Annotated in this window: 50 protein-coding genes (2 of these 50 only partly in view); 29 read left to right on the plus strand and 21 right to left on the minus strand. The window is 72.2% G+C overall.

Going from position 1 to position 56853, the window contains the following annotated elements; translation table 11 throughout:
- On the minus strand, positions 1-262 hold the 5' end (the start) of the coding sequence (locus AC3AOF_RS14050; RefSeq protein ID WP_488348849.1) for a glycogen/starch/alpha-glucan phosphorylase. It extends 2264 nt beyond the left edge of the window; only the first 262 of its 2526 coding nucleotides appear in the window; the start codon lies at positions 260-262; its stop codon lies beyond the left edge, outside the window.
- Positions 263-908: 646 nt separating this feature from the next.
- Between AC3AOF_RS14050 and AC3AOF_RS14055 the strand changes: the two genes are divergently transcribed.
- The 5 genes from AC3AOF_RS14055 (at position 909) to AC3AOF_RS14075 (ending at position 8721) form a co-directional block, all read left to right on the plus strand.
- The gene (locus tag AC3AOF_RS14055) at positions 909-2543 is read left to right on the plus strand and encodes an alpha-amylase family glycosyl hydrolase (RefSeq protein WP_442919276.1); all 1635 of its coding nucleotides are present in this window, start codon (positions 909-911) and stop codon (positions 2541-2543) included.
- A 228-nt stretch (positions 2544-2771) separates the two neighbouring features.
- Positions 2772-4316 carry a glycogen synthase GlgA gene (glgA, locus tag AC3AOF_RS14060; RefSeq protein ID WP_272913274.1) on the plus strand — a complete coding sequence of 515 codons (1545 nt, stop codon included), beginning with the start codon at positions 2772-2774 and terminating at the stop codon, positions 4314-4316.
- Between the two features lie 275 nt (positions 4317-4591).
- On the plus strand, positions 4592-4927 hold the full coding sequence (locus AC3AOF_RS14065) for an ArsR/SmtB family transcription factor (RefSeq protein WP_488348850.1): 336 nt from the start codon (positions 4592-4594) through the stop codon (positions 4925-4927).
- A complete protein-coding gene (locus AC3AOF_RS14070) occupies positions 4924-5097 on the plus strand; it encodes a metallothionein (protein WP_236990219.1) in 174 nt (57 codons plus the stop codon). The genes AC3AOF_RS14065 and AC3AOF_RS14070 overlap by 4 nt, the downstream gene beginning before the upstream one ends.
- Positions 5098-5193: 96 nt before the next feature.
- Positions 5194-8721, plus strand: coding sequence for a NahK/ErcS family hybrid sensor histidine kinase/response regulator (locus AC3AOF_RS14075; RefSeq protein ID WP_488348851.1), 3528 nt, complete (start codon positions 5194-5196; stop codon positions 8719-8721).
- Between the two features lie 6 nt (positions 8722-8727).
- Here AC3AOF_RS14075 and AC3AOF_RS14080 read toward each other — a convergent pair whose 3' ends face one another.
- Positions 8728-9354, minus strand: a complete 627-nt coding sequence (locus tag AC3AOF_RS14080; RefSeq protein ID WP_236990217.1) for a S24 family peptidase — start codon at positions 9352-9354, stop codon at positions 8728-8730.
- A gap of 149 nt (positions 9355-9503) precedes the next feature.
- On the opposite strand from AC3AOF_RS14080, the gene AC3AOF_RS14085 reads away from it, so the two are divergent.
- Together AC3AOF_RS14085 and AC3AOF_RS14090 are read left to right on the plus strand one after the other, a co-directional pair.
- Positions 9504-9851, plus strand: coding sequence for a DUF952 domain-containing protein (locus AC3AOF_RS14085; protein WP_236990216.1), 348 nt, complete (start codon positions 9504-9506; stop codon positions 9849-9851).
- Positions 9852-9853: 2 nt separating this feature from the next.
- Complete coding sequence (locus AC3AOF_RS14090; RefSeq protein ID WP_236990215.1) at positions 9854-10927, plus strand: quinone-dependent dihydroorotate dehydrogenase; 1074 nt, start codon at positions 9854-9856, stop codon at positions 10925-10927.
- 923 nt (positions 10928-11850) lie between these two features.
- Here AC3AOF_RS14090 and AC3AOF_RS14095 read toward each other — a convergent pair.
- Entirely contained in the window at positions 11851-13998 is a 2148-nt protein-coding gene (locus AC3AOF_RS14095) for a L,D-transpeptidase family protein (RefSeq protein ID WP_236990213.1), read from the minus strand.
- A gap of 253 nt (positions 13999-14251) precedes the next feature.
- On the minus strand, positions 14252-15739 hold the full coding sequence (locus AC3AOF_RS14100; protein WP_488348852.1) for a sigma-54-dependent transcriptional regulator: 1488 nt from the start codon (positions 15737-15739) through the stop codon (positions 14252-14254).
- A 282-nt stretch (positions 15740-16021) separates the two neighbouring features.
- Here AC3AOF_RS14100 and AC3AOF_RS14105 point away from each other — a divergent pair, with 282 nt between their 5' ends.
- Together AC3AOF_RS14105 and AC3AOF_RS14110 are read left to right on the plus strand one after the other, a co-directional pair.
- A complete protein-coding gene (locus tag AC3AOF_RS14105; RefSeq protein WP_236990211.1) occupies positions 16022-17890 on the plus strand; it encodes a M3 family oligoendopeptidase in 1869 nt (622 codons plus the stop codon).
- Positions 17891-17991: 101 nt separating this feature from the next.
- A complete protein-coding gene (locus AC3AOF_RS14110; protein WP_236990210.1) occupies positions 17992-19038 on the plus strand; it encodes a transporter in 1047 nt (348 codons plus the stop codon).
- Between the two features lie 4 nt (positions 19039-19042).
- On the opposite strand, the gene AC3AOF_RS14115 is transcribed toward AC3AOF_RS14110, so the two are convergent.
- Positions 19043-19948 carry a DMT family transporter gene (locus AC3AOF_RS14115; protein WP_488348853.1) on the minus strand — a complete coding sequence of 302 codons (906 nt, stop codon included), beginning with the start codon at positions 19946-19948 and terminating at the stop codon, positions 19043-19045.
- 5 nt (positions 19949-19953) lie between these two features.
- A complete protein-coding gene (locus AC3AOF_RS14120; RefSeq protein ID WP_236990208.1) occupies positions 19954-20904 on the minus strand; it encodes an alpha/beta hydrolase in 951 nt (316 codons plus the stop codon).
- A gap of 249 nt (positions 20905-21153) precedes the next feature.
- Here AC3AOF_RS14120 and AC3AOF_RS14125 point away from each other — a divergent pair, with 249 nt between their 5' ends.
- The 4 genes from AC3AOF_RS14125 (at position 21154) to AC3AOF_RS14140 (ending at position 24182) form a co-directional block, all read left to right on the plus strand.
- The gene (locus tag AC3AOF_RS14125) at positions 21154-21525 is read left to right on the plus strand and encodes a DUF6460 domain-containing protein (protein ID WP_236990207.1); all 372 of its coding nucleotides are present in this window, start codon (positions 21154-21156) and stop codon (positions 21523-21525) included.
- 6 nt (positions 21526-21531) lie between these two features.
- Positions 21532-22905: an MATE family efflux transporter gene (locus tag AC3AOF_RS14130; RefSeq protein ID WP_236990206.1), complete on the plus strand. Its 1374-nt coding sequence runs from the start codon at positions 21532-21534 to the stop codon at positions 22903-22905.
- Between the two features lie 26 nt (positions 22906-22931).
- Positions 22932-23294 (plus strand): GFA family protein, encoded by a 363-nt coding sequence (locus tag AC3AOF_RS14135; RefSeq protein ID WP_488348854.1) that lies wholly within the window; start codon positions 22932-22934, stop codon positions 23292-23294.
- 111 nt (positions 23295-23405) lie between these two features.
- Positions 23406-24182 (plus strand): class I SAM-dependent methyltransferase, encoded by a 777-nt coding sequence (locus tag AC3AOF_RS14140; RefSeq protein WP_488348855.1) that lies wholly within the window; start codon positions 23406-23408, stop codon positions 24180-24182.
- Between the two features lie 794 nt (positions 24183-24976).
- Here the strand turns inward: AC3AOF_RS14140 and AC3AOF_RS14145 are convergent.
- The 5 genes from AC3AOF_RS14145 to AC3AOF_RS14165 form a co-directional block, all read right to left on the minus strand.
- A complete protein-coding gene (locus tag AC3AOF_RS14145) occupies positions 24977-25990 on the minus strand; it encodes an IS110 family RNA-guided transposase (RefSeq protein ID WP_488346458.1) in 1014 nt (337 codons plus the stop codon).
- A 327-nt stretch (positions 25991-26317) separates the two neighbouring features.
- On the minus strand, positions 26318-26785 hold the full coding sequence (locus AC3AOF_RS14150; RefSeq protein WP_236990203.1) for a hypothetical protein: 468 nt from the start codon (positions 26783-26785) through the stop codon (positions 26318-26320).
- A 10-nt stretch (positions 26786-26795) separates the two neighbouring features.
- The gene (locus tag AC3AOF_RS14155) at positions 26796-27446 is read right to left on the minus strand and encodes a BON domain-containing protein (RefSeq protein WP_488348856.1); all 651 of its coding nucleotides are present in this window, start codon (positions 27444-27446) and stop codon (positions 26796-26798) included.
- A gap of 60 nt (positions 27447-27506) precedes the next feature.
- Complete coding sequence (locus tag AC3AOF_RS14160) at positions 27507-27851, minus strand: DUF1476 domain-containing protein (protein ID WP_236990201.1); 345 nt, start codon at positions 27849-27851, stop codon at positions 27507-27509.
- 43 nt (positions 27852-27894) lie between these two features.
- Positions 27895-28587, minus strand: a complete 693-nt coding sequence (locus AC3AOF_RS14165) for a helix-turn-helix domain-containing protein (protein WP_236990200.1) — start codon at positions 28585-28587, stop codon at positions 27895-27897.
- A gap of 226 nt (positions 28588-28813) precedes the next feature.
- On the opposite strand from AC3AOF_RS14165, the gene AC3AOF_RS14170 reads away from it, so the two are divergent.
- Positions 28814-29674 carry a universal stress protein gene (locus tag AC3AOF_RS14170; protein ID WP_488348857.1) on the plus strand — a complete coding sequence of 287 codons (861 nt, stop codon included), beginning with the start codon at positions 28814-28816 and terminating at the stop codon, positions 29672-29674.
- Positions 29675-29688: 14 nt separating this feature from the next.
- A complete protein-coding gene (locus tag AC3AOF_RS14175) occupies positions 29689-29898 on the plus strand; it encodes a hypothetical protein (RefSeq protein ID WP_236990198.1) in 210 nt (69 codons plus the stop codon).
- A gap of 82 nt (positions 29899-29980) precedes the next feature.
- Here the strand turns inward: AC3AOF_RS14175 and AC3AOF_RS14180 are convergent, their stop codons facing one another.
- Complete coding sequence (locus AC3AOF_RS14180) at positions 29981-31861, minus strand: heavy metal translocating P-type ATPase (RefSeq protein ID WP_488348858.1); 1881 nt, start codon at positions 31859-31861, stop codon at positions 29981-29983.
- A gap of 232 nt (positions 31862-32093) precedes the next feature.
- Between AC3AOF_RS14180 and AC3AOF_RS14185 the strand changes: the two genes are divergently transcribed.
- The gene (locus AC3AOF_RS14185) at positions 32094-32819 is read left to right on the plus strand and encodes a CBS domain-containing protein (RefSeq protein WP_488348859.1); all 726 of its coding nucleotides are present in this window, start codon (positions 32094-32096) and stop codon (positions 32817-32819) included.
- Positions 32820-33084: 265 nt separating this feature from the next.
- Here AC3AOF_RS14185 and AC3AOF_RS14190 read toward each other — a convergent pair whose 3' ends face one another.
- Entirely contained in the window at positions 33085-33612 is a 528-nt protein-coding gene (locus AC3AOF_RS14190; RefSeq protein WP_488348860.1) for a DUF6428 family protein, read from the minus strand.
- 42 nt (positions 33613-33654) lie between these two features.
- Between AC3AOF_RS14190 and AC3AOF_RS14195 the strand changes: the two genes are divergently transcribed.
- Genes AC3AOF_RS14195 through AC3AOF_RS14210 form a run of 4 tightly spaced genes read left to right on the plus strand, consistent with a single transcriptional unit; the run spans position 33655 to position 37108 of the window.
- The gene (locus AC3AOF_RS14195) at positions 33655-34011 is read left to right on the plus strand and encodes an ArsR/SmtB family transcription factor (protein ID WP_488348861.1); all 357 of its coding nucleotides are present in this window, start codon (positions 33655-33657) and stop codon (positions 34009-34011) included.
- Complete coding sequence (arsN2, locus tag AC3AOF_RS14200; protein ID WP_488348862.1) at positions 34008-34844, plus strand: arsenic resistance N-acetyltransferase ArsN2; 837 nt, start codon at positions 34008-34010, stop codon at positions 34842-34844. Before AC3AOF_RS14195 ends, arsN2 begins: the two co-directional genes overlap by 4 nt.
- A 28-nt stretch (positions 34845-34872) precedes the next feature.
- Positions 34873-35940 (plus strand): ACR3 family arsenite efflux transporter, encoded by a 1068-nt coding sequence (arsB, locus tag AC3AOF_RS14205; protein WP_236990192.1) that lies wholly within the window; start codon positions 34873-34875, stop codon positions 35938-35940.
- Positions 35930-37108, plus strand: a complete 1179-nt coding sequence (locus AC3AOF_RS14210) for an MFS transporter (protein WP_488348863.1) — start codon at positions 35930-35932, stop codon at positions 37106-37108. The genes arsB and AC3AOF_RS14210 overlap by 11 nt, the downstream gene beginning before the upstream one ends.
- Before the next feature lie 56 nt (positions 37109-37164).
- Here AC3AOF_RS14210 and AC3AOF_RS14215 read toward each other — a convergent pair whose 3' ends face one another.
- From AC3AOF_RS14215 to AC3AOF_RS14235, 5 genes are all read right to left on the minus strand, one after another.
- Positions 37165-38757, minus strand: coding sequence for a bifunctional aminoglycoside phosphotransferase/ATP-binding protein (locus tag AC3AOF_RS14215; protein WP_236990190.1), 1593 nt, complete (start codon positions 38755-38757; stop codon positions 37165-37167).
- Positions 38758-38775: 18 nt separating this feature from the next.
- Positions 38776-41280: a magnesium-translocating P-type ATPase gene (mgtA, locus tag AC3AOF_RS14220; RefSeq protein ID WP_488348864.1), complete on the minus strand. Its 2505-nt coding sequence runs from the start codon at positions 41278-41280 to the stop codon at positions 38776-38778.
- Between the two features lie 402 nt (positions 41281-41682).
- Positions 41683-42129: a DUF6691 family protein gene (locus tag AC3AOF_RS14225; RefSeq protein ID WP_488348865.1), complete on the minus strand. Its 447-nt coding sequence runs from the start codon at positions 42127-42129 to the stop codon at positions 41683-41685.
- Between the two features lie 3 nt (positions 42130-42132).
- On the minus strand, positions 42133-42555 hold the full coding sequence (locus AC3AOF_RS14230; protein WP_488348866.1) for a YeeE/YedE family protein: 423 nt from the start codon (positions 42553-42555) through the stop codon (positions 42133-42135).
- A 151-nt stretch (positions 42556-42706) separates the two neighbouring features.
- Positions 42707-43030, minus strand: coding sequence for an ArsR/SmtB family transcription factor (locus tag AC3AOF_RS14235; protein ID WP_488348867.1), 324 nt, complete (start codon positions 43028-43030; stop codon positions 42707-42709).
- 252 nt (positions 43031-43282) lie between these two features.
- Between AC3AOF_RS14235 and AC3AOF_RS14240 the strand changes: the two genes are divergently transcribed.
- The 4 genes from AC3AOF_RS14240 (at position 43283) to AC3AOF_RS14255 (ending at position 49011) form a co-directional block, all read left to right on the plus strand.
- Positions 43283-44236 carry an efflux RND transporter periplasmic adaptor subunit gene (locus AC3AOF_RS14240; RefSeq protein WP_488348992.1) on the plus strand — a complete coding sequence of 318 codons (954 nt, stop codon included), beginning with the start codon at positions 43283-43285 and terminating at the stop codon, positions 44234-44236.
- 14 nt (positions 44237-44250) lie between these two features.
- Positions 44251-47409 carry an efflux RND transporter permease subunit gene (locus AC3AOF_RS14245; RefSeq protein WP_488348868.1) on the plus strand — a complete coding sequence of 1053 codons (3159 nt, stop codon included), beginning with the start codon at positions 44251-44253 and terminating at the stop codon, positions 47407-47409.
- Between the two features lie 203 nt (positions 47410-47612).
- Entirely contained in the window at positions 47613-48089 is a 477-nt protein-coding gene (locus AC3AOF_RS14250) for a Ros/MucR family transcriptional regulator (RefSeq protein ID WP_488348869.1), read from the plus strand.
- A gap of 91 nt (positions 48090-48180) precedes the next feature.
- Positions 48181-49011 (plus strand): class I SAM-dependent methyltransferase, encoded by an 831-nt coding sequence (locus AC3AOF_RS14255; RefSeq protein ID WP_488348870.1) that lies wholly within the window; start codon positions 48181-48183, stop codon positions 49009-49011.
- A 52-nt stretch (positions 49012-49063) separates the two neighbouring features.
- On the opposite strand, the gene AC3AOF_RS14260 is transcribed toward AC3AOF_RS14255, so the two are convergent.
- On the minus strand, positions 49064-49648 hold the full coding sequence (locus tag AC3AOF_RS14260; protein WP_488348871.1) for a HupE/UreJ family protein: 585 nt from the start codon (positions 49646-49648) through the stop codon (positions 49064-49066).
- A gap of 355 nt (positions 49649-50003) precedes the next feature.
- Between AC3AOF_RS14260 and AC3AOF_RS14265 the strand changes: the two genes are divergently transcribed.
- The gene (locus tag AC3AOF_RS14265) at positions 50004-52070 is read left to right on the plus strand and encodes a peptidoglycan DD-metalloendopeptidase family protein (RefSeq protein WP_488348872.1); all 2067 of its coding nucleotides are present in this window, start codon (positions 50004-50006) and stop codon (positions 52068-52070) included.
- 253 nt (positions 52071-52323) lie between these two features.
- Here AC3AOF_RS14265 and AC3AOF_RS14270 read toward each other — a convergent pair whose 3' ends face one another.
- Together AC3AOF_RS14270 and AC3AOF_RS14275 are read right to left on the minus strand one after the other, a co-directional pair.
- Entirely contained in the window at positions 52324-52833 is a 510-nt protein-coding gene (locus AC3AOF_RS14270) for an OsmC family protein (RefSeq protein WP_236990181.1), read from the minus strand.
- Between the two features lie 31 nt (positions 52834-52864).
- Positions 52865-54097 (minus strand): CaiB/BaiF CoA transferase family protein, encoded by a 1233-nt coding sequence (locus AC3AOF_RS14275; RefSeq protein ID WP_488348873.1) that lies wholly within the window; start codon positions 54095-54097, stop codon positions 52865-52867.
- Between the two features lie 330 nt (positions 54098-54427).
- Here AC3AOF_RS14275 and AC3AOF_RS14280 point away from each other — a divergent pair, with 330 nt between their 5' ends.
- The 4 genes in view from AC3AOF_RS14280 to AC3AOF_RS14295 are tightly spaced (at most 54 nt apart) and all read left to right on the plus strand, a layout consistent with a single transcriptional unit that may run on beyond the window.
- Positions 54428-54724 carry a hypothetical protein gene (locus tag AC3AOF_RS14280; protein ID WP_488348874.1) on the plus strand — a complete coding sequence of 99 codons (297 nt, stop codon included), beginning with the start codon at positions 54428-54430 and terminating at the stop codon, positions 54722-54724.
- A gap of 6 nt (positions 54725-54730) precedes the next feature.
- Entirely contained in the window at positions 54731-55738 is a 1008-nt protein-coding gene (locus AC3AOF_RS14285; RefSeq protein WP_488348875.1) for a DUF6745 domain-containing protein, read from the plus strand.
- Positions 55739-55792: 54 nt separating this feature from the next.
- Complete coding sequence (locus tag AC3AOF_RS14290; protein ID WP_488348876.1) at positions 55793-56719, plus strand: STM4015 family protein; 927 nt, start codon at positions 55793-55795, stop codon at positions 56717-56719.
- On the plus strand, positions 56716-56853 hold the 5' end (the start) of the coding sequence (locus AC3AOF_RS14295; RefSeq protein ID WP_488348877.1) for an STM4014 family protein. Its footprint extends 1005 nt past the window's final position; 138 of the gene's 1143 nt are visible here — the first part of the coding sequence; its start codon is at positions 56716-56718; the stop codon falls past the right edge of the window. The genes AC3AOF_RS14290 and AC3AOF_RS14295 overlap by 4 nt, the downstream gene beginning before the upstream one ends.

The raw sequence follows: 56853 nt of genomic DNA on the forward strand, positions 1-56853 counted from the left end.
AGATGGCACTGGCGGCGACCGCCCGGTCGCGCAGGGCCAGAGCCGTGGCGACGAACCAGTCGCGGTCGCGCGCCGTCGCGGGCGTCTTGCCCAGGGCATAGGCGAGCTTGGCCAGGATCGCGGTGCGCATCACCGTGACCTCGTCGCCCGCCGGCGCGGCGGGCGCGGCGAGCGGCATCCAGGAGCGCGTCGCTTCGGCGGCCTGCGCCTCGCGCGAAGCCTCGTCGCGCTGGCGACCGGACAGATGAACTTCGTTCAGCACCTTGGAAACCCCCTTCCCTGCCGCAGGTCTCGTGTTGCTGCAGCGCGATCTCGTGTCGCGTGCCGTGCAGCAAACCTTCGGCCACGGCAGCATCGTGTGGCTGTGGAACGGCGATGTCGAGACGCCGGGACGAGCTTGAGCGTATGACTGACGCCGTGTTGCTATCCCGACACGTCTCACGGAAACGAGACTTGATTTTGGCGGAGCGGCCTGAAGCGAGTGTGAACGCTTTCGGGGTCGCCCGCAGGCCGGACCTTAGGATTAAGCAATGCCCTTGGGGAATGGCTAACCGTTAGGGCAGGGTTGCGCCAGGGTCCGACCTTCCGGAGTCTGACCTTCCGGCGGCAGGACGTCGCTCTTCCGGCGAATCGGCCGCGGGACCTCCCGGCACGGACGAGGCTCAATCCTCTCGCCACGCCGGCGACGTCATGATGGTGTCGCGGCCACCGGTGATGCAGGTGTGCCACGCTCGTTCTCCGCGCGCGGGCGCGCGGGAACCGGATGCGGCGGGACGGCTTCCCCGTGGGGAACCCGCGCCGCGGGCGCCCCTATAAAGGCGGCCGCCCGGCCGCTCAACCCCCCGTACAAAACTCGATCGCGCCCAATGCGGCGTCTCCCGAAAGCCCCGCACGCGCAGGAGCCCCGTATGACCGAGGACCCGAAGCCCGCAACCCTGCTGGCCGGCGAGCTGTGGTGGAAGGCGGGAATCGTCTACCAGGTCTATCCGCGCTCGTTCCAGGACACGAACGGCGACGGCGTCGGCGACCTCAAGGGAATCACCGCGCGGCTCGACTACCTGGCCTGGCTCGGGGTCGATGCGGTATGGCTGTCGCCGGTCTGCCGATCGCCGATGGCCGATTACGGCTACGACGTCTCCGATTACTGCGACATCGATCCCCTCTTCGGCACGCTCGCGGATTTCGACGCCCTGGTGGCCGAGGCGCATCGCCGCCGCCTGCGGGTGATCATGGATTTCGTGCCGAACCACACCTCCCAGGAGCATCCGTGGTTCCGCGAGAGCCGCGCGTCGCGCGGCAGCGCCAAGCGCGACTGGTACATCTGGCGCGATCCCGCGGCCGACGGCGGTCCGCCGAACAACTGGATCAGCAATTTCGGCGGGCCGGCCTGGACCCTCGATCCCGCGACCGGGCAATACTACTATCACGCCTTCCTGCGCGAGCAGCCGGACCTGAACTGGCGCAACCCGCAGGTGCGCGCCGCGATGATGGACGTGCTGCGCTTCTGGCTCGACCGCGGCGTCGACGGGTTCCGGGTCGACGTGATCTGGCACCTGATGAAGGACGAGGCGCTTCGCGACAATCCGGTCAATCCGGACTATCGGCCGGGTGAGCCCGAGATCAACAGCCTGCTCCAGATCCACTCCGCCGACCAGCCCGAGGTGATGCAAGTCATCGCCGAGATGCGAACGGTGCTGGAAGAATACGACGCCCGGGTGCTGATCGGCGAGATTTACCTGCCGCTCGAGCGATTGGTCGCCTATTACGGCGTCGATCTCTCCGGCGCGCACCTGCCGTTCAACTTCCAGCTGATCCAGACGCCCTGGCATGCCGGCGACGTGGCGCGGCTCATCGCCGAGTACGAGGCGGCCCTTCCCGAGGGCGGATGGCCGAACTGGGTGCTCGGCAACCACGACCAGCCGCGCATCGCCGCGCGGGTCGGCGACGCGCAGGCCCGGGTGGCGGCGGTGCTGCTCCTGACCCTGAGGGGCACGCCGACGCTGTATTACGGCGACGAGATCGGCCTCGGCCGCGTGCCGATTCCCCCCGAGCGCGTGCGCGACCCCTGGGAGCACAACGAGCCCGGCCGCGGCCGCGACCCGGAGCGCACGCCGATGCAATGGGAGCCCGGGCCGCAGGCCGGCTTCTCCACCGTCGAGCCGTGGCTGCCCCTCGACCCGCAGGCCCGGACCCGCAACGTCGAGACCTTGCGCGACGACGCGACCTCGATCCTGACCCTGCACCGCCGCCTGATCGCTCTCCGGCGCGACCATCCGGCCCTCGGCATCGGCGCCTACCGGGCGGTGTCGGTCTCGGAAAGCGTCCTCGTCTACGAGCGCCTGCACGGCGACGCGGTGATCCGGGTCGCGCTCAATTTCGGGCACGAAGCTTGCACGACCGAGGTGCCGCCCGGATCGGGCTGGGAGGTGCTGCTGTCGAGCGCCGGCGGCCGGCGCGGCGAGGGCCCGCAGGACGGGCATTTCGCACTCGCGGGAGACGAGGCGCTGGTGCTCGTCCGGTGCGCTCCGGGGGGCAGCGGCTGATCCGACCTTTACCCGCCTAAGCTCTGCGCTCCACGCGGCACAGCTTTGCGGACCGGCGAGAATCGGGATTTCTTTCTTCCGATCTACGTAAATTTTTCTTGCCGCCCGGCGCCGCCATGATATTGTGCAGTGCACTGGAACCTGGGCGGGAGTAGCGCGTTGTCGTGGCAGTACGCCGCGGTATCGTCCGCTCTTGATCCGTCCGGCTCGCGGCGTGGGGGCTCTTTCATGACATTTCCGGCGTCGGCACGGTCGGCTTCGCAGGCGCCGGCTCTGCCGTCTGGCGGCTCCCCGCGGGGAACCGTCGAGGGTTTGCGCGGCTCGCTCAAGCCGCGGATCCTCTACGCCACGCCGGAAATGGCGGATTTCGTCAAGACCGGCGGCCTCGGCGAGGTCGCGGCCTCCCTGCCCCGGGCTCTGCGCCAGCATTACGACGTTCGCATCCTGATCCCGGGCTATCGCCAGGTCGTCGACCGGCACCCCGAGATCACCGTGGTGGCCCATCTCGCCGGCAGCGCCGAGATGCCGCCCTGCGATCTCGGCCTGATCGAGACCGGCGACGGCCTGCCCGTCTACGTCATCCTCAATTCCGGCCTCTACGAGCGAGACGGCTCGCCCTACGGCGACCAGGGCGTCGACTTCCCCGACAACGACCTGCGCTTCGGCCGCCTCAGCCTCGCCGCTGCCGAACTGGCGCAAGGCGTCGATCCCGAGTGGCGTGCCGACCTCCTGCATCTCAACGACTGGCAGACGGCCCTGGCACCGGCCTACCTGGCCTGGCGGGGCTTGCGCACGCCGACGGTGCTCACCATCCACAACCTCGCCTATCAGGGTCTGTTCCCCTGGGAGAATCTCGGCCGCCTCGGCGTGCCGGAGAGCGCCTTCCACATCGACGGGGTCGAGTTCTACGGCAAGCTGTCCTTCCTCAAGGCAGGCCTGTTCTATTCGTCGCACGTCACCACCGTGAGCGAGACCTACGCCCACGAGATCACCACCCCGGAATTCGGCTGCGGCCTCGACGGCCTGCTGCGCACCCGCGCCCATCAGGGCCGGCTCGCCGGCATCCTCAACGGCATCGACGAATCGTGGGATCCCCGCACCGATCCTCTCCTCGCGACCCGGTTCGAGCCGGACGACTGGAAGGGCAAGCGCGCGAATGCCGATGCGGTCCGCACCCGCTTCGGCCTCGGCGTCTCGCGCGGGCCCCTCTTCGCCATCGTCTCGCGCCTCGTGCACCAGAAGGGCGTCGACCTGACCCTCGCGGCAGCCGAGTCGATCGTCGCCGAGGGCGGCCAGCTCGTGGTGACCGGCCAGGGCGAGCCGCGCTTCGAGGCCGCCTTCCTCGACCTCGCCCGGCGCCATCCCGGCTCGGTCGGGGTACGGGTCGGCTTCGAGGAGACCGACGCCCACCGCATGTTTGCCGGCAGCGACTTCCTGCTGATGCCGTCGCGCTTCGAGCCCTGCGGTCTCGCCCAGATGTACGCCCAGCGCTACGGCTCCCTGCCGATCGTCCACCGCACCGGGGGCCTCGCCGACACCGTCGAGGACGGCGTCACCGGCTTCCTGTTCGGTGAATCCTCGCTCAAGGGCCTGAGCGGCGCGATCCGCCGCGCCTTCGACGCCTTCGCATCGAAGCGCCGCCTCGGCGCGATGCGCCGCAGCGCCATGGCCCGGGAGTTCGGCTGGGACAAGGCTGCCGACGGCTATTCCTCGCTCTACACCCGGGTGATCGGCAACGGCGCGGATCTGATGCGCGGCCGCGCGGCGGCCTGATCAGGACCGGCATCTCGCCGCGCACGACGCGACCTTCATCGTTTTGCGCTCATCGACCCCGCGGTGCCGTCGGCACCGCGGGGTCGATCGCGTCCGGGACCTCGGGCGCAGGACCGCCCGAATCCGTCTCGATCGAGAATAGGTCTTTAATCCTATGTGCGGCGACGGTTCGATGCCGGGCCGTCGGGCCCCCTCGACGAGCAGTCGCGACTTGACAACTCTCCTTGCGTCAGCAAAACATGAATATGTGCTCATGTGTTGAGGAGTGGGTCGGCGTGCAGCCCCTGTCGCCCGGGCAGGTCACGGATGTGGCGGAGGTGTTCCGGCTCCTCGGCGAGCCGAACCGCCTGCGCATCGTACTCGCCTGCCTGGAGAGGGCCTGCACGGTCGGCGAGATCGGCGAGGCACTCGGACTCTCGCAATCGCTGACCTCGCATCACCTGCGCCTGCTGCGCACCGCCCGCATCCTGCGCGCGGTGCGCCACGGCCGGCACGTCGCCTACGCGATCGACGACGATCACGTGCGCGACGTGTTGCGCAACATGCTCGCCCACCTCACCGAGCCGCACGAGCACGGCCACCACACCCACGACGAGGAACCGGAACCATGACCAGCCCGACCACCGAAACCGTCAAGTGCGCCTGCGAGGATTGCGTCTGCGTGGTGCCCGCGGCGAAGGCCGTGTCCCGCGACGGCAAGGCCTTCTGCTGCGAGGAATGCGCCGAGGGCCATCCCCACCATGCCGGCTGCGACCACGCCGGCTGCACCTGCCACGGCTGACGCGACACCCGGGGGCGTGATTGCGCCCCCCACATGCTCTAAAGCCCCGACCATGTGCAACGCCCGGTTCCCCGGGCCGGAGATGGGCGGATTGCGATGATCGCGGGCTGGACGGTGGTACTGGCGGCCCTCGTCTACATTTGCGCCCTGTTCGCGGTGGCCCATTGGGGCGACGTGGCCGGGCGGACGCTGATGCGCGACGCGCGGGTGCGGCCGACGATCTACGCCCTGTCGCTCGCGGTCTACTGCACCTCCTGGACCTTCTTCGGCTCGGTCGGCCTCGCCAGCCATGCCGGTCTCGACTTCCTCACCATCTATGTCGGCCCGATCCTGGTGGTTGGCCTCGGGCATCGGCTGGTCGCCCGGGTGGTGCGGATCGCCAAGGCCCAGAACTCGACCTCGATCGCCGATTTCATCGCCGCCCGCTACGGCAAGAGCGAGCGCATCGCCGCCCTGGTCTGCCTGATCGCGGTGGTGGGGGCGGTGCCCTATATCGCCTTGCAATTGCGGGCGGTGGCGGCCTCGCTCCAGGTCTTCCTCACCGCCACCGACGGGGTCGGGGCGCCGGCCGGCATGCTGGGGGATCTCGGCCTGTTCGTGGCCCTGGTGCTGGCGGGCTTCGCGGTCGCCTTCGGCACCCGTCATGCCGACGCCACCGAGCACCAGGACGGGCTGACGCTCGCGGTGGCGCTCGAATCCCTCGTCAAGCTGCTCGCCTTCCTCACCGTTGGCGGCTTCGTGGTGGGCTGGATGCTGCGCGACCTACCGGCATCCTCGAGTGCGGTGCACGGCCTCGGAACGCTCGCCGGGCAGACCTCGGGCCCCGCCACCCTGATCGTGCAGACCCTGCTCTCGGCCGCCGCCGTGCTGCTGCTGCCGCGCCAGTTCCACATGGCGGTGGTGGAGAACCGTGCGGTCGCCGATGTCGGGCGGGCGGCCTGGACCTTCCCGCTCTACCTCGTTCTCATCAACCTGTTCGTGGTGCCGCTGGCGCTCGCCGGCCTCGCCCTCTTCCCGGAGGGCACGGTGCAGCGCGACATGACCGTGCTGGCGCTGCCCCTGCACGAGCGGGCCGACGGCATCGCGCTCGTCGCCTTCATCGGCGGCCTGTCGGCGGCGACCGCGATGGTGATCGTCGAATCGGTCGCGGTCGCCATCATGATCTCGAACCACCTCGTCATCCCGGTGGCGCTCCGCCGGCGCAACCTGGTGGCGGGGGCCCCCTCCCCCGAACCCGCTTCCCCGGATCTCGGCGGCTACGTGCTGGTGGTGCGCCGCATCGCGATCGTCGCGGTGGTGCTGGTGGCCTACGCCTATTCGCGGGTCGCCGGCGAGGTGGCGCTCGCCTCGATCGGGCTTCTGTCCTTCGCGGCGGTGGCTCAGATCGGCCCGGCCTTCGTCGGCGCGCTCTACTGGGGCCGCGGCACGGGCCTGGGCGCCGCCGCGGGGCTCACGGTCGGCTTCGCGGTCTGGCTCTACACGCTCCTGCTGCCGAGCCTCGTCACCGGGGACGGCTGGGGTGCCTCGCTCATCGCCGACGGGCCGTTCGGCATCGGTTTCTTGAGCCCGACCGCCCTGATGGGCGTCGACGACTTTCCCCGCCTCGTCCACGGAACGCTGTGGAGCCTCGGCCTCAACACCTTGGCCTATCTCGGCTTCTCGCTCCTGCGCGGGCCGAGCGCGATCGAGCGCCTGCAGGCCGAGGCTTTCGGGCATCAGGCCGGCCTGGGCGCGCCGAGCTTCCGGCTGTTCCGCAGCGCCGTGACCCTGGGCGAACTGCGCGCGACCGTGGCCCGCTTCCTCGGCGAGGAACGGGCGATACGGGCCTTCGAGGACTTCGCGCAAGGACAAGGCCGCGGTCCCCTGCGCGACGACGCGGTGGCGGGCCTGCCGGAACTGCGCCACGCCGAGCATTTGCTCGCCTCGGCGATCGGCGCCTCCTCGGCCCGGCTCGCCCTGTCGCTGCTCCTGCGCCGCCGCAACGTCTCGCCGAAGGCGGCGCTCAAGCTCCTCGACGACGCCTCGGCGGCGTTCCAGTACAGCCGCGATATCCTCCAGCACGGCCTCGATCATGCCAAGCAGGGCATCACGGTCTTCGACCGCGACATGAAGCTGATCGTCTGGAACCGGGCCTTCGCCGACCTCTACGACCTGCCGCCCGACATGATCCAGACCGGCATCGATCTCGAAGCCATCGTCCGCTTCAATGCCGGGCGGGGTGCCTACGGGGCCCGGGACGCCGACACGCTGGTACGGGAGCGCATCGCCGCCTTCCGGCTCGAATCCGGACCGCAGCGCCTGCGCTTGCATCCGAGCGGCCGGGTGATCGAGATCCGCGCCAATCTCCTGCCCAATGGCGGCGTGGTCGCGACCTATACGGACGTGACCGACATGGTCGCTGCCGAGGAGGCCCGCACCCGCCTCAACGAGGAACTGGAGACCCGGGTGCGCGAGCGCACCGAGGAGCTGACCCGCCTCAACGCCGCGCTGACCCGCGCCAAGGCCGAGGCCGAGGGGGCCAACGCCTCGAAGACCCGCTTCCTGGCGGCGGCCAGCCACGACATCCTCCAGCCGCTCAATGCCGCCCGGCTCTATGCCAGCGCGCTCGTCGAGCGTGACCGGTGCACCGACCCGACGCTGGCCGAGAACGTCGATGCCTCCCTCGACGCCGTCGAGGAGATCCTGACCGCGCTTCTCGAGATCTCGCGCCTCGATACCGGGGCGCTCCAACCCCAGCTGTCGATCGTGCGGGTCTCGGAACTCTTCCGCCAGGTCCAGCGCGAATTCGGCCCGATGGCGCAGGAGAAGGGCTTGAGGCTCACCGTGATGCCGTCGTCCCTGGCCCTGCGCTCGGACCGGCAATTGCTGCGCCGGCTCCTGCACAACCTGGTCTCGAACGCCATCAAGTACACGCCGCAAGGGCGCGTGCTCGTCGGGGCGCGGCGGCGCGGCGACCGGGTAGCGCTGATGGTGCTGGATACCGGGCTCGGCATCCCGGCGGGACAGCAGAAGCTGGTCTTCCGCGAGTTCCAGCGCCTCGACCAGGGCGCGCGGGTGGCCCGCGGCCTCGGACTCGGCCTGTCGATCGTCGATCGGACCGCGCGGCTCCTCGACCATCCGGTGAGCCTCGCCTCGCGGCCGGGCCGCGGCTCGGCCTTCTGCGTCGCCGTGCCGGGCGCCCCCATGCGGCCGGTGGTCGAGGCGCAGGGCGAGGCGCCGCGCCCGGCCACCGTGCCGCTCGCCGGATTGACGGTGCTGGCAGTCGACAACGAGCCGGCGATCGTCGACGGGATGCGGGTCCTCGTCGGCAGCTGGGGCTGCACCCTGCACACCGCCGGCTCGCTCAGCGAAGCCCTGGCCCTGGTGCTCGGCGGCCGTTTACGCCCGGACGTGATCGTGGCCGATTACCACCTCGACCAGGGCACCGGCCTCGACCTGATCGCCGGATTGCGGGCGGCGCTCGCCGCCGACATCCCGGCGGTGCTCCTCACCGCCGACCGCTCGCCGGACGTCCGCGACGCGGCGGGCGCCCAGCGGGTCCAGGTCCTGAGCAAGCCGCTCAAGCCGGCCGCGCTCCGCGCCCTGCTGACCCGGTGGCGCGACCAGAGGGCGGCCGCGGACTAGTTCGGGTCAGTGCCGCACCCACATCACCCGGGCCATCCAGGTAATCTCGGAGATCGGGACGATCCGGTCCGGCTCGCCGAGGACCGGCGCGCCGAGTTCGGCGGCCCGGGCGGTGCGCCGCTTCAATTCGGCGACCAGGATGTCGCCGCCGTCCAGGCACGTCACCACCCGGTCGCCCTTGCGGATCGCCGCGGTGGGGGAGACCACCAGGACGTCGCCGTCCCGGTAGAGGGGGGCGAGGACGCCGTTGCGCACCTCGATGGCAAAGCAGCGTTCCGGTCCGAGGCCCGGCAGGACCACTTCCTCGACGACGCTACCATTGCCCGGCAGGCCGTTGGCGCCGATATGGCCCGCCGCGGCCTCGCTGCCGATCAGCGGCACCGCGATGCGGGCATCCGCGCTCCGCGGCTCGATCAGGCACAGGAAATCGTCGAGGGTGGCACCGGTGGCCGCCAGGATCTTGGCGACCGATTCCGTCGAGGGCCAGCGCTTGCGCCCATCCGGGCTCACCCGCTTCGAGCGGTTGAAGCTCGTCGCGTCGAGCCCGGCCCGCTTGGCGAGGCCCGAGGCGGTCAGGTTGTTGCGCTCGGCGAGGTGATCGATCGCGGACCAGATTCGCTCGTGGGACAGCATGGGAGACCTGGCCTGACGCGGGGCGGTGTTCACCACTGAACTAACAAATGTAAACTACCGAACCCTCACCGAAAGGCAACGGGCGTTGCCGGCCCGTCCCGGGGCGGCTATCGCTCGCCCCCACCCCGCCGAGGAGGCTCGCGGCGTCCATGACCCTCATCTACAAGATATGCCCCGCCGCCCTGTGGCGCGACGCCGAGGCGGCCGGCCGGTTCGACGGCGCGGCGGTCGATCTGGCGGACGGCTTCATCCACTTCTCGACCGCCGCGCAGGCCCCCGAGACGGCCGCCAAGCACTTCGCGGGACAGGACAATCTTCTCCTGATCGCGATCGACGCGGAGGCGCTGGGGGAAGCCCTGCGTTACGAGCCGTCCCGCGGCGGCGCCCTGTTTCCGCATCTCTACGGCCCGTTGCCGCTCTCCGCCGTCCGGCACGTCGCAAAACTGCCGGCCGGGCCGGATGGCGTGCATGTTTTTCCAGATATCATAAGGGGTTGATCGTGCTCTCGGCCGTATTTCCGCTCGTTCGCCCCGTGTTGCAGGCCCTCGATGCCGAGACCGCCCACAACCTGACCCTGGGGGCTCTCGCGCGCCTTCCCCTGCGGCGCCCGCCAGTCGACGACCCCCGTCTCTGCGTAACCGTTATGTCGCGCCGCTTCCCCAACCCGGTCGGGCTGGCGGCGGGATTCGACAAGGGTGCGCGGGCGCCGGACGCGCTGCTCGGGCTCGGATTCGGCTTCGTCGAGGTCGGCGGCGTGGTGCCCCGGGCCCAGCCGGGCAACCCGCGCCCGCGGGTCTTCCGGCTGCCGGAGGACGGGGCGGTGATCAACCGGTTCGGCCTCAACAGCGAGGGGCTGGCGGTGGTGCGCGCCCGCCTCGAGGCCCGCCGCGGCCGGCCGGGGATCGTCGGGGTCAATATCGGGGCGAACAAGGAGGCGGCCGACCGCATCGCCGACTACGTCGCCTGCACGCGGGGGCTCGCGGGGCTCGTCGACTTCGTCACCGTCAACGTCTCCTCGCCCAACACGCCGGGCCTGCGCGATCTCCAGGGGGAGGCCTTCCTCGACGACCTGCTCGCCCGGGTGGTCGCGGCCCGCGACGAATCCGGGGCGGGAACGGCCATCCTCCTCAAGATCGCCCCGGATATCGGCCTCGACGGCCTCGACGCGATCACCGCCACGGCACGCCGCCGCGGCGTCGACGCGCTCGTCGTCTCCAACACCACCGTGGCCCGGCCGGCGAGCCTCGCGGCGGCGGCGAAGGGAGAGACCGGCGGCCTGTCCGGCCGACCGCTCTTCTCGCCCTCGACCCGCCTGCTCGCCGAAACCTTCCTGCGGGTCGGGGCCGCGCTGCCGCTGATCGGCGTCGGCGGGGTCGATTCGGCGGAGGCCGCCTGGACCAAGATCCGGGCCGGCGCGAGCCTGGTGCAGCTCTATTCGGCGCTGGTCTATGCCGGCCCGGGCCTGGTCGAGGAGATCAAGGCCGGGCTGGTACGCCGGATGGAGGCGGAGGGGATTCGGAGCCTGGCCGACGTCGTCGGGCGGGATGCAGAGGAGCTGGCGCGCTCGGCGTGAAGCGCCGACCTTACTGAAGGCCGCACCGTCCGAACCCTCTCCCCTCTGCGCAGGGCTGTCCGGGGAAAATTCTCGGGTAGGTGCTATGCCCTGCCACGCCGGAGGTGCTCCGGGAGCCGTCCGGTTGTCGAGACACGAGCATCCGGGCAGGACATGCACGCCAGCGATATCCGCTTCGTTCAGCTGCTGGGAGGATTCGATCGCCAGCAGATCGCCGAGGGCGTCGCGCGCCACGGCGCCGACGCCTACTACAAGCGCTTTTCCTCCTGAGACCGCTTGCTGGCGCCGATCTTCGCCAGCTCAGCCCGGCCGCCAGCCTGCGGACCCTGGAGGTGGCCCGGAACGCTCACGCGGCGGCCCATCGCCAACTCGGCACCGGGCCGCTGCGCCGCTCGACCCTCCCGGATGCCAACCAGCGCCGGCCGCTGGCGGTGTTCACCGAGACCTTCGGCGGCCTGGCCGGCCACCCGGCCCAACACCAACATGCGCCTGCGCGTGCGGACCCGCCGCCCCCTGCCGCCCAAGCCGAAGCGGGAGGGCGACGGCTTCACGCTGCTGGCCGACCACGCGGTCGCCCTGGCCAGCAAGGGTGATTCGCGCCTGGGCATGGGCACGGGCCGGATCCAGCTGCGCCGCCACTGTCCCGCGGGTGCCGATCCTTGCGCTTCGTCGACCTGCGGCGGCAGGGCTTGTTCGAGCCTCAAACCTGGACCGAGGTCACAGACCTGCTCGTACCAAGACAAACCGCGACACCGATCACGACCACGCGCTGCAGGAGAACGGACCGTGCCTCCTAGCTTCTCCGGACAGCCCTGCCGCCCGCGGGGAGACGGGAAACCCGCGTTCTTCTCGTCTCGAAAGTTCCCCTGACGAACCTGTATCCTACACGGACGGAGCGGGCGGGCACGGGCCCGCCCGCTCCGTCACCACCACCCACGCCGGATCGCCCCGGTCTCGCCGAAATAGTCCGGCGCCGGCTGCACCGCCGCCGGTTCCTCGGCCTCGGTCGCGGTGGCGACCGGACGGCGCGGGGCCGGACGGTGCGTGGGCGATTGATGCTGGGCGAGGTCGCGGCTCGGCCGCGGCGCGGCGCCGGGGGCCGTGGTGGGCTTGACTGTGGTGGGCTTCGGGCCGGCGACCTTCGGCTTGTGGCCGGCCTCGGGCGGCAGCGCCTCGTTCGAGAGGCCGAGCGCCACCTTCACCCGGGCATTGACGCCGTAGAGGTCGGGCAGGCTGCGCAGGGTTCCGTTCGCGTCGGCCTCCAGGGTGAAGTAGGCGAGGTGGACCGGGATTTTTTCCGGCAGCATCACGGTGCGCTCGCCCTTGCCGATCAGGCCTTTCAGCCGCTCGGTCGGCCAGCGCGGCCCGAGCACCACCTGCGCGAAGCGGAACGGATCGTCGACGCGCACGCAGCCGTGGCTCAGCGCCCGCTCGGAGCGGGAGAACAGGCTGCGGTTCGGCGTGTCGTGCAGGTAGACCGCGTGGTCGTTGGGGAACATGAACTTGATGAAGCCGAGCGCGTTGCGCTCGCCCGGCGGCTGCCGGATGGCGATGCCGTTGCCGCGCTTGACCACCTGGTAGCCGAGGCGGGCGGCGTAGTTGGGGTCGCGGGCCAGCCCCGGCAGGAACTGGCTCTTCAGGATCGAGGGCGGCACCGTCCAGGACGGGTTGACCACCGCGTAGGTCATCTCGCCGGAGAAGATCGGGGTCGGCGAATCGGGCTTGCCGACGATCGTGCGGGCCTCGTCGAGGACGCGGCCGTCGCGGATGACCCGCACCTTGAATTCGGGGATGTTGACGAAGACGTGGGTGCGGCCGAGATCGGCCGGCAGCCAGCGCCAGCGCTCCATGTTGGCGAGGAGATCGGCTTCCTGCCTGTCCGGCGCCGGGCCGGCCAAAGCCGCCACGGTCGCCGGATCGAGGACGCCGCTGGCCTTCATGCCGCGCTGGCGCTGGAAGCTCGCCACCGCCGTCGCCACGCCTTCGTCGTAAGCCGTGGCGTCCTGCGCACCACCGATCCCGAACCGGGCCCGGATCAGCGGCACCCGGGCGTCGCGCATGCCGGTCTTCAGCGCCGGGCCCTTGGGCAGGCGCACCATCGGCACGGCACGGTTCGGCTGCTGGGCGCGCAACGAGGCGAGCTTCGCCTTGAGGGCGAGGTAGCCGGGCTGGCCCGGATTGTAGGCCTGGAGCAGGGCGCCGGCATTTGCGCCCGCCGGGGTCAGGCGGGTCAGCACGGCGTCGGCGCTGGCCAAGTCGAGCTTGGGGGTGATGAAGCGCGACAGGCGCGCCGGGTCGAGGCGCCCGCCGCGGGCGTCGCGGGCATAGAGCACGGCGGCCGCCGAGAGCTTCAGGTCGGCTTCGGCCCGGTCGGCCGGCGTGGCGTGGGGCGGATCGAGGAGCGGGATCGGATAGGCGAGAGGATCGAGCCCGTCCTCGCCGGCCGCCTGCAGCCGAGCGATCACCGCCTTGGCGGCGTCAGACCAGCCGGTGTCGGTGAGCCAGACCGACTTGAACGCGCCGAGGGCGTAGAAGGCCTGCATCGCCTCGCGCTGCTTCGTGTTGAGGCGGCGGATCAGGCTGAAATTTGGGTCGGCGAGGCGCGCCGCCACCACCTCGGCGACGGGATCGCCGGGGGCGGGCGGGGGCAGGGCGGGCGCCGCGGCCTCCGTCGGAGCGGGGCCCGCATCCGCGGGTGCCGGCGCCGCCGTGCCGGGCAGGGCGGCGGGCTGGACCGGAGCGGCCTCCGGCGGAACGGAGGTGGGTTCGGCCGAGGCGGAAGCGGGCTTTGCCGCATCGCCGGCCTTGCCGTCCGCCGAGGGCGTCGGGACCTCCGGCTTCGTGACTTCCGACCTGGGGATCTCAGACCTGGGGACCTCCGGGCTGGGCTTTGCCGCGTCCGGGATCGTGGTGATCGCCGGAGGCGGCGTCGCGGTCACGCCCGCGACCGGCCCCGGCACCGCGGCGACGCCCTCGGCCCGCGCTCCCGGCAGGCCGGATTGCGCCGCCAGCAGCACCGCGAGGGTCGCTGCCGCGCCCGCCTTCCGCCCGGTCCTGCGCCTGGGAGCCATGGTCCTCTCCTCGAAGCCGCGGCCATCACGAGCGGCCACGCTGGTCAATCTAGACTAGTAAACACGTCGGCGCAGGCCGTGCCATCGCACGGCAGCCACACCCCGACGACATGCAACCGTGGGCGTTCGCGACGTGTCGTGGCGCACCGCGGCCTTGGTCGCGGTGCAAAACCGGGATCGGCGACCACGCTGCTCCGCCCAAAACCCGTCAAATGCGGTTTTCTTCGGACGAAGGCCCGTGCGGGCGCGAAGATCAGGCGGCGTCCTCGGCCTTCTCGTCGTCGAGGCCGAGTTCCTTCAACTTGCGATAGAGTGTCGAGCGACCGATGCCGAGGCGGCGCGAGACTTCCGACATCCGCCCGCGGTAGAATTGCAGGGCGTAGCGGATGATCTCACCTTCCAGCCCCTCCATCGTCTTCATCTCGCCGGTCTCCTCGGCGACGAGCGAGAGGGCGTGGGGATCGCGCACCTCGACGCGGACGATCTCCCGCACCGGCGCCGAAACGGTGCCGGGCTCGGGTTGGGCCGGGGCCGCGGGGATGCGCACGTCGAAGCCCTGGACCTGGGCGGCGATCTGCGGGAATTCCGCGATCGTCAATTCGTCGCCGTCGGCGAGCACCACGGCACGGAACAGCGCGTTCTCGAGCTGGCGCACGTTGCCGGGCCAGTCGTAGCGGGTGATCAGCGCCATCGCCTCCGCGGCGATGCCGCGGACCCGCTTGCCCTCCTCGGCGGCGAACCGGGCGCAGAACGAGCGGGCGAGGTCCGGGATGTCCTCGCGCCGGGCCCGCAGCGGCGGCAGGGTCATCGGGAAGACGTTGAGGCGGTAATACAGGTCCTCGCGGAAGCGGCCCTGCTTGACGAGGTCGAGGAGCGAGCGGTTCGTCGCCGAGACCAGCCGGATGTCGACCCGCACGCTCTTGCGCCCGCCGACCGGGTCGACCTCGCCCTCCTGCAGCGCCCGCAGGAGCTTCACCTGCGCGTCGAGGGGCAGCTCCCCGATCTCGTCGAGGAACAGCGTGCCGCCCGAGGCCTCGACGAACTTGCCGAGATGGCGCTCGGTGGCGCCGGTGAAGGCGCCCTTCTCGTGGCCGAACAGGGTCGATTCGACCAGGTTGTCGGGGATCGCCCCGCAATTGACCGTGACGAAGGGCTTGCCGCGGCGGTCGCCCGAGCCCTGGATGGCGCGGGCCAGCACCTCCTTGCCGACGCCGGATTCGCCCTCGATCAGCACAGGGATGTTGGACTTCGCCGCCCGCTCGGCGAGCCGCATCACCCGGGCCATGTCCGGGCTCTTCGAGGTGAGGTCGCGGAACGACAGGGCGCCCGACGCGCGCCGGCGCATCCGCCGGATCTCGTCCTGGAGCTGATCGACCTGGAGCGCGTTGCGGATCGAGACCTGGAGCCGCTCGGGGCCCGCCGGCTTGACCACGAAATCGACCGCGCCCGCCCGCATCGCGTTGACGACGGCGTCGATCGAGCCGTTCGCGGTCTGCACGATCACCGGCGTGTCGATGCCGGTCTTGCGCAGTTCGCCCAGCACGCCGATCCCGTCGAGGCCGCCCGGCATGGCGAGGTCGAGGAGCACCACGTCGATGCTGGAATCGGGGGCCCGGATGGCGTCGAGGCCCGCGGCCCCGCTCTCCGCCACCACGGCCTCGAACCCGAGGCGCCGCACCATGGCCTCCGCCAGCCGGCGCTGCACGGGATCGTCGTCGACGATGAGGACCGTGGTGGTCATCTGTTCTCCTCAGGCGGGACCGGCGCCGTGAAGCGCCGCCCGCAAAGCCTTGCCGTGTCCGGAGGCCTGCCTCGAGCGAGCCATCCGCGAATCACGCGGCTGTTTCGTTTCGAGCCGTATGCTGCGTCACAACCGTAAAGTCGCTCTTAACGCCAACGAGAGGTTCCCGGTCGGGAGACACAGGGAGGCCTTGCGCGGCAATCGTGGCCGGCTCGGTTGATCGCGGGGCCCTCGGGGCCGATATGTCCCCCTCACCGCTTTTCCCCGAGAGGAACATCGTCCATGCCGCTGAGTGCCGCCGCGCCGTCGGACAGCGCCCTGAGCACCGCGAAGGCCACGGCCCGCGCCGTCGATCTCGGGCCGCTGCCGGAATGGGACCTGTCGGACCTCTATGCCGGCCTCGACGACCCGGCCTTCGCCGCCGACCTCGACCGCGCCGAGGCCGAGTGCCGGGGCTTCGCCGAGAGCTATCGCGGCCGTGTCCGGGACCTCGTCGCCGGCGAGGACGCCTCCGACCGGCTCGGCACCGCGGTCGCGGCCTACGAGGCGATCGAGGACCGGCTCGGCCGGCTGATGTCCTATGCCGGCCTCGTCTATTCCGGCGACACCACCGATCCGGCCCGCGCCAAGTTCTACGGTGACACCCAGGAGCGCCTGACCGCGGCATCGAGCGACCTCCTGTTCTTCACCCTCGAGCTCAACCGGGTCGAGGATGCCCTGATCGACGCGGCGGCCGCCCATCCGCCCCTCGCCCGCTACCGCCCCTGGCTCGAGGACATCCGCCGCGAGAAGCCGCACCAGCTGAGCGACGAGGCCGAGAAGCTCTTCCTCGAGAAGTCGGTGACCGGGCGCGCCGCCTGGAACCGGCTGTTCGACGAGACCATCGCGTCCTTGCGCTTCCCCCTGCGCGGCGAGGAGCTGACGCTGGAGCCGACCCTCAACAAGCTCCAGGACCCGGACGAGACCGTGCGCCGGGACGCGGCCGGCGCGCTAAGCACCGTGTTCCGGTCGAACCTGCGGGTGTTCACGCTCATCACCAACACGCTCGCCAAGGACAAGGAGATCTCCGACCGCTGGCGCGGCTTCACCGACGTGTCGGATGCCCGCCACCTCGCCAACCGGGTCGAGCGTGATACCGTCGAGGCCCTGGTCGCCGCCGTTCAGGCGGCCTATCCGCGCCTGTCGCACCGCTACTACAAGCTGAAGGCGCGGTGGTTCGGGCGTGACGATCTCGCCTACTGGGACCGCAACGCGCCGCTGCCGAAGGTCGAGCAGCGCACGATTCCCTGGGCCGAGGCGCGCGAGACCGTTCTGTCGGCCTACGGCGCCTTCTCGCCGAAGATGGCCGAGATCGCCCGGCGCTTCTTCGACGGCGGCTGGATCGACGCGCCGGTGCGGCCCGGCAAGGCGCCGGGCGCCTTCGCGCACCCGACCGTGCCCTCGGCCCACCCGTTCGTGCTCGTCAACTACCAAGGCAAGCCGCGGGACGTGATGACGCTCGCCCACGAATTGGGCCACGGCGTGCACCAGGTGCTGGCTGGCCATAACGGGGCGCTGATGGCGCCGACGCCGCTGACGCTCGCCGAGACCGCCAGCGTGTTCGGCGAGATGCTGACCTTCCGCCGCGTGCTGGAAGCGACCACCGAGCCGGTACAGCGCCGGGCGATGCTCGCCGCCAAGGTCGAGGACATGATCAACACGGTGGTGCGCCAGATCGCGTTCTACGCCTTCGAGCGCAAGGTCCACCTCGCTCGCCGCGAGGGTGAGCTGACCGCCGACACGATCAACGCCCTGTGGATGTCGGTGCAGGCGGAGAGCCTCGGGCCGGCGATTCGGCTCGACGAGGGCTACGAGCCGTACTGGGCCTATATCCCGCACTTCATCCACTCGCCGTTCTACGTCTACGCCTACGCCTTCGGCGACTGCCTGGTGAACTCGCTCTACGGCGTCTACCAGCGGGCGAGCGGCGACTCCGTTGCGGAACAGGCCTTCGTCGAGCGCTACTTCGCGCTGCTCGCGGCCGGCGGCAGCCAGCCCTATGGCGAATTGCTGGCGCCGTTCGGGTTGGACGCCCGCGACCCGGCCTTCTGGCAGATCGGCCTGTCGATGATCGAGGGGATGATCGCGGAGCTTGAGGCGATGGAGGCTTGAGCCGTCATCGAACCGTCGCGCCCGGCCCCTAGCGACGGTGGCCGGGTGCGGCGGCGTCCCGGTCGTTCCCCTTCAGATGGGTGGGACGACAAGGACGCCCGATGCCGCCCCTCCTCAGCGACGAACCCGCCCTTCCGGGCCTGATCTGGGCGATGCGGTTCGACGCGACGGGAAACGGACGGTTGGTCGGACCCGGCGAGGAGATCCCGGCCCTCGGCCGCTTCGGCGAAGGCTTCGTCTGGCTCCACGTCAACCTCAACGACGCGCGGGTGCCGGCCCTGATGGCGGAGGGGCGCCTCGGCCCGCCGGACCTCGCGGCGGCGGCCTTCGCCAGCGATCCCCACCAACGGGTCACGATCGAGGACGGCCAGGTCGGCGGCGTCATCGCCGACCTCACCCGCGACGCCGACCTGACTCGCGACGCGGAGGCATCCGCCGCGCCGGAGCGCCTGCCCGACGCCGCCGGGCGGCTGCACTTCGTGCTCGGACCGAACTACCTCGTCAGCGGGCGCCGGCACCCGATCGTCGGGCCCGACGCGGTGCGCGAGGCGATCGCCGAGGGCAGGGCGTTGCCCGGACCGGTGGCGCTTCTGGAAACGCTGATCGGCCGGGTCGCGGCGGCGATCGGTGCCCGGGGCGCGACCTTGTCCGAGCGCCTCGACGGGATCGAGGACCACATCCTCGACGAGCGCATCCGCGACGAGACCCGCCAGCTCGGGCCGATCCGCCGCGACGCCGTGCGGCTGCACCGCCAGCTCAACGGCCTGCGGGCGGTGTTCCACCGCCTGGAGGACGATGGCGAGGACTTGGCCGACGAGACCCTGGAGGCGGCCGCCCGCATCGCCCAGCGCCTCGACGCGCTGGATCGCGACATGGTGGTGCTGGCCGAGCGCAGCCGGCTGCTGCAGGAGGAGCTGTCGGGGCTGCTCGCCCGCCAGTCGAACCGCCAGCTCCACACCCTGTCGATCCTCACCGCCCTGTTCCTGCCCCCGACCCTGGTCACCGGCCTGTTCGGCATGAACACCAAGGGCCTGCCGCTGGCCGAGTGGGAGGACGGCTCGACGGTCGCGATTCTGGTCGCCGTGATGTCGGCGGCGGCGGCCTTCCTGCTGATCCGCCGCCTCGGGCTCGGCGGGCAGAAGGGGTGATCGCTCAGGCCGCCTTGCGGCGCCCTGACAGCTCCGCCACCGCGATCCCGCCGAGCACCAGGGCGAGGGCTGCGGCCTCGACGAGGCCGAAGGATTCGCCCACCAGCCCGACCGCCAGGATCGCCCCGAAGACCGGGACAAGGTTGTTGAACAGGCCGGCGCGGTTGGGCCCGATCGTCTCGACCCCGCGCATGTAAGCGAGCTGCGCCACCAGCGATGGCCCGAGCGCCGTGAAGGCGATCAGCGACCAGCCGGCGGCACCGGGCCACAGGATCCGGCCGGCCGCCCACTCGCCGATCAGCAGCGGCATCGAGGTCGCCCAGGCGGCGATCGCCATGGCGGCGAAGAAGGCGAGGCCGGGCACCGCCGGCCGCGACGGGAGGGCGACGGTGTAGCCGGCGTAGAACAGGCAGGCGAGCAGCACCAGGAGGTCGCCGCGATTGAAGTCGAGGGCGCGCAGCCGCGCGAGGTCGCCGTGGCTCGCCACCAGCACCACGCCGGCCAGCGTGACGACCGAGCCGACGATCTGGCCGGGCCGTACCGCGACGCCGCGGACGAGGAAGTTGAGGAGCAGCACCAGGACCGGGATGGTGCCCTCGATCAGCGACAGGTTGACGGCGCTCGTCAGCGCGCCCGCCTCGTAGGTCAGGGCGTTGAAGCCGGTATAGCCGACGCCCCCCATCAGCAGGATCATCGGCCAATGCGCCAGGAGGGCGCGCCGATGCGCCCAGGTTTCGCGCCCGGCGACGAGCGCGATGGCGGTGAGCGCGATCGACCAGCGCAACGCCACGAGGGCCTGCGGCGAGACGAGGCCCACCGCGACCTTGCTCGCCACCGCGTTGCCGGCCCAGAGGAACGTCGCGAAGGCGAGCAGCGCGTAGGCGGCCGCGGCCGAATGGCCGTGTTTCACCGCCCCTACGCCAGGGCCATCAGGAAGCGCTCGATCAGCTCCAGGGCCCGCTGGGTCATGGCCAGCTCGTAGCGGATGAAGACGTGGCAGCCCCCGGTATAGACCGAGGTGTAGCCGCCGTTGTTGGCCGCGGCCCAGCGCATCGACATGAACAGGGTGTCGTCGAGGAGCGGATCGCGGGTGCCGACCGAGAACAAGGCCGGCGGCAGGCCGGCGAGGTCGGCGTAGAGCGGCGACACGTCGGGCGAGCGCCGGGCGACGCCCTCGGGCACGAAGCCGTCGGCGAAGCGGCGTATGTCGGTGGAGTTGAGGACCAGGCGCTCCTCGCCCCAGTTGCGGGCGCTGGCGGTGACGCCGAGGTCGTAGAGGCCGGAAAACAGGTTGGCGCCCCGGAACGCCTTGGGCAGCCGGTGGCGGTCGCGCAGGCGCAGCAGCGTCATCACGCTCAGATGCGCGCCGACCGATTCGCCGCCGATGGTCAGCGCCTCGACCCCGAACAGCTTGCGGCCCTCGTGGTAGAGCCAGAGCGCCGCCGCCTCACAATCGTCGATCGGGGCCGGATAGGGGTATTCCGGCGCCAGCCGGTACTCCACCGAGACGCAGACGAAGCCGCAGCGCTCGGCGATGCGCTCGAGCCAGGGGTCCTGCTCGTCGGCGCCGCCCCAGACCCAGCCGCCGGAATGGATGTGCAGGTAGGCGCCCCGGGCCTTCCGCTGCGGCCGGATCACCCGGAGCGCCAGCGGCCCGCCGGGCCCGGGAATCGTGATCGTCTCGGCCCGGGGGCTGTGCGGCATCGCCGGATAGGCCAGGCTGCCGCGCCGGCGGCGTTCGCGCACCTCCGCCACCGGCATGGACCAGGGGTCCGGCGCCTTCGCCTGGGCGGCGATGATCTCCCGGTTCAGGCGCTCGGCGTCGGGATCGGCTTTCGCCGGGTCGAAGATCGCGTGGTCGATCATGCTGGGGGTATCAATCTCGCGGCGCTGCGCCGCCGGCGCGGGGCGGCGGAGCGTCTCGGGGTTGCGGGCGGGTCACCATCCTGCCCGAATGGTACGGCGGACATCTTGGGTTATTCCGCGAAGGTTGCCATCTCAGGTCCGGATTGCCAAACGGTGCAATGCGCCGGGCCGCGCCGGGTTTCGTCAGGGATGTGACAATCCCGCAACGTTCGGATACCGGATTCCGCAACGGCAGGGTCGCGAGGACGCATGAGCGAGCAGAGATTTCACCGCCCCTTCGGCGGGCAGGCACCGCACGGCCAGGAACCCTTCGGCCAGGGCCCCGGCGGCTACGATCCGGGCTACCGGGACGACCGGCGGTCGAACCTGAACCGCTTCCTCGGCGGCTCGCCGGGGGCGGTGCTGGTGCGGCTGGTGTTCCTGTCGCTTCTCGTCGGCGCCGGCATGGCGATGATGGGGGTGACGCCCGGCCTGCTCTTCGCCCAGGCCTACGAGACGATCCACTCGCTGATCGCGCTCGGCTTCGACACCTTCCACGATGCCGGCCGCTGGTTCATCGCCGGGGCCGTCGTGGTGGTGCCGCTGTGGTTCCTCTCGCGCGTCTTCGCCCGCAGCCGCTGAGTCGCGATGCATCCCGCCGCCCCGCAACGCCCCGGCGCGAGTCCCGAGGTGACGCACCGGCGCATACTCGCGCTCGCCGTGCCGATGACGCTCGCCAACGTCACGACGCCGCTCCTCGGGCTCGTCGGGACGGCGGCAGTGGGGCGGCTCGGCGACGCGGCGCTCCTCGGGGCTCTCGCCCTCGGGGCGGTGGTCTTCGACTACCTGTTCTGGACCTTCGGGGCGCTGCGCATGGCCACCGCCGGCCTCACCGCGCAGGCGGCCGGGGCCGGCGACGGCCTCGAGATCGACCGGACGCTTGCCCGGGCGCTCGCGGTGGCACTGGCGGTCGGCCTCGCCATGGTGGTGCTGCAAGGCCCGCTCGGGGCGGCCTCGCTCCGGCTGTTCGGCGCAAGCCCGGCGGTGAACGCGGCGCTCGCCGGCTATGTCGGCATACGGATCTGGTGCGCGCCTTTCACGCTGGCGAACTACGCCATCCTCGGCTCGACCCTGGGGCGCGGCCGCACCGATCTCGGCCTCGCCCTCCAGGTGGCGATCAACGCCGTCAACGTCGCGCTCACCCTCCTGTTCGTCCTCGGCCTCGGGGCCGGCGTCGCCGGGGCGGCCCTCGCGACTTTGCTGGCGGAGGTGGCCGGCACGGCTTTGGGGCTCCTGGTGCTGCACCGCCTCGGCTCGCGGCCCTGGCGGGTACCCCTGCCCGAGATCTTGGAGCGGACCGGCCTCACCCGGATGCTCTCGGTCAACGGCGACGTGATGGTGCGCACGCTCGCGCTCATCACCGCGCTCGCCCTGTTCACCGGGCTCGGCGCCAGGGCCGGCGACGTGACGCTGGCGGCCAATGCGGTCCTCCAGAACCTCTTCCTGATCGGCAGCTTCTTCCTCGACGGCTTCGCCACGGCCGCGGAGGTGCTGTGCGGCCAGGCGCTCGGCGCCCGCGACGAGGGCGCCTTCCGGGGCGCGGTGCGGCTCTCCCTCGGCTGGTGCCTCGGCTTCGCGCTGGCGGTCTCGGGGCTCTTCCTCAGCCTCGGCGGGCCGTTCATCGATGCGGTCACCAGCGCCCCGGAGGTCCGGGCCTTCGCGCGCGACTACCTCGTCTTCGCCGCCCTGACGCCGCTCGCGGCGGCGGCCGCCTTCGCGTTCGACGGCATCTATATCGGGGCGACCTGGACCCGGGCGATGCGCAATCTGATGCTGGCGGCGCTCGCGGTCGATGCCGCGATGCTGGCGGCGACGCGGGACCTCGGCAATACCGGGCTCTGGCTCGCCATGCTGACCTTCCTGGCCGCCCGCGGCCTCGGCCAGGCGCTGCTGTATCCGCGGCTCGCGACGGCCGCGTTCCCGCAGCCGCGGGTCGGCCCGCTGACGGAGGCGACGCGATGATCTCAGGAGGATGTCGCTGCGGCGCCGTGCGATTCGAGGCCGACGGGGAGCCCTGGAACCTCACGGTCTGCCACTGCGAGGATTGCCGCGGCGCCACCGGCGCGCCGATGGTCGGCTGGCTGACCGTCAGGCGGGAGGCCTGCCGCTTCACCGCGGACCCGGCCTGGTTCCGCTCGAGCCCGCGGGCGGCGCGCGGCTTCTGCCCGTCCTGCGGCACGCCGCTCGCCTACCGGGCCGACGCCTTGCCCGACGAGATCGACCTGACGCTGGCGAGCCTCGACGATCCCGAGCGGTTCCCGCCGCGCGACCACGTCTGGGTCTCCCGCCGCCTGTCCTGGGTCGCCCTGCCGCCCGGGCTGCCGGCCTATCCGCGGGCGCGCGGATCCTGACCGCCCCGCTCACCCAGCTCAACCCCCGCCGCACGAGACGATGCCCGCATGACGATGGCGGACCCGACCGCTCACCCTGAGATCGATGGGCCGTCCATTGATGGACCGTTCTTGCGGTCGCGCGCCGTCGACGACCCGGCGGCCTGCACCTTCAACCACACCATCGACCTGCCCGGGCACGGCACCATGGCGGGAGCCTGGGACTTGCGGGCCGGGCTCGACGCGTCCCTCGGCCACGTCGCGGTGGCGGGCAAGCGCGTGCTCGATTTCGGCGCCACCAGCGGCTTCCTCGGCTTCGCCATGGAAGTGCGCGGCGCCGAGGTGGTGTCCTACGACTTCGCCGGCGGAGCCTGCTGGGAGATGGTGCCCTACCCGGATTTCGAGCGCGCCGTGATCGCGCCGGAGATCCGCAACCATCTGCGGCGGTTCGAGAACGCGTTCTGGTTCTCGCATGCCGCCCTCGGCTCGCGGGCGCGGCGGGCCGGCGGCTCGCTCTATGGCGTGCCGGAGGCGATCGGCCCGGTCGACATCGCGGTGCTCGGCAACGCGCTGGCACGCCTGCGCGATCCGTTCCGGGCCCTCCACGGCGCCCTGCGGCTCACCCGCGAGACCGTGGTGGTGACCGAGATGCTGCCGAAGTCGCTGCAATTCCTGCGCTTCCTGCCGCGCAGCATCGGCCTGCCGCTTTTCCTCCTGCCCCGCAGCGACCAGCGGATCCGCTTCGATGCCTGGTGGACCATCGCCCCGACCACGATGCAGGAACTCCTGGCGATCCTGGGTTTCGGCGAATCGACGGTGACCTATCACCGCCAGACGCTGCTCGGGCAGAAGCGGCTCTGCTACACGGTGGTGGCGCGACGGACGGAGCCGACGAATCCGGAATTGTGAGGGGTCTCGCATGGTCGGGAGATGCGCGCCCGAACCCTCCCCCCTCTGCGGCAGGGCTGTCCGGGAAAAAAGAATGGCGCGGGAAATCCCCTCTCCTCCCCGCGGGCGGGAAGAGGCCTGATCTCCGAAGGGGCTCAGGGAGCCGGGAGGGCGGGGTGAGGAGGTGCTGCCGCAGGAGCCTCACGCGTCGAGACCCCCTCGCCCTCGCCCTCGCTCCGGCCGCGCCTCCGGCTTGCTGCGTCGTCCGAACGGAGACACAGCCCTCTCCCCGCGGGCGCAGGGCTGTCCGGAGAAACTTTTTGGTCTGGATGCATGCCCTGCCACGCCGGAGGTGCTCCGGGAGGCGTCCGGTTGTCGAGACCCGAGCATCCGGGCAGGACATGCGTCCCGACGAGACCCGCTTCGTTCAGCGGCTGGGAGGACTCGATCGCCGGCAGATCGCCAAGAGCGTCGCGCGCCACGGCGCCGACGCCTACGACAAGCGCTCCTCCTCCTGAGACCGCTTCCGGAAGATTCCTTCCGGAAGCGGTATCGCCAGCCCGCGCGGCGCCTGAGCGAAGCCGGTTTCCGCATCGCGAAGCGATCAATCCGGCGACTGTATTGCCGGTCAAGGGCCAATCGGCAGTGCCGCGCTTGGTTTTAGCCGTATGGGGGTCAGATCGTTCACCGGCGCGAGCGCGTCAAGGCGGGCGCTGCGCGCCCTCGCGCTTCGCGCGACAAGGCCTTGACCCGCTCCCACCGGCGAACGCCAAGCTCGGCGAGAGGAGCGATGAAGACATCGCTCCTCTCGCTCGTCACGGATCGGATCCCGCAGGGGACGCGGCGTTCTCCTCCCCCCGACCGGCCTCTCCCTGCTGCAACTTGCTCGCCTCGAACGTCGTGTCGTCGCGCACCAGGGCGTTGGCCAGCACCACCAGGCGTCGGCCCGACGCCACGATCGCCACCTTGGCCGGCTTACCCGCCGTTCGCATCGCCCGGTACGGCTCGCGGAAGGCCGAACAGCTGCGCGCCGCCACCATCCCGGCCATGTAGAAGGCCGTGCGCAGGCAGGGACGCCCACCGGCAATCGCGTGGCGGCCCGGGTGAGCCCCGCTCTGGGTCGGATGAGGCGCCATCCCGGCCAGACTGGCCGCCGCCTTGCGGTCGAGCGTGCCGAGTTCGGGCATGTCGGTGATCACCACGCTGGCGATGCGCGAACCGATCCCGGGGATCGAGGTCAGGATCGCGCGCTTGCGCGCCAGGCCAGGCTCGGCGGCGATGCGTGCCTCGAGAGCGGCCTCGACCTCGGTGCAGGCAGCCGTCAGGGCCTTGATCACCGCCCTGTGGCTGTCGGCGATGGCCGGGTCGAGGGCCTGGGCCAGGCGGGTCTTCTCCATGGCGATCAGCTCGGTGAGCTGGCGGCGCCGGGTCGAGAGAGCCTTGAGGGTGATCTGGTCGGGGGTCGGGGCGGGGCGCAGGTGCTCGCTCATGCGCTGAGCAAAGCGGGCGATGAGGGCGGCGTCCAGCCGGTCTGTCTTGGCGATCAGCCCTTCGGCGGAGCGGAACGCCTTGACCTGGCGCGGATCGGCCAGGGCGACGTCGAGCTCGGCTTTACGCAGGGCGGCGATGAGGGGATAGGCGTAGGGGCCGATCGCCTCCAGGGCGACCGTGCGGATCCCGCGCTGCTTGAGCGTCGAGATCAGCTTGGCGATGCCGGTCTCCGTATTGTCCTGACGCACCGGCTTGGCCGCCGGGAAGAAGCCGAGATCGAGGAAGTGCTTGCCGACATCGATGCCGGCCACGGTGGGGATGGTGGCGCTGTGTGACATGGGTGATCCTGTCCTGTACGCGGACGCCTGCACGAGGCAGGGCCCGATCGACTGTCCGGAGCAGCCATCAGGACATCCGGGATCAGGCCGGAAGGCGATCGTGCGGCCATCGCCGTTGAGCGACAGGGGACGCAGACCGGGAAACCGTGAGACCGCCGGATGCCCTCGCCGTAGCAGCCTACGGCCACACATCAGGTACAGGAAACCGTATCACGCAGGCCGTCGGGAAAGTCCAAGTCCGGAACCGACCGTACCCCTGCCGCGTGATCACCGCAGGGCACGACGAGTCGCGAAGAATCGAAAGTCTCGTTGCCGAACCCCGGACGATCACGGCTCCCGGTCCGGCGTGACCTCGCTCACGTACGCGACCATGAAGGTATGGAAGTCGCCGCTGCCGGCGTCGCGGATCGAGACGTACTCGCCGACCACGAAGGCATGCGTGCCGAGGCGGTAGCCGGGTTCGTCGTCGTCGGTCGTGCGGTCGTCGTAGTCGATGAGCCAGGTCGCCCCGCCCTCCCCGCCGGCCCGGTGCACGAGGCGGCCGTGGCGGTCGGGCTCGCCGGTCCAGAAGCGGCGCACGCGGCAATGGTCGCGGGACGCGCGCCAGAGTCCGGCATCGAGGTGCCCGTCCGGCCGGAGCGGCGCGACGAGATCGTAGCCGCGCCCCGCGCTGCCCTCGGGATGCTCGGGGCAGCGCGCCAACGTCAGGGTCACGCGGTGCAGCTCCGCCGACGGGCCCGGCCCGGCCGCGGCATGGCCGCGATCATGCCCGGGACTGTGCGTTCCATGCGCCATGGTCGTCTCCTCACGTCAGGGCCACGGTCCGGTCCTCGACCGCGCGCACGCCCGGGACCGACCAGGCGGCCCGCTCGGCGGCGTCGCGCTCGGCCAGCGACGAGACGGCGCCCTCCAGGGTGACCCGGTCGCCCTCGACCCGGATCGTGATCGCATCGGCATCGAGCAGGGCGTGGCGCCGGAAGGCCTCCAGGATCTTGCTCCGGACCGCGCTCGGCCGGACCTCGGGCCGGACCTCGATGAGGTTCGACACCCCGACGACGCCGGACAGCTTGCGCACCGCGGCTTCCGCCCCCGCCATCTGGTACTGCCAGGGCACGGATCCGGTCAGGGTGATCCAGCCCTTGGCGACGCGGACCTGGATCGCGTCCGTCGGCAGGTGGACCGACCAGTCGATGATGGCGAGCGCCCGGGCGGCGATCTGGTCGTCCATCACCTTCTTGGCCTGTGGGAAGCGGACCTCGATCTCCTGGGCGATGGCGCGCACGCCCTTCACCCGGCGCACGGCGCGCTCCGCCGCGACCTGCTCGGCGTAGCTGCCGACATGGCCGGTCAGGGTGACGACGCCCTCCGCGACGGCGACGCCGATCTCGGCCGCATCGAGGCTGGGATCGAAGTCGAGCTCGTCGAGGACGTCGCGGCGCAGATCCTTGTCGGTCATGACGGCGCTCCTGCATGTCTCGGCGGAACGGCGAGACTCCAGCGGGGGACTTTCGGCGGGTCACGCCGACGAGCCTTGATCCAGCGCAAGGCCGACGCGGCTCTCGGCCCGGGCGAGACCGGCACAACGCTGCATCTCCCGGCGCAGCACGGAGACCGGTTCGTCGGCCCCCGCCGCCGCCAGGTCCACCACGAGGCGCGCCAGGACCGCCTCGTCGTCGAGGGGCACGGTCTCCCCCACGAAGGCGTCGGTGAAGCGCGAGGCCGCGTCGGGATCGAGCGCCATCCGCTCGCCGGCCCAGCGCGCCAGGAGCCGGTTGCGCCGGGTGCGCTCCTGGAAGCGCCGGTCCTCCTCGTGCACGAACCGGCGCTCGAAGGCCTGCTCGCGTTCGTCGAACGTCGTCATGACGACCTCCCCTCTCGCTTCATTGGTGGGCCGGCTGGGCTGCTCAATCCTCGACGAGGCGGTGCATCCGTCCGCGGCGCAGGCTGACCTGCCGGCCGCCGGTGCGCAGGAGCGCCCCCTCGCCTTCGAGCTGCGAGATCGTGCGCGACACGGTCTCGATGGTCAGGCCGAGATAGTCGGCGATGTCGCGCCGCGTCATCGGCAGGTCGAAGGTTCCGGTGCCGCCGAGCCGCGCATCGACGTCGAGCAGGAAGGCGGCGACGCGCTCGACCGCCGAGCGCCGCCCGAGCAGCAGCATGTGGTCCTGGGCGTGGCGCAGGGCCCGGGCCGCCAGGCTCCAGAGCTGGCAGGCGACCTCGGCCCGGTCGGCGGCGACCCGCTCGATCTGCCGCCGCTTGAAGGTCAGGACCCGGGTCCCGGACAGGGCCTCGGCGGTGTGCCGGTGGGTCTCGCCCTGGTCGAAGCCGAACAGGTCGCCGGGCAGGTGGAAGCCGGTGATCTGGCGCCGGCCGTCGCTCAGCACCTTGTGGGTGCGGACCGCGCCCTGCACCACCCGGTAGACGCTCTCCGCCTCCTCGCCCTCGCCGAAGATCTCTTCCTCGCGGGCATAGGCGGAGGGCGTGCCGATGAGGTCCGGGCAGCCGGCGAAGAGGCCGGCGCCGTCGCGGCCCGTGGCTCGGGCGCGGGGGCTCACGACCGGGCGTGAGACAGGGGGCAGGGCCATCTCCGGCGACATCGGTGCACTCCTCATCCCTTCGACGCGGATGAGAATGTCCGGATCGTGGTCACGCGGAAATTCCGGTCGGCCGCGTAAGTGTGTCTGCTTAAGGACATTTACGGAGGCGCGGCCTCGTCGCCGGACGGATGTCGCGGCTTTGAGGCCGGTACCAGTTGCGCTGGATCAAAGCCGGCCGGCCTCGTAGGGAGGAAGCCTCGTCTCCGGCTCCCACCGGAGGCGATCCATGTCGACGCATGCTTCATCCCCGCTCGCCGGTCTCCGCGACCTCCTCATCGGCACGATCGTGGAGGACGAGGATCATCCGGTCTCCCCGGCGATCGGGTACGGGCTCTCGCTGGCGGAGGCGGCGAGCGCCCACGTGACGATCCAGTCCTCCTCCTGGTGCCTCGTCGGCACCGATTCGTGGCTCGCCGGTCCCTCCGACGACGGCGTCACGGCCGTCGACCGCCGCCTCGACGCCCTGGCCCGCGCCTTCGCGGAGAATGCGGCCGGCGCGGCGGCGCAGGCCGGCCTGACCTGCACCTGGGAGACGCCGCGCCTGCCCTATCCGGAGGTGGTGCATCGGCTGGCCGCCGAGGCGCGCCTGCACGACCTGACCGTTCTCGATCTCGATCCGCGCAGCGAGATCCTGTCGCGCGAGACGATCGAGACGGCGCTGATGGCGAGCGGCCGTCCGGTGATCGCGGTGCCGCGCACGCATCCGGCCTTCGCCGGGAGGCGGATCGTCGTGGCCTGGGACGGCAGCCTGCAGGCCGCCCGCGCCGCCAACGACGCCCTGCCGCTCCTGCGCGCCGCCGAGGCCGTCGAGCTCGTCACGGTCGGCGATCCCGACGACCTGCTCACGACCGTGCCGGGAGCCGACTTCGCCCGCCACCTCGCGCGGCACGGCGTCGCCGTCACGGTCACCGACCTGCCGCAGGTGGGCGGCACCGCCGACACGCTGCGCGGCCACGCCGAGCGGGTGCGGGCCGACCTGATCGTGATGGGAGCCTACCGGCATTCCCGCACGCGGGAATTCGTCTTCGGCGGCGTGACCCGCGCGTTCCTGCTCGACGCACCGGTCCCGCTGTTTCTCGCTCATTGAAGGGGAGGCTCGTCATGATGCGGCATCGACCGACGAGGACCGACGCGCTCCGGACCGCGCGCCGGCGCAAGGCCATCCGGCAGACGCTCAGGCCTGCAATCGTCCCGGCGCCGCCGCGACCCGACGACGAGATCCCGATCTCGCCGGTCGCGACGGAAGACCTCGAGCCGTTCGACGCGGAGGATTTGCGCGCCCTCAAATCCGGCTGGACCTTCGTCGAGTGAGGCGCAGCCGCGCGTCCGCCACCGGGATCTGCTTTCAAGACGGGCCCGCCGAATGGGCGCCGGGCGCCCCGGGGCATCGGCGTCACGCCGCCGGCGGGCCCGTGTCCGCGCCCTGATCGGCGCCGGGCCCCGACAGGGCCCGCATCGCGTTCAGGATGACGGCGACGTCGATGGCCTCCTGCACCAGGGCGCCCTGCACCGGCGTGAGCGCGCCGAGGGCGGCCGCGACCATTCCGGCGAGCGAGAGCCCGAGCCCGGCGAGCACGCTCTGGAGGGCGATGGTACGGGCCTTCCTGGCGATGCGGATGGCCTCCGGCAGCGGCGCCAGGCTGTCGACGAGCAGGACCACGTCGGCGGCCTCCGCCGCCGCGGCGGCACCCCGGGCGCCCAGCGCCACCCCGAGATCCGCCGCCGCCAGGGCGGGCGCGTCGTTGATCCCGTCGCCCACCATCATCACCGCCCCGCGCAGCCGCTCGGCGACGACAACCTGCGTCTTGTCCGCCGGGTCGAGATCGGCCGCCACCGCGTCGATCGGCAGGCCCGCGGTGAGCGCTTCCGCCACGGCGCGCCGGTCCCCGGTCGCGAGCACGATCCGGGCGATTCCGCACTCCCGCAGGGCGTCCAGGACGGCGGCACCGTCGCGGCGCAGCGGATCGGCGAAGGACAGGATCGCGGCCGGCCGGCCGTCGACAACCACCAGGATCGTGGCCGCGGCGTCCCGCCCCGCCGGGTCTGGCCCTGTCTGCTGCGACGGAAAGGCGATTCCCTGCGCGCGCATCAGGCGCGGCCCGCCCGCGCTCACGCGCCGCCCCTCCACGAGCCCGATCACGCCGTCGCCCGGGACCTCGGTCACCGCCGACGGGGAGGCAAGGCGCAGGCCGCGCGCCTTCGCCGCCTCGACGAGCGCCCGGGCGATCGGGTGGGCCGAGGCCTGGTCGAGGGACGCCGCCAGGTGCAGGGCCTCCTCCTCGCCGAAGGGCGGCAGCGCCGCGACCGATTTCAGGCGCGCTCGGCCGTGGGTCAGGGTGCCGGTCTTGTCGACGACGAGGATCTCCACCTTGGCCAGGGTCTCCAGGGCCCCGCCGCCCTTGACGAGGATGCCGCGCCGCGCCGCGCGCGACAGGCCGGAGACCAGGGCGACCGGCACCGCCAGGATCAGCGGGCAGGGCGTCGCCACCACCAGCACGGCGAGCGCCCGCAGGGGATCGCCCGCGGCGGCCCAGGCGCCGCCTGCGAGGACGAGCGTGACGACGAGGAAGACGAGGCCGTAGCGGTCGGCGAGCCGCGCCATCGGCGCCTTGGCGGCCCGCGCCGCCTCGACGAGGCGCACGATGCCCGCATAGGTGCTCTCCTCCGCCCGCCGCTCGGCCAGGAGCGTGAAGGCCTGGCCGACATTGAGGCTGCCGCTGAGCACGGCGGTTCCTGCCGCGAAGGACGCGGGCAGCGACTCGCCGGTGAGGCTCGACAGGTCGAGGACGGCGCGGCCCGCGGCGACGCGCCCGTCCACCGGCAGGACGTCGCCGGCCCGCACGAGGATGCGGTCGCCCGGGGCCAGCGCCGAGAGCGGCACCTCGTGCACCCGGACGCCCTCCGCCCCGGTCTCCTCCCGCAGGGCGGTACGCGGCTGACGCGCGATGAGCGCCGTCATCGCCCGGCCCGCCCGTCCGGCCGCATAGGCCTCCAGCGACTGGCCGCCGGCATACATCAGCGCGATGACGGCGCCGGCGAGCGGCTGCGACAGGGCGAGCGCGCCGCCCATCGACAGGAGCGCGACGAGGTCGAGCCCGACATCCCCCCGGGCGAGGCTCGTCGCCACCTGGACCAGCAGCACGGCGAGCACCGCCAGGGTGGCGAGGCTCCAGGCCAGGGCGGCGGCCTCCGGATGGCCGAGACCCTGCGCCGCGAAACCGGCGCCGAGCCCGAGAAGCGGCAGCGCCACGAGCCCGCCGCGCAGGGCGAGCATCCATCCGGCCGGGATCGTCCCGGATGCATCTCTCTCCGCAGGTGACCGCTCCATGACCGCCCTCGCCTCCCTCGCGTTGCCTCTCAGACACGCGCCGAAGTCGGCCGCCGGGCCTTGCGCTGGATCAAGCGCCGGGCCCGGGGCCCGGGGACCGCCGACGTTTGAGCAGGATCAAAGCCGGCCCTCGCCGCCGGCCGCAGGATCGCCGCATGACCCAAACGGGAGGGATGCCATGCTGGCACGCGACATCATGCACCGCGACGTCGTCACGGTGACGCCCGAGACGCCGCTGGGGGCGATCGTCCGGCTGCTCGTCGAGAAGCGGTTCGGCGCCGTCCCGGTGACGGACGATGACGGCCGCCTCGTCGGGATCTTGAGCGAGGCCGACCTGCTCCACCGCGAGGAACTCGGTACCGAGCGGCGGCGCAACCGCTGGCTCGACGCCTTCGCGTCGATCGAGACGCTGGCGAACGCCTACCGGGGCGCCCACGGCCGGCTGGCCCGGGACGTGATGGCGCGCTCCGTGGTCACGGCCGCGCCCGAGACGCCGCTGCACGAGATCGTCGAGCTGATGGAGCGCCGGCACATCCGCCGCGTGCCGATCGTCGAGGCGCGGCCCGACGGGAGCGAGCGAATCGTCGGGATCGTGACCCGCGGCGACCTCGTGCGGGCCCTCGCGACCCTGGTCCCGGCCGCGCCCACGGCCGGCACCGACCAGGCCCTCTCCGACCGGCGCATCCGCGACATGCTGCTGGCCGAGCTCGCCCGCCAGCCCTGGACCGACAAGGCCGAGGGCAACGTCACGGTGCTCGACGGGGTGGTGCATCTCTGGGGCGCGGTGACGAACGAGGCCGAGGCCCGCGGCCTGGTGACCGCGGCGGAGGGTATCCCGGGCGTCGTCGCCGTGCGCGACCACACCTTCGTCGCCTATTGGGGCGCGGATCCGATCATGCTGTGAGAGATTTCTTTATCAAATCGTCAGTATTGACACCCTCCGCGTCATCCCGGGTCTCGTCGAAGACGAGAGCCCGGGATCCATAACCGCTGACGCCGAAGAACATGGCGGTCGACGTTCCGCTTCATCCTGCATCGTCAACGGTTATGGATCCCGGGTTCCGCTGCGCGGCCCCGGGACGACATCAAGGGTTTCACGGCGGTCAGCCGACGCGAACGGGCTCTCGGCGTGCCGCGATCGACCCGGCCTCACCGGCCGCGCCGTCGGTTCAGCCGCAACAGGGCTGCCCGGCATTGCAGCAGGCGCCCGCCTTCTGCTCCTCGAGCCAGCGGTCGCGCGGCTTGCAGCTCGCCGCGCGGGGCGCCAAGGCGACGGTGAGCGACCCGTCCGCCGGACGCGGGCGGGCGGCGGCGTGGAGCTGCATCGGGGCGACGCCGTCGCTGACCTCGAAGGTCAGGCGCGCGCCGAGATCCAGGCCGACATGCTCCGAGACCTTGCGGATGATCGCCGCGAACTTGCCCGCCTTCATGTGCGTGCGGTCGCCGTCGGTCACGTCCCAGAGCTGCACGAAGATCTCCGACCAGGATTCCGGGTTGCCGCCGCAATCGAGGGCGGCGAACCGCCCGGCCTTCACCTCGGTGACGTGGTAGCCGGGGCGGATCGTCCGGCCCTCGTACGAGAAGACCAGGGGCGCGGCCGGCTCGGCGTCGCAGGCGGCCAGCAAGGCGCCGAGGGGAATGTCCTCGGTAGCCGGCGGCGTCGGCAAGGTCGCGTCCATCTTGGCAACGTCCAGCATCGGTGCTACCCCACGTTTCGATATTTCCAGGATTGTAGAAACGTGGACGAGCGTCAAGCCCTCCAGGCCTTCGCGGCCCTGTCGCAGGACACCCGCCTGCGCCTCCTGCGCCAGCTGGTGACGGCCGGCCCCGAGGGCGTGGCGGCCGGCACCCTCGCGGGCGGGGTGGCGGCTCCGCCCTCCACCGTCTCGTTTCACCTGAAGGAGCTGGAGCAGGCCGGCCTCGTCGCCTCGCGGCGGGACGGGCGCTCGATCATCTACAGCGCCGCCTATCCGGCCCTGTCCGGCCTGATCGCCTTCCTGATGAAGGATTGCTGCCAGGGCCGGCCGGAGGTCTGCACACCGGCGGTCGCCGCGCTGACCGCCTGCTGCCCGGAGGGCGAGGAGACCCGCGCATGACCGTCACCCTCTACCACAACCCGGGTTGCGGCACCTCGCGCAGCACCCTCAAGCTCCTGCGGGCCTGCGGTATCGAGCCGGCGGTGATCGAATACCTGAGCACTCCGCCCTCCACGCCGGATCTCGTCGCTCTGCTCGACCGTATGGGCATCCCGGTCCGCGCGGTCCTGCGCGAGCGGGGGACGCCCTATGCGGCCCTCGGGCTGGGCGATTCCGCCATGTCCGACGATGCGCTGCACGCCGCGATCCAGGCACACCCGATCCTCCTCAATCGGCCCATCGTGGTGACGGACAAGGGTGCGAAGCTCTGCCGCCCGTCCGACGTGGTGCTGGATCTCCTGCCGGACGGTCTCGCCGAGACGACCGCGACCCGCGACGACGGCACCCCCTTTCTCCGCGACCTCCCGATCACGGGCGACAGCCCGGACCTGGCGGCGGCTCTGACGGCGGCGGGCCTGCCGACGGCCGACCTGGCCGAATCCGGCCGCACGTTCTTCCGCTACACCACGCTGGACGGTCACGGCGTCGGCTGGGGCGGGTTCGAGCTCTACGGCCCGGACGTGCTGCTGCGCTCGCTGGCCGTGCTGCCGCGCCTCCACGGCCGGGGTCATGGGCGCAACCTGGCGGCGCTGCTGATGCGGCGAGCCTCCGATCGGGGCGCGCGCCAGGCTTACGCGCTGACCGGCGCCCCCGAGGCCCGCGCCTTCTTCGAACGGCTTGGCTTTGCCGCCTGCGACCGTGCATCGGCCCCGGCCACGATCCGGAACACGCGCCAGGCGGCCGGATTGTGCCCGGCCTCGGCCACGCTGCTGACCAAGCCCATCACCCTCTGAAAGCCCGGCCCGGGACCCTCATCGAACCATGAGCACCTTCGAACGCTACCTGACCCTCTGGGTCGCCCTCTGCATCGTCGCCGGCATCGCGCTCGGCCACGTCGTGCCGGGGTTCTTCCACCTCGTCGGCGCGGCCGAGATCGCCAGGGTCAACCTGCCTGTGGCGGTGCTGATCTGGCTCATGGTCGTCCCGATGCTGCTCAAGATCGACTTCGCTGCGCTGGGCCAGGTCGGCCGGCACTGGCGCGGGATCGGCGTCACCCTCCTGGTGAACTGGGCGGTCAAGCCGTTCTCGATGGCGCTGCTCGGCTGGCTGTTCGTGGGCGTCCTGTTCAAGCCCTACCTGCCGGCGGACCAGATCCCCAGCTACATCGCCGGCCTCATCATCCTGGCCGCCGCGCCCTGCACCGCGATGGTGTTCGTCTGGTCGAACCTCACCCGCGGCGAGCCGCATTTCACCCTGTCGCAGGTCGCGCTCAACGACAGCATCATGGTGGTGGCCTTCGCCCCCATCGTCGGCCTGCTGCTCGGCCTGTCCTCGATCACCGTGCCGTGGAGCACGCTGGTGCTCTCGGTGGTGCTCTACATCGTCGTGCCGGTGATCGTGGCGCAGGTCCTGCGACGCAGCCTGCTGGCCTCCGGCGGGCAGGCGGCCCTCGACCGGCTGCTGCGCGCCCTCGGCCCGGTCTCGCTCGCCGCGCTCCTCGCCACGCTGGTGCTGCTGTTCGGCTTCCAGGGCGAGCAGATCCTGGCCCAGCCGCTCGTCATCGCCCTGCTGGCGGTGCCGATCCTGATCCAGGTCTACTTCAATGCGGGGCTCGCCTACCTGCTCAACCGCTGGGCCGGGGAGCAGCATTGCGTCGCCGGACCCTCGGCGCTGATCGGGGCCTCGAACTTCTTCGAGCTGGCGGTGGCCGCCGCGATCAGCCTGTTCGGCTTCGACTCGGGCGCGGCCCTCGCCACGGTGGTCGGCGTGCTGATCGAGGTCCCGGTGATGCTGTCGGTGGTGTGGATCGTGAACCGCAGCCGGGGCTGGTACGAGCGAGGCGCGGCGCAGAGGAACGCGGCGCTCGCGCCGGCCTCCCGTGAGGCCTGAGCCCGGCGCTGCGCCGGGCCGCCTGGCCGTCATCTCGGCCCTCGGCATCGTCGAGATCCTGGCCTGGGGCTCGTCGTTCTACCTGCCGGCGATCCTCGCCGGGCCGGTCGCGGACGGGACCGGATGGCCGCTCGCCGGGATCGTCGGCGGCCTGACCCTCGGCCTCCTGGTCGCCGCTGCCGCATCGCCGCATGTCGGCGCGGTCATCCAGCGCCGTGGCGGCCGGCCGGTCCTCGCCGCGGCGGCCCTGTTCCTCGCGGCCGGCCTCGCCACCCTGGCGGTCGCGCCGGTCCTGCCGGTCTTCCTGGCCGGCTGGCTGCTCCTCGGCCTCGGCATGGCCTGCGGCCTGTACGACCCGGCCTTCGCCACCCTCGGCCGGCTCTACGGCGCGGCGGCCCGGCCGGCGATCACCGCGCTGACCCTCTGGGGCGGGTTCGCCAGCACCGTCTGCTGGCCGCTCTCGGCGCTCCTCGTCGCGCAGATCGGCTGGCGGGGCGCCTGCCTGGCCTATGCCGGCCTGCATCTCCTGGTCACGCTGCCGCTGGTACTGGGGTTCATCCCGTCCACCCCCGCGCTGCCGGCGACGGCGGAGACCCGCGCGGCGGCGGCCGGCCCGCTCTCGGCACGCGAGCGGCGGGCATTCCGGCTGTTCGCCGGGGTGCTGGTGCTCGGCGGAGCGATCATGTCCCTGGTCTCGGTCCACCTCGTCACCCTGCTGCAGGCGCGCGGCGTCGCGCTCGCCTCGGCGGTGTCCTACGGGGCGCTGATCGGGCCGGCCCAGGTCGGCGCGCGGATCGTCGAGATGGCGTTCAAGGGCCGCCACCACCCGCTCTGGACGCTGATCGCGGCCTTCGGCCTCGTGGCGCTCGGCCTCGCCCTGCTCGCCGCGGACGTGCCCGGCCTGGGGGTCTGGCTGGTGCTCTACGGCGGCGGCAACGGCATCTCTTCGATCGCCCGGGGGACGGTGCCGCTGGCCCTGTTCGGCCCGGAGCGCTACCCGCTGCTGGTCGGCCGCCTGGCACGGCCCGGGCTGATCGCCCAGGCCCTGGCGCCGCCGGCCGGCGCGGTCCTGCTCGTCCAGGCCGGCGCGGGCCCGCTCTGGTGGTGGCTGCTCGCCCTCGCCCTGGTCAATCTCGGCCTGATCGGGGCGCTCTGGCGGATGCGGTGATCGCCGGCCGACCCTTGTAGGGCGTCGGTCGCCTGACTGCGCTCCCCGGCGTCCCGTCATGCCGACGCACGACCGAGGGCCGCGCGCACGGCGGGCTCCGCCGCCCCGGCGAGGTTTTCGGCAAGCAGCACGTCGCCGGCCAGCCTCTCCGGCGCCAGCCCCGCATCGAGGCGGCGCCAGGTGATCGTGCCGCAATCGCGCCGGGCCTGGGCGGCCAGGATGGCGGGCGTGGCGTCGGACGGGTCGTTGCGCCGGGCCGCGACGCGCGCCGTCAGGGTGGCGAGCGGGGCCTCGAGCCAGAGACCCCGGAACGTCACCCCGCACGAGGCCGCCAAACCGGCAGCCGCCTCCCGCTCGGCAGGCCGGTCGAACACCGCGTCGAGCACCACCGAGGTCCCCCCCGCCAGGACCCGGGCGGCCTCGTCCCGCATCGTCGCGTAGACCTGCTCGGAGACCGAGGCCGCGTAGGCGCCCGGCGGCAGGCGGGTGAGCGGCACGACCCCGTGCAGGCGCTTGCGGGTACGGTCGCTGCTCACGATCCGGGCGCCCGGGGGCGCACCGAGCCCGGGCGCCAGGGCCGCCGCGAGCGTCGACTTGCCGGACCCGCTCAAGCCGCCGACCGCCACCAGGCCGGCCGGCCGCTCGGCGAGGAGATCCCGCGCCAGGGCGAGATAGGCCCGCGCCTCGCGGCGGGCAGCCGTCGCGGCCGTCTCACTCGCCGTCGCTTCGCTCGCGGTCGCCTGGCTCGCCGTCGCTTGGCTCATGGTCACATGGGCGCGGATCACCGCGCGCACGGCCATCAGGAACGGCATCAGGCCGGCATCCGGCGCGTCGTCGGTCTCGTCGAGGTAGCGATTGAGCAGCAGGTTCGCGAGGTCGGGCCGGCCGCGATGCCACAGGTCCATCACCACGAAGGCGAGGTCGTAGAGCACGTCGATCGTGGCGAGGCGCTCGTCGAATTCGAGGGCATCGAACGGCGTCGGCACACCCTCGAACAGGCAGATGTTGCGCAAGGTCAGGTCGCCGTGGCAGCGCCGGACCTTCCCCTCCCGGCGCCGCGCGTCGAGCCGGTCGGCGTGGCGGGCGAGCCGCCTCCGAAAAAGGTCCGTCAGCGCATCCACCTCCCGGTCGGGGACGAGGCCGCAGGCCCGCAGGCTGCGGTCGCCGAGCGCGACGAGATCGGCCATCGCGGCTGCGCCGCCCGCCTTGGACGCCGGCGCCTCGGCATGGAGCGCGGCGAGGCGCCGGGCGAGGTCGGTCACCAGCGCCGGGGTGAGGCGCCCGTCCTGCACCATGCGGTCGAACAGGTTGTCCTGCGGGAAGCGCCGCATCGCCACCACGGCGTCCACGAGGGGGCCGGGCCCGTCGAGGGCGAGGCCGCCCTCCGTGCCGCGGGTGATCCGGTGCACGCCGCGATAGAGCCGCGCCGCACGGGCATTGGCGGCGATCTCGGCCCGGCACGCGGCGAGCCGGCGCCGGGGGGTCGAGAAGTCGAGGAAGGGAAAGCGCACCGCCCGTTTCAGCTTCAGCACCTGGTCGCCGGCCATGAGGACGACCGAGGCGTGGGTGTCGATCCGCTCGAGGGGCCCTTCCCCCGCGAGCCGGTGGGTCAGGAAGTCCAGGGTCTCGATCTGCGGGCCTGCCGGCATCGGTCTCCTCCCGTCTCGTCAGGCGCGGGGATCGGCGGAGGCGCAAGACCGCCCCATCGCCCACCGTCCCATCGCCCATGGCTTCACCGCCTCGGCCGCCGCCAGATAGGCCGCCGTGATCGCCGCGACCGCGGCGAGGATCGCCGGAGGCGGCGCCGTGAACCCGAGCCAGCCCGCGAGCGGCGTGAACGGCAGCGCCAGGGCGACCGTCAGGGCTGCCAGCGAGGAGGCCGCGAGCGCCGCGCCCGGCCGGTCGCGCCACGGCCGCCCATGGGTGCGGATGACGACGATCACCAGGATCTGCGTCGCCATCGATTCCAGGAACCAGGCGGTGCGGAACACCTCCGGGCCCACCCCGAAGCCGAGGAGCAGCACGCCGAAGGTGAGGCCGTCGAACAGCGACGACAGCGGGCCCATCACGGCGGCGAAGCGCAGGAGCGCGCCCCGGTCCCAGGCCTGCGGATGCGCCGTGCCGTCGGGCTCGACGCGGTCGAACGGGATGCCGAGTTCCGACAGGTCGTAGAGCAGGTTGTTGAGCAGGATCTGCATCGGCAGCATCGGCAGGAACGGCAGGAACGCCGCCGCGAGCGCCATCGACAGCATGTTGCCGAAGTTCGAGCTCGCCCCCATGCGGATGTACTTCAGGATGTTGACCGAGGTCCGCCGCCCCTCGGCGACGCCATCCGCCGCGACGGCGAGGTCCGGGGCGAGCAGGATCATGTCGGCAGCCTCCTGCGCGACGCCGCTGGCGCCCGCGACCGACAGGCCGATATCGGCGTGCCGCAGGCCGGGCGCGTCGTTGATCCCGTCGCCCAGGAACCCGACCACCTCGCCGCCCGCCTGGAGCGCCCGGACGATGCGGACCTTCTGGTCGGGGCTGAGCCGCCCGTAGACGTCGACCGCGCGCACCTGGACGGCGAGCGCCTCGTCGCTCAGGCCCGCCACCTCCGGCCCCGACAGCACCCGGTCGGCGGCGAGCCCGACGAGCCCGGCGAGGCGGCGCACCATGACGGGATCGTCGCCCGACAGGATCTTGACCCGCACGCCCGCGGCGGCGAGCGCCGCGAGCGCCGCGGCCGCGCCGGGTTTCGGCGGGTCGGCGAAGGCGCAGAGTCCCTCGAAGACGAGAGCGGTCTCGCTGCCCGTGCCGGATGCGACCGCGATGCTGCGCAGGCCCTCCTCCGCGAGCCCGTGGACCCGGGCGAGGATGCCTGCGCGCTCCGGCTCGCCGAGCGCGCCGATCCCCTCGCCGTCGCGCCGGGCTTTGCAGCGGGCGAGCACGGCCTCCGGCGCGCCCTTGACGATCAGGAGGCGCCCCTCCGGCCCCTCGGCCAGGACCGATCCGACCCGCTCCGCGTAGTCGAAGGGGCGCTGGCCGACCAGCCGCCAGCCGGTCGCCGCCTGCGGGCTGGCGTCGGTGAGCGCCGCGTCGAGCGGCCCGCGGTCGCCGCCGAGCGCCGCCGCCACGGCGCCGAGCCGGGCCGGCCGGGCAGCAGTGGCGCCCGCCGGGTCGAGGCTCTTCGCCAGGGTGATCTCGGCCGAGGTCAGGGTGCCGGTCTTGTCGGTGCACAGGACCGTCATCTCGCCGAGATCGTGGATGCCGGCGAGGCGCTTCACGATGACCTTGCGCCGCGCCATCCGCAGCGCCCCCCGGGCGAGGGTCACGGTGGTGATCATCGGCAGCAATTCGGGCGTCAGGCCGACCGCCAGCGCCACGGCGAAGAGCATCGACTCGACGACCGGCCGCCCGAAGGCGACGCGCACGGCGATGACCCCGACGACCAGCACGAGGGTCAGGCGGGCGATCAGGAGGCCGAGGTCGCGCAGGTCGCGCTGGAACGGCGACGGCTCCGCCTCCTCCGACAGGGAGGCGGCGGCGGCACCGAACAGCGTGTCGCGGCCGGTCGCGGCCACGAGGGCGATCGCCTCGCCGCTCTGCGCCACGGAGCCGCGAAACAGCGCGTTCACGGCCTCGGCCGGGCTCGTCGCCGCGACCAGCCCCGGCCGCTTCTCGACCGGATAGGGCTCGCCGGTGAGCGCGGCCTGCCCGGCGGTGAGGCCGAAGCTCGCCAGCACCAGGGCGTCCGCCGGCACGATGTCCCCCGCCCGGACGCGGATCACGTCCCCGGGCACCACCTCGTCGACCGGGACGACGCGGAAGGCGCCGTCGCGCCGGACCTCCGCCTTGAGCGCCACGCTGCGCCGCAGGGCCTCGGCCGCCCTCAAGGCCTGGCCTTCCTGGATCGTGTCGAGGCCGATCGACAGCATCAGGATGGCGATGATGATCGCCCCGCCGGCCCAGTCCCCGGTGAGGACGGTGACGAGGCCGGCCGCCGTCAGGATGAGGGCGAGCGGCTCGCCCATCCGGCGCAGCACCGCCCGCGCCGCACCGTCGACCCGGGCTTCCGCGTCGCGGTTCGGCCCGTGGCGCTCCAGGCGTCGCCCCGCCTCCGCGACCGTCAGCCCGTCCGGGCCGCAGGCGAGGCGGGCGCCCAACGCCTCGGGCGTGAGGGTCCAGAACATCGGCGCCGGACCCGGCGATCCGGACGGGCCGGGTCCGGGAAACCGGAGCTCCGGCGGACGGGTCTCGGAGGAGGTGCCGGGGCGGTTTTTGGAGCCGGTGGACGCGCCGACCCGCTGCGCGGTCCAGGATCGCACGTCGTCCCGCAGCATCGGCCGGTCTCCGCCTCCGGCGCCCCGCGGCCGGTGCGGCCACTCTGGGCGTACGGCCGGTCCCTGCCTTGATCCAGCGCAACCCGTCCGGGCCCGCCCCTCGTCCTGCGGGCCGCCCGCAGGCCCTGCGTCATACGATTTCCGACACTCGCTTCGCGATGCGGAAATCGGCTTCGCTCAGGCGTGTGAGGCGAAGCTTCACCGTCGCGGGCTTGCGATACGACTTCAGGAAGCGATCTTCCGGAAGTCGTATCACGCGTCGGTTCCGGGCTCGGACGGCGTCGCTGTCGCGGAAGGTACCAGACGGACCAGCAGGATGCCGACGACCATGGCGGCTACGAAGGTCGCGGCCTGGGCCGGCACGATCGTCAGGAGCGTGAGCGCGGGCCCGGGGCACAGGCCGGCGAGGCCCCAGCCGAGACCGAAGATCGCCGCACCGGCGACGAGGCGCGGGTCGAGGTCGCGCCGGGTCGGGATCTCCAGCCGGGATGCCAGCACCGGCCGGCCGCAGCGTCGCGCGATCGCGAAGCCCAGGGCCGAGACCGCGACGGCCCCCGCCATCACCAGGGCGAGGCTCGGGTCCCAGTGACCGGCCAGATCGAGGAAGGCCAGGACCTTGGCCGGGTCGCTCATCCCGGAGACGAGGAGGCCGAGGCCGAACAGGAGGCCGACGGCGAAGGCGGAGACGGTCTGGGCCATGGCTCACGCCCCGGCGAGGTGGCGCGTGACGAGGACGGTCAGGATGGCGACGGCCATGAAGGTGCCGGTCGCGACCATCGAGCGGGGTGACAGGCGGGCGAGGCCGCAGACGCCGTGGCCGCTGGTGCAGCCGGAGCCGAGGCGCGCCCCGAACCCGACCAGCAGGCCCGCGAGCGCCAGGAGCGGCAACGAGGCGCCGACCGTCACCGTGGGCAGGCTCGCGACGAGGCCGTAGGCGAGCGGTGCCAGGACGAGACCCGCGAGGAAGCCGGCCCGCCAGCCGGTGTCGCGCGAGGGCGCGGCCATGAGCCCGCCGAGAATGCCGCTGATGCCGGCGATGCGTCCGTTGAGGACCAGCAACAGGGAGGCGGACGCACCGATCATGAACCCGCCGAGGGTCGCGCAGAGGGGCGTGAAGCCGTCCATGGTGATCGCTCCGAATCGCCGCGGGGTCGAAACGACGGGCACCGCCTGGCCCGCGGGGCCGATGGCCCATCGTCATCTCGAACGAGACGATATTAAATTAGATAATTCTAATGTACCGTCAAGACGGAGACGTCCGCCCGGCACGGCCCGGTCAGCCGAGGCCGGGACAGAAGATGTCCTTGAGGGTCGCCAGCACCCGGGCGGCTCGGGGATCCTCCAGCCGGTAATGCAGGGTCTGGCTCTCGCGGCGAAACGCGACCAGCCCGTCCTCGCGGAGCCTGGCGAGGTGCTGCGACAGGGCCGACTGGCTCAGCGCGACCTCCTTGGCAAGGCTCGTCACGTCCATCTCGCCGCGGGCGATCAGCAGGCACAGGATGAGCAACCGCTTCTCGTTGGCGAGGAGGCGGAGCAGGTGCGCCGCCTCGGCGGCCTTGTCCTGAAGGCGCGTCAGGTCGGTCGGCGTCGCGGCATCCATCGGCTCGTCTCCCGGACCATCAGGCCCCGCTCGATGAGGCGATCCTAATAGGATGTCGCCGCCCCGTCCCCCGGCGGCCGGCCCGCGGGCGCGTCGAGAGCTCTCCCCCTCGGGTGGACCGCTCGCGCAAAGCCGGGCAGAAGCGGCGTTGCAAAAGCGGCTTTCCGCGCGAGGGCGGACGGGCATGGGGGAGGCGTGACGATGCGGCGGGCAGTGCTGTCCGCGGGGCTGGTGCTGTGCGCCTGCGCCGCCATGGCCGGACCGGCGCCGGGCCAGGGGCGGACCCGACTCCTGCCGGAGAGCGGCCGCGTCGCCGTGCGGCTGACCGCCGAGGAGCGCGCCCGCATCGGCGTCGTGACGGACCGTCTCGCCGCGCAGCCGCACAGGATCGAGATCCTGGCCTATGGCAGCGTCCTCGATCCCGCCCGCATCACCGATCTGACCAACAGCTATGCGGGGGCGGTCGCCTCCTTGCGCACCGCCAGGGCCCGGGCGGAGGTCTCCGCCGGCGCCCTGCGCCGGGCGCGCAGCCTCGGCCCCACGGTCGTCGCCGGCGCGCAGCTGGAGACGGTCGAGGGCAGCGTGCACACCGACGAGGCGGCGGTCGCGGCCGCCGAATCGCAGCTGCGGACCCTCGCCGCCACCGCGCAGCAGGAATGGGGGCCGGTGCTGGGCCGGGCGATCGTCGAGCGGTCCCCCCTCGTCACCCGGTTGATCGAGCGGGCGGACCTCCTGGTGCAGGTGACGCTTCCCTCCGGCGAGGCCATGAAGCCGCCCCCGGCCACGGCCTCCGCCGAAGTGCCGCCCCAGAGCGAGCGGGTGACCCTGCATTTCGTCTCGCCGGCGACCCGGACCGACCAGCGCATCCAGGGCGTCGGCTACTATTACCTCGTCGCCGGCGAGGCCGGCCTCCTGCCGGGCATGAGCGTGCAGGCCTTCCTCACCTCGCCGCGGGAGAGCGTCGGGATCGCGGTGCCGGAAAGCGCGGTGATCCACTGGCAGGGCGGCGCCTGGATCTATCGCGGCGTCGGCGCCGACACCTTCGCCCGGCATCCGCTCAAAGCCGACGCGCCGATCTCCGCCGACCGCTACGTGGTCGACGATCTCGGACCGGAGGCGGACATCGTGGTGACCGGGCCGCAGGCGGTGCTCAGCGAGGAGCTGAGGGGCCAGGTCCAGGCCTCCGGCGACACCGACGACGATTAAAAAGCAGCCCCCGCGTGACCACCCCCGATCCGACCCCGACCGAGCTGCCGCCGGCCGGTAAGCCCGCAGGCCTTCAGGCCGCCCTGGTGGCCTTCGCCGTGCGCCGGCCGGGGATCGTCGTCGCCCTCGCGCTCGCGCTCGTCGCCTACGGCCTCCTCTCGTTGAGCGCGGCCAAGTACGACGTTTTCCCGGAATTCGCCCCGCCCAGCGTCACGGTGCAGACCGAGGCACCCGGCCTCAACCCGGAGCAGGTCGAGGTGCTGGTCACCCAGCCCGTCGAGGGCGCCGTCAACGGCCTGCCCGGGCTTGCCACCCTGCGGTCGAACTCGATCCAGGGGATCTCGGTGGTGGTCGCGACCTTCCGGCAGGGCAGCGACATCTACCGGGCACGCCAGCTCGTCGGCGAGCGCCTGGCCGGGCTCGCCGGCCGTCTGCCCCAGGGCGTGGCGGCGCCTGCGATGACGGCCCTGACCTCCTCGACGAGCGCGATCCTGCTCGCCGGCCTCACCTCCGAGACCCGCTCGCTCATGGACCTGCGAACGGTGGCGGATTGGCGGGTTCGCCTGCGGCTCCTCGCGGCGCCGGGGGTGGGCGAGGTGCTGGTCTATGGCGGCGACGTCCGCTCGATCCGCATCCAGGTCCGGCCGCAGGACCTGATCCGCTTCCGCCTCGGCCTCAACGACGTGCTCGCCGCCGGCCGCCGGGCGACGGGTATCCGCGGGGCCGGCTTCATCGACACGGTGAACCAGCGCATCACCCTGCAGACCGAGGGGCAGGCGGTGACCCCGGCGGCGGTGGCACGCACGGTGCTGATCAACGAGGGCGGCGCGAGCGTGGTGCTGGGCGACGTCGCCGACGTGGCCGCCGGTCCGGAACCGGCGATCAGCGGCGCGCTCGTCGACGGCAAGCCGGGCGTCCTGATGATGATCGGCGCGCAGGTCGGCACCAACACCGTCGAGGTCGCGGCCGGCGTCGAGGCGGCGCTCGCCGAGCTGCAGCCCGGCCTCACGAAGGACGGGATCACCTTACGCAACGACCTCTTCCGCCCGGCCGAGTTCGTCGCGCAGGCCACCGGCCACGTATTGCAGGCCCTGGCGCTCGGCGGCATCCTCGTCGTCGTCGTGCTGGCGGTCTTCCTGTTCGACTGGCGCACCGCGCTGATCAGCGCGACGGCGATCCCACTCTCGCTCATCGGCGCCGTCCTGGTGCTCGGGGCGTTCGGCCAGAGCCTCAACACCATGACGCTCGGCGGGCTCGCCATCGCCATCGGCGAGGTCGTCGACGACGCGGTGATCGGCGTCGAGAACGCGATGCGCCGCCTGCGGGAGAACCGGCGCCGCGCGATTCCCCGGCCGGAGGCCCGGGTGGTGATCGAGGCCATCCTGGAGGTCCGGGTCTCGGTCGCCTACGCGACCTTCGCGGTGCTGCTGGTCTTCCTGCCGGTGCTGGCGCTCTCGGGCGTGCCCGGCCGCCTGTTCGGCCCCCTGGCGCTGGCCTACATCCTGGCGGTGCTGGCCTCGCTGGCCGTGGCGCTCACGCTCACGCCGGCGCTCGCGCGCCTGCTGCTGGCCGGACGAAAAGACCTGCCGGCCCGGGAGCCGCCGGTCACCCGGGCGGTGCGAGGGGTCTACGTCCGGCTGCTCGAGCGCCTGTCGCGGCACCCCGTCCTCGTCGGCCTGGTGGGCCTGCTCGTGGTCGCAGGCAGCGCGGTCCCGGTGCCGTCCTTCGGCGGGGCCTTCCTGCCCGACCTCAAGGAGGGGCACTTCATCCTCCACATGGCGACCGCGCCCGGCACCTCCCTGCAGGAGACCCTGCGGCTCGGCGGCCGCGTCACGGCCGGCCTCAAGGCGGTCCCCGGGGTGCGGGCCGTGGCCCAGCAGGTCGGCCGGGCCGAAGCCGGCTACGATCTCGGCGGGACGCATGAGAGCGAGATCCACATCGACCTCGCGCCCGGCCTCGACGGCGAGGCCCAGGAGCGGGCCGAGGCGGGAATCCACGCGCTGATGGCGGCCACTCCCGGCGCGACCTTCTCGCTCAAGACCTTCCTCACCGAGCGCATCGAGGAGGTGGTGTCGGGCTTCACGGCGCCTGTGGTGGTCAGCATCTACGGGGCGGATCTCGACCGGATCGAGGCGGCGGCCCGGGACGTGGCGCGGGAAGTCGCCGAGGTCCGGGGTGCCGCCGACATCCAGCTCCGTTCACCCGCCGGCCTGCCGCAGATCACCATCGCCTTGCGCTCCGCCGACCTGCGCCACTGGGGCCTCGACGCGGTCGAGGTGCTGGAACTCGCCCGCACCGCTTTCCAGGGCGACACGGTCGGCCAGTCCTACGAAGGCAACGCGGTCTTCAACGTCGTGGTCGTCCTCGCTCCTGCCGCCCGCTCGCGGTTGTCGAGCCTCGGCGACCTGCCCCTGCGCACCCCCGGCGGCAGCACCATCCGCCTGGCGCAGGTCGCCGACGTCTACGAAACGATGGGGCGCTACGCCATCGCGCATCACGGGGCGCAACGGGTGCGGGTGGTGACGGTCAACGTCGAGGGCCGGGACATCGCCTCGTTCACCGAGGCGGTGAAGCGCAAGATCGACCGGGAGCTGACGCTGCCGCCGGGCGTCTATGTCGGCATCGGCGGCGCAGGCGAAGCGCAAGCCCAGGCCCGGCGCGATCTCGCGCTCTATGCCGGCCTCGCCGGGCTCGGGATCCTGCTGCTGCTGGCCGTCGTCACCGGGTCCGTCGCCAACCTGATGCTGATCCTCGTCAACCTGCCCTTCGCCATCGTCGGCGGAGTGCTGGCGGTCGCCGCGACCGGCGGCCTCGTCTCCCTCGGCGTCATCGTCGGCTTCGTGACGCTGTTCGGCATCTCGCTGCGCAACACCATCATGATGATCGCCCATTACGAGCATCTCGTGCTGGTCGAGGGGCGGCCCTGGAGCAGGGCGACCGCGATCGAGGGTGCCGCCGACCGCCTGGTGCCGATCCTGATGACCTCGCTCGTCACCGGCCTCGGCCTCCTGCCCCTGGCGCTCGGCGCCGGCGAGCCCGGCCGCGAGATCGAGGGGCCGATGGCGATCGTCATCCTCGGCGGGCTCGCCAGCTCGACGCTCCTCAATCTCTCGGTCCTGCCGGTCCTGGCGCAACGCTTCGCGCGGTTTCGGCCGTGCCCGACCGTGGCGTGACGCGGCCCCGCCGGTCGTTCCGTCCCGGCGTCCTACATCGAAGAGCGTAGCCTCATCCGTAAACATAAGTTAGTGGCCGTGCATCGCGGTTGACTGATGAAGAACGGTTACGTCCACAGGATTAACCTCCATGGCCGCGCAGTCTGTTTGACGTTTGACCGTTGTCATGCATTCTTTATCGCGAATGCAGACGGGGTGGGGCGATGAACGTCGAAGAGAATGGCTCTGGTGACCGCGTCGTCGATTTGTGTGCCGCGATCATCACGGCTTACGTGTCCAACAATGCGGTGCCGCCGAACGAATTGCCGCCGATGATCGGCGCCATCCACACCACCCTGACCCAGCTGATGGCGCCGCCTCCGCCCGAGCCGCCGAAGCCCGAGCCGCCGATCCCGATCCGCCGGACGGTGACGCCGGACCACATCATCAGCCTCGAGGACGGCAAGCCCTACAAGACGCTCAAGCGCCACCTCGCCGGCCGCGGCCTCACGCCCGAGCAATACCGCGAGAAATGGGGCCTGCCGCGCGACTACCCGATGGTCGCGGCGACTTACGCCTCGCAGCGCTCGGAACTCGCCAAGAACAGCGGGCTCGGCCGCCGCCGCCTGCGCGGAGCCGAGGGCGGCGAGGGCGCCCCCGCCCCGTCCGGGCGGCGCGGGCGGCCCAGGAAATCGACCTGATCGACGGCCTGACGGCTATCCGGCCTCGCCTCTCCCCTCGCGCGGGTGTAGCGTCGGCGGAACAGCCGTGAGACGACGAGGGTTTCCGCCGATGCCGGAGCCGATCACCCAGGCCGAATACTGGAACGGCGATGTCGGCACCCGCTGGGCCGACATGCAGGCGGCGCTCGACCGGGTCTTTTCGCCCCTGACCGTTTCCCTGCTCGACGGCGCGGGCTTGGCGCCCGGCGAGCGGGTGCTCGATATCGGCTGCGGCTGCGGCGAGACAGCCCTCCTGGCGGCGGCGCGCACCGGGCCCGGCGGGGCCGTGACGGCGGTGGACGTGTCCCGGCCGATGCTGGCCCGGGCCCGCTCCCGCCCGGCCACCGGCGCGGCGATCACCTGGATCGAGGCCGACGCCCAGAGACATCCCTTCGCACCGGAACACGACGTCGCGCTGTCACGGTTCGGTGTGATGTTCTTCGAGGAGTCGCGCGCGGCTTTTGCCAATATCCGGCGGGCCCTGCGGCCGGGCGGGCGCCTCGCGATCCTGTGCTGGCGTGCGCTGTCCGAGAATCCCTGGGTGAGCGTGCCGCGCGGCGCGGTGCTGAGCGTGGTGCCCGAGCCGGCTCCGTCGCCGCCGGGAAGCCCAGGACCGTTCCGGTTCGCGGACGGGGACGCGCTGGTCGCGCTTTTGGGAGAGGCGGGCTTCGCGAGCGCCGCGGTCGCACCCATCGACCATCCGGTGGCGATCGGGGCCGACGCGGAGGAAGCCGCGCGCTTCTCCGCCACCGTCGGGCCGATCGCCGGGCTGTTGCGCGAGATCGAGGATCCGGCCTTGCGCGAGCGGGCCGTGGCGGCCTTGCGGCAGGCGATGCCGGCGGATCGCCCGGTGAGCCTCGGCGCGGCCTGCTGGCTCGCGACCGCGGTCAATCCGGGCTGACCGGGGCCGCCGCGCGGTCGCCCCGGTCGTCGATCCCCGGCCGTCCGGTCCGTCAGACGCCGCCGGCCAGCACCGCCACGCCCGCCACCGCGACCGCGGCCCCCGCGAAGGGCAACGCGCGCCCTTGCGCGACGCGGCCGGCGGCGAGCCCGAGGCCGATCCCGGCGAGGTGCAGCAGCGCGCTCGCGGCGAGGAAGCCGAGTCCGTAGGCGAGGCCGGAGGCGCTCTCGGGCATCTCGGCGCCGTGGGCATGGCCGTGGAACACCGCGAAGGCCCCGACGAGGGCGAGCGCCGCCGCCAGCGGCAGGCCGGCGCCGAACGCCGCCGCGAGGCCGAAGGCGACCACCGACAGGCCGATCCCGGCCTCGACGAAGGGCAGCGCGATCCCGGCGGCGCCGAGCGCCCCGCCGACCGCCATCATGCCGAGGAAGGCCAGCGGCACCGCCCAGAGGGCCCGCCCGCCCCGCGCCGCCGCCAGCAGGCCGACCGCCACCATGGCGAGCAGGTGGTCCGCCCCGCTCAAAGGGTGGGCGAAGCCCTGCGCGAGCCCGGCGGCGTCGCCGTGGCCCGGATGCGCCAGGGCGGCCTGGGAGGAGAGGAGCAGCAGGGCGGCGGCGAGGCCGGCGTGACGACGCATGATGGAGAACTCCCGGAGCGGGGTGGCGAAACCGTCGTGCAGGAACCGTACCGCAAGCCGGGGCGTGAACGAAACTGGTCCGGGCCGCGGCGGCGGCCATGGGACACGATCTGCGGCAAAACGGGCCGGGCCGGGGACGGCGCCGCGCGCCCCGATCCCGACGCCTCAATCCTGACATGCTGGCACCGGAGAGACAGCCTCGCACAAGGACCGCATCGGAGCGTGACGCCGGTTGGGGACCGCCTCCCGCCCGCCGTTGATTTCCCTGCCTGGGCCACGCATGGTCGCGGCGCTGCGGAAGCGTACCGAAGCGTCCTTCCGCCGTCGTGGCTCGTCCGCGGCGGCGCCGGAACGGATGAGCGAAGGAGAGACGGTGAAGCGCGCGCGGCTCGACCCGGTCGGATCCCAGCAGGCGCCCCGCGGCCGGTCCGCCGATCCGGGCCGCGAACCGCCGCTCGACCTCTCGGGCGCCGCCTCGCCCCGTTCCGACCGGCGCGACGTGAATCTCCGCTGGCTCACGGCCTGCGTTCTCACCGGCATGACCGGCGCCGGCCTGATCGGCTCCGCGATCTGGGTCTCGCTGCAGGGCGAGATCACCTTCGCGGAGCTGCCGCAGGCCGTGACCGTGGCGCCCCGCCCGGTCGCCAGCGAGGGCGGCACCAACCTCGCCCGCAAGGGCGACCGGTTGGTGCGCAACCCGATGGTGGCGCTCGCCAAGCAGAGCTTCAAGGCCCCGGTGACCTTGAGGGCCGGCGAGCGCGAGATCATCAAGGTCCGGCCCTTCGTGCGGATCGCCACCGCGCTCTCGGCCACCGCCGGGATGGCGGCGACCGACATTCCAGCCTTCGATCCGATGCGCTTCTTCGCCGATCCGGGCAACGACCGCGCCCCGGAGGCGCAGGCCGCGACGAATGCGGACGCGCCGGATGCCGAGGTATCGGTGGTCAAGCGCGATCTCGGCGACCTCGCGGTGCCGACCGGTTCCCCTGCCCTCTCGGACGAGGACGTGGCGGCGCAGATCGAGGAGGAGCGGCGCCTCGCCGCCGAGGCCGGGCGGCGCGCGGCGCTCCCGATCGCCCCCCAGCTGATGCTGTCGCGCACCCTGCGCAGCATGGCGACGCTGCCGGGCCTCGACGGCGGCGGCGATTTCGGCGGCGCGTCCGGCCCGTTCAAGTCGATCGAGGTCCGGGTGATGCGCGAGAACGTCACGGACCTCGCCAAGATGGAGCGCGAGCGCGACGCGCCGCTGGTCGAGGATCGCGACGTCGCGATCAAGCGCGGCGAGACTCTTGAAGGCGTGCTGAGGGCCAATGGCGGCCTCGACGAGCAGATCCGCCCGATCCTGGCGGCTTTGGGCACCCGCGTCCGCTCCGGCGCGGTCGGCGAGGGCCAGCAGATGCGGCTCCAGGTCGGCCCCGGGCCCCGGGCCGGCGATCCGCGCCAGCTCACCCGGGTGATCCTCTACGGCGAATCCGGCGTCGAGGCGATCGCCGCCATGAACGACCGCGGCGCCTTCGTGTCGGTGGCCCCGCCGGTGCCGGAGGGCACCGCGCAGAAGCCGGCGGCGAAGCCGGAGGCCGAGGACGACGAGGACGGCGGCACCGGCGCGCGCCTCTACGCCAGCCTGTACGAGACCGCCGCGCGCCACGACCTGCCGCGCTCCACCGTCGAGGACCTGGTGCGGATCTTCGGCTACGACGTCGATTTTCAGCGCCGCGTCGCCACCGGCGACGGGATCGAATTGTTCTATACCTACGACGAGGAATCCGGCGGCTCGGCGGAGCGGCCCGACATCCTGTTCGCGGCCCTCAATCTCGGCGGCGAATCGCGGCGGATCTACCGCTTCCAGTCGCCCGACGACGGCAGCGTCGACTATCTCGACGAGGCCGGCCGGTCGCTCAAGAAGTTCCTGATCCGCAAGCCGGTCGCCGACGGCAACATGAGCTCCGGCTTCGGCTATCGCCGCCACCCGGTGCTCGGCTACGCCAAGCTGCATACCGGCGTCGACTGGTCGATCCGGATCGGCACCCCGATCTTCGCCGCCGGCAACGGCACGATCATCAAGGCGGAGTGGGATTCGGGCTACGGCCGCCGGGTCGAGATCCAGCACGCCAACGGCTACGTCACCACCTACAACCACATGTCGCGATTCGGCCGCGGCGTCAGCGCCGGCGCCAAGGCGCGCCAGGGCCAGATCATCGGCTACGTGGGTTCCACCGGCCTCTCGACCGGCGCGCACCTGCATTACGAGGTGATCATCAACGGCCACTTCGTCGACCCGATGAAGATCCGCGTGCCGCGCGGCCGCGAGCTCGACGGGAGGCTCCTCGCCGAGTTCCGCCGCCAGCGCGACCAGATCGACGGGCTGATCCAGAAATCGGGCGCACCGACGACACTGGCGCAGCGCGAGGCGATGCGCTGAGGGTGCGGTTCGATGTATCGAGCCTCTCTGTCCAGACCTCGCCCTCATCCTCCGATGCCAGTCGATTGAAAATCGACTGGCATCGGAGGATGGCTCCAATAATCGCTCAGATCCCCGGAGCCCTCCTTCGAGGCTCACTCCGTTCGAATGCGATCTTCGATCGCCAGCACCTCAGGATGAGGTCGCGGATGGGATGGAACAGAGCTGCTCGAGAGCGGGCATCCTGGCTCGGCTCCCCCTCCGGGCTCTCCCCTCACCCCCGCGTCATCACCACGTCCAGTTGCGGCTTCTGGTTGATGGTCTGGAACACCACGCAGTAGCGCTCGGTGAGCTTCAAGAGCTGATCGAGCTTCTCCTGCGGCGCGTCCGAATCGACCTCGAAGCTGAGCCGGATCGCCCGGAAGCCCACCGGTGCCCCCTTGTCGACGCCGAGCGTGCCGCGGAAATCGAGGTCGCCCTCGGCCTTGACCAGCCCCTTGCGCAACGGGATCTCCAGGGCGGTCGCCACCGCCTTCAGGGTCACGCCGGCGCAGGCCACCAGCGCTTCGAGGAGCATGTCGCCGGAGCAGAGCTCGGCGCCCGATCCGCCGCTCGCCGGATGCAGGCCCGCTACCGCCAGCGCCCGGCCGGTCTCGACCTTGCAGGCGATGCCGCCGTCATCGAGCGAGCCTTGCGCCGTCAGGGTGACGACGGCCGCCTCCGGATCGCCGCGGTAGCGGTCCTTGATCGGGGCCTGGAGCGAGCGCAGTTCGGTGGCGTCCATCGGGTATCCTCCCTGTTTATGGGCGAACGGCTTAGCATCCCGCGCCGGTCACCGGCCAGGGCCCACGGGAGCGGACTCCCCCGATCGATTCGCCCCCCTCGCCGGCGGCCAGGCTCTCGCGGATCTCGCCGTCCGCGCCGCCGAGGGCCGGCGGCATGCGGCGCACCGGCAGGCGGCGGCCGTCGAGCCGGTAGGGCGGCACCAGGACATGCGCCTCGGCGATCGCCTCCCCGCCCTGGGGCTGGAGGAGGCCGGCCCGCCGCGCCCGCTCCGAGGTCAGCGCCTCGTGCAGGCCCAGCACCTCGCCGCAGGGGATGCCGGCGGCGGCGAGCCGGGCGAGGAGATCGGCCCGGCTCCGCTTGCCCAGCTCCGCCTCCATCAACGGCACGAAGACGGCGCGGTTCTTCGAACGGTCGAGATTGGTGGCGAAACGCGGATCGGTGACGAGGTCGGGCCGCTCCAGCACCTGCTCGCAGAAGCGGCGGTACTGCGCATTGTTGCCCACCGTCAGCACGATCGGCCCATCGCCGGTCTCGAACACGCCGTAGGGCACGATCGACGGATGCGCGTTGCCGAAGCGGTCGGCATCGTGCCCCCGTACCATCGTCTCGAGGCCGTAATACGAGGTCATCGCCAGCCCGCAATCGAACAGGGCGAGTTCCACCAGGCGGCCCCGCCCGGTGCGCTCGCGCTGGAACAGGGCGGCGAGCACGGCCTGCGCGGCGTATTGGCCGGTGAACAGGTCGACCGCCGCGATGCCGAACTTGAGCGGTGGGCGCCCGGCCTCGCCGTTGAGCGACATCAACCCCGCCTCGCCCTGCACCACGAGGTCGTAGCCCGGCCGCGCGGCTTCCGGCCCGTCGGAGGGATAGCCCGAGACCGAGCAGTAGATCAGCCGCGGGTTCTCGGCCGCGAGCGCCGCGTAGCCGAGGCCGAGCCGGTCGGCGCCGCCGGTCTTGAAGTTCTGCACCACCACGTCGGCCTGCCGGGCCAGGTCCCGCACCAGGGCGAGACCGTCCGGGTCGGCGAGGTCGACGCCGATCGAGCGCTTGTTGCGGTTCACGCTGTCGAAATACGAGGTGTTGGTCGCGCCGGTCCTCAGGCCCCAGTCGCGGGTGTCGTCGCCGCGCTCGGGATGCTCGACCTTGATGACGTCGGCGCCGAGATCGCCCAGCACCTGCGCGCACCAGGGTCCGGCGAGCACCCGCGACAGGTCGAGTACGCGGATGCCGGCGAGCGGCAGGTCGTCGGGGTCGAACAGCATCACACCTCTCCTCGATCGGGCAGCGGCGCGCCCCGCCCGGTGCCTCCCGTATGTCCGCCCGGCAGCCGCCCGCCGCAAGCTCGGCGCGGGACGGCGAGGGCCCGACAGGCATTCGCGCTGCGGTCGCATGACCTGCCGCTTGCGCGCATCGCGCGATGATGGTTGACCGGAAGTCGACCCTCGGGCTACCGTTCCGGGCAAATAATATTTCCGACGGCCTCGACGATCGGGGCTTTCTCCTCACCGAACGCGCACCTGCGATCATCAGCCGGATAAGGAACAGCCGCCGCCATCGCCGGCCGCTGCTCTCGACAACCAGCGGAGTCCGCCATGTGGCGACAGGGTGATATCTTCATCCAGGAAATTCCGGCGCTGCCGCAGGAGGCCGCCGAGCGGCCGCTGCCGCACACCGTGCTCGCCCACGGCGAGATCACCGGCCACAGCCACCGGGTCGCCGATCCCGCCGCCCTGTTCGCCGGCGAGAACTGCTTCTACCTCGACGTGCAGGCGGAGCGAGCCCGCGTCGTCCACGACGAGCACGGCACGATCACGCTGGCGCGCGGCATCTACCGGGTCTGGCGGCAGCGCGAATACACGCCCGAGCGCATCGTGACCGTGCAGGACTGAAAGCCGGTGAGCCGCCGACCGCCCTCCGCCACCCGGCGCGTGCTGCGCCCGAACGAGACCCTTGGCCCGCTGGAGGCCGCCGCCCCGCTCGACCGGCTCGACATGCCGCGCAACGAGGCCGCCCGCACCCTGCCGGACGGCCTCGTCTGCCACCGGATCCTGGCGCCCGAGAGCCGGATCGAGGAGATCGGCGGCGCACTTCGCTGCCGCGAGCTGGTGCTCGACGGCGGGGCGGTCGCCCGCATCGCCGACGGCGTGCGGATCGATTACCGGCTCTCGGCTCGCGGCTGCCACCGGCTGACGGCCCTGCCGGCGGATTTGCGCGCCGGCATCGTCGACCTGCGCGACTGCCTCGCCCTGGAGCGCCTGCCGCCCGGCCTGTCGCCGGCCTTCCTCGATCTCGCGGGCTGCACCGCGCTCGCCCGGCTGCCCGGCGATCTCGCCCTGCGCGGCGGCCGGCTCGACCTGCGGGACTGCGCGCTCATCGACGCCCTGCCCGAGCGCGGAACGGTCGCGCAACTCGACATCGCCGGCTGCGGCCGGATCGACCGCGTCCCGGAAGGGTTTCGCGTCACCTCGTGGATCGACGTCGCCGGCTCGGGCCTCACGGCGCTCCCGGCCCATCTCGACGGGGTCGGCCTGCGCTGGCGCGGCGTGCCGGTCGATACCCGCATCGCCTTCCGGCCGCACGAACTCGGGATCGGCGAGATCCTGGCCGAGCGCAACGCCGAGCGGCGGCGGGTGATGCTGGAGCGCTTCGGCTTCGAGGCCTTCATGGCGGCGGCCGCGGCCGAGGAACTCGATGCCGACCACGACCCGGGCGGCGAGCGCCGGCTCCTGCGCGTGACGCTCGAGAACGACGAGCCCCTGGTCTGCGTCTCGGTCGGCTGCCCCTCGACCGGGCGGCGCTACTTCCTGCGCGTCCCGCCGACCATGACCACCTGCCACCAGGCCGTGGCCTGGACGGCGGGCTTCGACGACCCGGCCGACTACGCGCCGCTGGTCGAGACCTGAGCCCCCGACCTCGCTCGCCCCTTTGCCTGACATCGTGCCCGAGGAGCCGGGACCATGCCCTACGAGAACCTGACCACCTTCTTCGGCAAGCCGGTCGAGGACTTCCAGAGCGGGACCGAGGCGTGGGACGTCGCCCGCGCCGTACCGCGCTTCCGCATCGAGTACGACTCCGAGGACAGCGTCCCGATGCTGCTCGCTGCTTACGCAGGCCTCCCCGGAATCGAGGCGACAGACGCCATCGTCATCGGCTACTGGCAGGGCGACGACTCGCAAGGCTCGTCCCAGGAGGTCGTCGAGGCGCTGGTGACCTATGCCGAGCGCGTCCCCAACCTGCGCGCGCTCTTCCTCGGCGACATCGTCTCGGAGGAGAACGAGATTTCCTGGATCAACCAGAGCGACCTGTCGGCGCTCTGGCCCGCCTTCCCGAACCTGGAGCACCTGCAGGTGCGCGGCGGCACCGACCTGGCCCTCGGCCGGTTCGAGGCGCCGCATCTGACGGCCCTGATCCTCGAATCGGGCGGGCTGCCGCGCCGGGCGGTGCGGGACGCGCTTGCCGCCGGGGCGCCGGAACTGCGCCACCTCGAACTCTGGCTCGGTACTGAGGAATACGGCGGCGACACCACGCCGGACGACTTCGCCGATCTCTTCGCCGGCCGGCTGTTCCCGAAGCTCGAGACCCTGGCGTTACGCGACTGCGCCTATGCCGACGACCTCGCCGTCGCGCTCGCCCAGGCGCCTTTGCTGGAGCGGATCACCACCCTCGATCTGTCGCTCGGCAACCTCACCGACCGGGGCGCCGAGGCGCTGCTGGCCTCGCCCGCGGTCGCGCGCCTGTCCCGGCTCGACCTGCACCACCACTTCCTCACCGACGCCACGACAGGGCGGCTCGAGACGCTCGGGCCGGCGGTCGATCTCTCCGACCGGCAGGAGGAGGAGGAATACGGCGGCACGATCTACCGCAGCATCGCCGTCTCGGAATGACGGTTCCCGCCGGCTCCCCGCTCGCGCCCTCCGTCATCCTCGGGGAAGGGGATGGCGAGCGCGCGGAGGGGTTCAACGCCGCCCTGGTGCGGGCCGGGCTGCCGCCCGCCCACGTCCTCGACTATGCCCGCTTC

This window comes from Methylobacterium sp. 142-1Y (genome assembly GCF_057747795.1).

Coding starts and splice junctions, on each gene's coding strand:
- AC3AOF_RS14265 (WP_488348872.1), top strand. CDS start 50,004: ATGAGCGAAGGAGAGACGGTGAAGCGCGCGCGGCTCGACCCGGTCGGA.
- glgA (WP_272913274.1), top strand. CDS start 2,772: ATGACATTTCCGGCGTCGGCACGGTCGGCTTCGCAGGCGCCGGCTCTG.
- AC3AOF_RS14215 (WP_236990190.1), bottom strand. CDS start 38,757: ATGCCGGCAGGCCCGCAGATCGAGACCCTGGACTTCCTGACCCACCGG.
- arsB (WP_236990192.1), top strand. CDS start 34,873: ATGAGCACCTTCGAACGCTACCTGACCCTCTGGGTCGCCCTCTGCATC.
- AC3AOF_RS14180 (WP_488348858.1), bottom strand. CDS start 31,861: ATGCTCGCCCTGCGCGGCGGGCTCGTGGCGCTGCCGCTTCTCGGGCTC.
- AC3AOF_RS14260 (WP_488348871.1), bottom strand. CDS start 49,648: ATGCGTCGTCACGCCGGCCTCGCCGCCGCCCTGCTGCTCCTCTCCTCC.
- AC3AOF_RS14125 (WP_236990207.1), top strand. CDS start 21,154: ATGAGCGAGCAGAGATTTCACCGCCCCTTCGGCGGGCAGGCACCGCAC.
- AC3AOF_RS14105 (WP_236990211.1), top strand. CDS start 16,022: ATGCCGCTGAGTGCCGCCGCGCCGTCGGACAGCGCCCTGAGCACCGCG.
- mgtA (WP_488348864.1), bottom strand. CDS start 41,280: ATGTTCTGGACCCTCACGCCCGAGGCGTTGGGCGCCCGCCTCGCCTGC.
- AC3AOF_RS14280 (WP_488348874.1), top strand. CDS start 54,428: ATGTGGCGACAGGGTGATATCTTCATCCAGGAAATTCCGGCGCTGCCG.
- AC3AOF_RS14080 (WP_236990217.1), bottom strand. CDS start 9,354: ATGCTGTCCCACGAGCGAATCTGGTCCGCGATCGATCACCTCGCCGAG.
- AC3AOF_RS14100 (WP_488348852.1), bottom strand. CDS start 15,739: ATGACCACCACGGTCCTCATCGTCGACGACGATCCCGTGCAGCGCCGG.
- AC3AOF_RS14250 (WP_488348869.1), top strand. CDS start 47,613: ATGAACGTCGAAGAGAATGGCTCTGGTGACCGCGTCGTCGATTTGTGT.
- AC3AOF_RS14290 (WP_488348876.1), top strand. CDS start 55,793: ATGCCCTACGAGAACCTGACCACCTTCTTCGGCAAGCCGGTCGAGGAC.
- AC3AOF_RS14160 (WP_236990201.1), bottom strand. CDS start 27,851: ATGACGACGTTCGACGAACGCGAGCAGGCCTTCGAGCGCCGGTTCGTG.
- AC3AOF_RS14275 (WP_488348873.1), bottom strand. CDS start 54,097: ATGCTGTTCGACCCCGACGACCTGCCGCTCGCCGGCATCCGCGTACTC.
- AC3AOF_RS14130 (WP_236990206.1), top strand. CDS start 21,532: ATGCATCCCGCCGCCCCGCAACGCCCCGGCGCGAGTCCCGAGGTGACG.
- AC3AOF_RS14255 (WP_488348870.1), top strand. CDS start 48,181: ATGCCGGAGCCGATCACCCAGGCCGAATACTGGAACGGCGATGTCGGC.
- AC3AOF_RS14085 (WP_236990216.1), top strand. CDS start 9,504: ATGACCCTCATCTACAAGATATGCCCCGCCGCCCTGTGGCGCGACGCC.
- AC3AOF_RS14270 (WP_236990181.1), bottom strand. CDS start 52,833: ATGGACGCCACCGAACTGCGCTCGCTCCAGGCCCCGATCAAGGACCGC.
- AC3AOF_RS14170 (WP_488348857.1), top strand. CDS start 28,814: ATGTCGACGCATGCTTCATCCCCGCTCGCCGGTCTCCGCGACCTCCTC.
- AC3AOF_RS14120 (WP_236990208.1), bottom strand. CDS start 20,904: ATGATCGACCACGCGATCTTCGACCCGGCGAAAGCCGATCCCGACGCC.
- AC3AOF_RS14095 (WP_236990213.1), bottom strand. CDS start 13,998: ATGGCTCCCAGGCGCAGGACCGGGCGGAAGGCGGGCGCGGCAGCGACC.
- AC3AOF_RS14070 (WP_236990219.1), top strand. CDS start 4,924: ATGACCAGCCCGACCACCGAAACCGTCAAGTGCGCCTGCGAGGATTGC.
- AC3AOF_RS14165 (WP_236990200.1), bottom strand. CDS start 28,587: ATGTCGCCGGAGATGGCCCTGCCCCCTGTCTCACGCCCGGTCGTGAGC.
- AC3AOF_RS14240 (WP_488348992.1), top strand. CDS start 43,283: ATGGCCGGACCGGCGCCGGGCCAGGGGCGGACCCGACTCCTGCCGGAG.
- AC3AOF_RS14175 (WP_236990198.1), top strand. CDS start 29,689: ATGATGCGGCATCGACCGACGAGGACCGACGCGCTCCGGACCGCGCGC.
- AC3AOF_RS14230 (WP_488348866.1), bottom strand. CDS start 42,555: ATGGACGGCTTCACGCCCCTCTGCGCGACCCTCGGCGGGTTCATGATC.
- AC3AOF_RS14075 (WP_488348851.1), top strand. CDS start 5,194: ATGATCGCGGGCTGGACGGTGGTACTGGCGGCCCTCGTCTACATTTGC.
- AC3AOF_RS14110 (WP_236990210.1), top strand. CDS start 17,992: ATGCCGCCCCTCCTCAGCGACGAACCCGCCCTTCCGGGCCTGATCTGG.
- arsN2 (WP_488348862.1), top strand. CDS start 34,008: ATGACCGTCACCCTCTACCACAACCCGGGTTGCGGCACCTCGCGCAGC.
- AC3AOF_RS14155 (WP_488348856.1), bottom strand. CDS start 27,446: ATGACCGACAAGGATCTGCGCCGCGACGTCCTCGACGAGCTCGACTTC.
- AC3AOF_RS14055 (WP_442919276.1), top strand. CDS start 909: ATGACCGAGGACCCGAAGCCCGCAACCCTGCTGGCCGGCGAGCTGTGG.
- AC3AOF_RS14225 (WP_488348865.1), bottom strand. CDS start 42,129: ATGGCCCAGACCGTCTCCGCCTTCGCCGTCGGCCTCCTGTTCGGCCTC.
- AC3AOF_RS14185 (WP_488348859.1), top strand. CDS start 32,094: ATGCTGGCACGCGACATCATGCACCGCGACGTCGTCACGGTGACGCCC.
- AC3AOF_RS14150 (WP_236990203.1), bottom strand. CDS start 26,785: ATGGCGCATGGAACGCACAGTCCCGGGCATGATCGCGGCCATGCCGCG.
- AC3AOF_RS14235 (WP_488348867.1), bottom strand. CDS start 43,030: ATGGATGCCGCGACGCCGACCGACCTGACGCGCCTTCAGGACAAGGCC.
- AC3AOF_RS14190 (WP_488348860.1), bottom strand. CDS start 33,612: ATGCTGGACGTTGCCAAGATGGACGCGACCTTGCCGACGCCGCCGGCT.
- AC3AOF_RS14145 (WP_488346458.1), bottom strand. CDS start 25,990: ATGTCACACAGCGCCACCATCCCCACCGTGGCCGGCATCGATGTCGGC.